This is a genomic window from Pseudomonas pichavaramensis, from assembly GCF_050473265.1.
Taxonomy (GTDB): domain Bacteria; phylum Pseudomonadota; class Gammaproteobacteria; order Pseudomonadales; family Pseudomonadaceae; genus Aquipseudomonas.
Genome location: NZ_JBJKFJ010000008.1, coordinates 1 through 55,925, shown reverse-complemented (window position 1 = coordinate 55,925; position 55,925 = coordinate 1). Strand labels below are relative to the sequence as shown.

Annotated in this window: 54 protein-coding genes (1 of these 54 running past the window's edge); 27 read left to right on the top strand and 27 right to left on the bottom strand. The window is 63.9% G+C overall.

What is annotated here, in order from left to right; translation table 11 throughout:
* A protein-coding gene (gene rsmD, locus ACJRW5_RS14465) for a 16S rRNA (guanine(966)-N(2))-methyltransferase RsmD (protein ID WP_484571204.1) crosses the window boundary here: on the top strand, positions 1-366 show its 3' portion. It extends 252 nt beyond the left edge of the window; only the last 366 of its 618 coding nucleotides appear in the window; its start codon lies off the left edge, out of view; the stop codon is at positions 364-366.
* Positions 367-504: 138 nt separating this feature from the next.
* A complete protein-coding gene (locus ACJRW5_RS14460; protein WP_484571203.1) occupies positions 505-1,488 on the top strand; it encodes a hydrolase in 984 nt (327 codons plus the stop codon).
* 254 nt (positions 1,489-1,742) lie between these two features.
* On the opposite strand, the gene ACJRW5_RS14455 is transcribed toward ACJRW5_RS14460, so the two are convergent.
* Positions 1,743-2,402, bottom strand: a complete 660-nt coding sequence (locus ACJRW5_RS14455) for a TetR/AcrR family transcriptional regulator (RefSeq protein ID WP_484571202.1) — start codon at positions 2,400-2,402, stop codon at positions 1,743-1,745.
* Positions 2,403-2,628: 226 nt separating this feature from the next.
* Between ACJRW5_RS14455 and ACJRW5_RS14450 the strand changes: the two genes are divergently transcribed.
* The 6 genes from ACJRW5_RS14450 to ggt all read left to right on the top strand — a co-directional run bounded on the left by ACJRW5_RS14450 (position 2,629) and on the right by ggt (position 9,108).
* Positions 2,629-4,059 carry a coniferyl aldehyde dehydrogenase gene (locus ACJRW5_RS14450; protein WP_484571201.1) on the top strand — a complete coding sequence of 477 codons (1,431 nt, stop codon included), beginning with the start codon at positions 2,629-2,631 and terminating at the stop codon, positions 4,057-4,059.
* Between the two features lie 42 nt (positions 4,060-4,101).
* Positions 4,102-4,647 (top strand): twin-arginine translocation pathway signal protein, encoded by a 546-nt coding sequence (locus tag ACJRW5_RS14445; RefSeq protein WP_484571200.1) that lies wholly within the window; start codon positions 4,102-4,104, stop codon positions 4,645-4,647.
* 106 nt (positions 4,648-4,753) lie between these two features.
* Positions 4,754-6,352 (top strand): GMC family oxidoreductase, encoded by a 1,599-nt coding sequence (locus ACJRW5_RS14440; protein WP_484571199.1) that lies wholly within the window; start codon positions 4,754-4,756, stop codon positions 6,350-6,352.
* A 105-nt stretch (positions 6,353-6,457) separates the two neighbouring features.
* A complete protein-coding gene (coaD, locus tag ACJRW5_RS14435; RefSeq protein WP_484571198.1) occupies positions 6,458-6,940 on the top strand; it encodes a pantetheine-phosphate adenylyltransferase in 483 nt (160 codons plus the stop codon).
* Between the two features lie 141 nt (positions 6,941-7,081).
* Complete coding sequence (locus ACJRW5_RS14430) at positions 7,082-7,333, top strand: YfhL family 4Fe-4S dicluster ferredoxin (RefSeq protein WP_003464019.1); 252 nt, start codon at positions 7,082-7,084, stop codon at positions 7,331-7,333.
* 104 nt (positions 7,334-7,437) lie between these two features.
* Complete coding sequence (gene ggt, locus ACJRW5_RS14425) at positions 7,438-9,108, top strand: gamma-glutamyltransferase (RefSeq protein WP_484571197.1); 1,671 nt, start codon at positions 7,438-7,440, stop codon at positions 9,106-9,108.
* Between the two features lie 73 nt (positions 9,109-9,181).
* Here ggt and ACJRW5_RS14420 read toward each other — a convergent pair whose 3' ends face one another.
* From ACJRW5_RS14420 to ACJRW5_RS14400, 5 genes are all read right to left on the bottom strand, one after another.
* Positions 9,182-11,014, bottom strand: a complete 1,833-nt coding sequence (locus ACJRW5_RS14420) for a Na/Pi cotransporter family protein (protein WP_484571196.1) — start codon at positions 11,012-11,014, stop codon at positions 9,182-9,184.
* 99 nt (positions 11,015-11,113) lie between these two features.
* A complete protein-coding gene (locus tag ACJRW5_RS14415) occupies positions 11,114-11,461 on the bottom strand; it encodes a multidrug transporter (protein ID WP_484571195.1) in 348 nt (115 codons plus the stop codon).
* 76 nt (positions 11,462-11,537) lie between these two features.
* The gene (locus tag ACJRW5_RS14410) at positions 11,538-12,116 is read right to left on the bottom strand and encodes a lysophospholipid acyltransferase family protein (RefSeq protein ID WP_484571194.1); all 579 of its coding nucleotides are present in this window, start codon (positions 12,114-12,116) and stop codon (positions 11,538-11,540) included.
* Positions 12,117-12,181: 65 nt separating this feature from the next.
* A complete protein-coding gene (mutM, locus tag ACJRW5_RS14405) occupies positions 12,182-12,994 on the bottom strand; it encodes a bifunctional DNA-formamidopyrimidine glycosylase/DNA-(apurinic or apyrimidinic site) lyase (RefSeq protein WP_484571193.1) in 813 nt (270 codons plus the stop codon).
* A 93-nt stretch (positions 12,995-13,087) separates the two neighbouring features.
* Positions 13,088-13,900 carry an HDOD domain-containing protein gene (locus tag ACJRW5_RS14400; protein ID WP_484571385.1) on the bottom strand — a complete coding sequence of 271 codons (813 nt, stop codon included), beginning with the start codon at positions 13,898-13,900 and terminating at the stop codon, positions 13,088-13,090.
* Between the two features lie 190 nt (positions 13,901-14,090).
* On the opposite strand from ACJRW5_RS14400, the gene ACJRW5_RS14395 reads away from it, so the two are divergent.
* The 5 genes from ACJRW5_RS14395 to ACJRW5_RS14375 all read left to right on the top strand — a co-directional run bounded on the left by ACJRW5_RS14395 (position 14,091) and on the right by ACJRW5_RS14375 (position 20,384).
* Entirely contained in the window at positions 14,091-15,290 is a 1,200-nt protein-coding gene (locus ACJRW5_RS14395) for a class I SAM-dependent rRNA methyltransferase (RefSeq protein WP_484571192.1), read from the top strand.
* A 448-nt stretch (positions 15,291-15,738) separates the two neighbouring features.
* Entirely contained in the window at positions 15,739-17,577 is a 1,839-nt protein-coding gene (gene ilvD, locus ACJRW5_RS14390; protein ID WP_484571191.1) for a dihydroxy-acid dehydratase, read from the top strand.
* A gap of 118 nt (positions 17,578-17,695) precedes the next feature.
* Positions 17,696-18,154 (top strand): metallophosphoesterase family protein, encoded by a 459-nt coding sequence (locus tag ACJRW5_RS14385; RefSeq protein WP_484571190.1) that lies wholly within the window; start codon positions 17,696-17,698, stop codon positions 18,152-18,154.
* A 205-nt stretch (positions 18,155-18,359) separates the two neighbouring features.
* On the top strand, positions 18,360-18,887 hold the full coding sequence (gene gloA / locus ACJRW5_RS14380; RefSeq protein WP_484571189.1) for a lactoylglutathione lyase: 528 nt from the start codon (positions 18,360-18,362) through the stop codon (positions 18,885-18,887).
* A 129-nt stretch (positions 18,888-19,016) separates the two neighbouring features.
* A complete protein-coding gene (locus ACJRW5_RS14375) occupies positions 19,017-20,384 on the top strand; it encodes a nucleobase:cation symporter-2 family protein (protein ID WP_484571188.1) in 1,368 nt (455 codons plus the stop codon).
* 146 nt (positions 20,385-20,530) lie between these two features.
* On the opposite strand, the gene ACJRW5_RS14370 is transcribed toward ACJRW5_RS14375, so the two are convergent.
* Positions 20,531-21,166, bottom strand: coding sequence for a YitT family protein (locus tag ACJRW5_RS14370; RefSeq protein WP_484571187.1), 636 nt, complete (start codon positions 21,164-21,166; stop codon positions 20,531-20,533).
* Between the two features lie 111 nt (positions 21,167-21,277).
* Positions 21,278-21,808, bottom strand: coding sequence for a dihydrofolate reductase (locus ACJRW5_RS14365; protein WP_484571186.1), 531 nt, complete (start codon positions 21,806-21,808; stop codon positions 21,278-21,280).
* A gap of 112 nt (positions 21,809-21,920) precedes the next feature.
* On the opposite strand from ACJRW5_RS14365, the gene ACJRW5_RS14360 reads away from it, so the two are divergent.
* Genes ACJRW5_RS14360 through ACJRW5_RS14345 form a run of 4 tightly spaced genes read left to right on the top strand, consistent with a single transcriptional unit; the run spans position 21,921 to position 26,287 of the window.
* Complete coding sequence (locus ACJRW5_RS14360) at positions 21,921-23,060, top strand: glycerophosphodiester phosphodiesterase (RefSeq protein WP_484571185.1); 1,140 nt, start codon at positions 21,921-21,923, stop codon at positions 23,058-23,060.
* A gap of 60 nt (positions 23,061-23,120) precedes the next feature.
* A complete protein-coding gene (locus tag ACJRW5_RS14355) occupies positions 23,121-24,512 on the top strand; it encodes a DUF2868 domain-containing protein (protein WP_484571184.1) in 1,392 nt (463 codons plus the stop codon).
* Positions 24,513-24,533: 21 nt separating this feature from the next.
* Positions 24,534-25,907, top strand: coding sequence for a GTPase/DUF3482 domain-containing protein (locus ACJRW5_RS14350; RefSeq protein ID WP_484571183.1), 1,374 nt, complete (start codon positions 24,534-24,536; stop codon positions 25,905-25,907).
* Positions 25,908-25,912: 5 nt separating this feature from the next.
* Positions 25,913-26,287, top strand: coding sequence for a hypothetical protein (locus ACJRW5_RS14345; protein WP_484571182.1), 375 nt, complete (start codon positions 25,913-25,915; stop codon positions 26,285-26,287).
* Here ACJRW5_RS14345 and ACJRW5_RS14340 read toward each other — a convergent pair.
* The 4 genes from ACJRW5_RS14340 to ACJRW5_RS14325 form a co-directional block, all read right to left on the bottom strand.
* Positions 26,266-27,327: a transporter substrate-binding domain-containing protein gene (locus ACJRW5_RS14340; RefSeq protein WP_484571181.1), complete on the bottom strand. Its 1,062-nt coding sequence runs from the start codon at positions 27,325-27,327 to the stop codon at positions 26,266-26,268. The genes ACJRW5_RS14345 and ACJRW5_RS14340 overlap by 22 nt on opposite strands.
* Before the next feature lie 71 nt (positions 27,328-27,398).
* Positions 27,399-28,193, bottom strand: coding sequence for a thymidylate synthase (locus ACJRW5_RS14335; protein WP_484571180.1), 795 nt, complete (start codon positions 28,191-28,193; stop codon positions 27,399-27,401).
* A complete protein-coding gene (lgt, locus tag ACJRW5_RS14330; protein WP_484571179.1) occupies positions 28,193-28,993 on the bottom strand; it encodes a prolipoprotein diacylglyceryl transferase in 801 nt (266 codons plus the stop codon). Before lgt ends, ACJRW5_RS14335 begins: the two co-directional genes overlap by 1 nt.
* 10 nt (positions 28,994-29,003) lie before the next feature.
* Positions 29,004-29,786, bottom strand: coding sequence for a sulfite exporter TauE/SafE family protein (locus ACJRW5_RS14325; protein ID WP_484571178.1), 783 nt, complete (start codon positions 29,784-29,786; stop codon positions 29,004-29,006).
* Positions 29,787-30,001: 215 nt separating this feature from the next.
* On the opposite strand from ACJRW5_RS14325, the gene ACJRW5_RS14320 reads away from it, so the two are divergent.
* Positions 30,002-30,745, top strand: coding sequence for an NRDE family protein (locus ACJRW5_RS14320; protein ID WP_484571177.1), 744 nt, complete (start codon positions 30,002-30,004; stop codon positions 30,743-30,745).
* 190 nt (positions 30,746-30,935) lie between these two features.
* Here ACJRW5_RS14320 and ptsP read toward each other — a convergent pair whose 3' ends face one another.
* Together ptsP and ACJRW5_RS14310 are read right to left on the bottom strand one after the other, a co-directional pair.
* Positions 30,936-33,215, bottom strand: a complete 2,280-nt coding sequence (ptsP, locus tag ACJRW5_RS14315) for a phosphoenolpyruvate--protein phosphotransferase (RefSeq protein ID WP_484571176.1) — start codon at positions 33,213-33,215, stop codon at positions 30,936-30,938.
* Between the two features lie 18 nt (positions 33,216-33,233).
* Positions 33,234-33,713 carry an RNA pyrophosphohydrolase gene (locus tag ACJRW5_RS14310; RefSeq protein WP_021445072.1) on the bottom strand — a complete coding sequence of 160 codons (480 nt, stop codon included), beginning with the start codon at positions 33,711-33,713 and terminating at the stop codon, positions 33,234-33,236.
* A 144-nt stretch (positions 33,714-33,857) separates the two neighbouring features.
* On the opposite strand from ACJRW5_RS14310, the gene ACJRW5_RS14305 reads away from it, so the two are divergent.
* Positions 33,858-34,511 (top strand): histidinol-phosphatase, encoded by a 654-nt coding sequence (locus tag ACJRW5_RS14305; protein ID WP_484571175.1) that lies wholly within the window; start codon positions 33,858-33,860, stop codon positions 34,509-34,511.
* A 395-nt stretch (positions 34,512-34,906) separates the two neighbouring features.
* Here the strand turns inward: ACJRW5_RS14305 and ACJRW5_RS14300 are convergent, their stop codons facing one another.
* A complete protein-coding gene (locus tag ACJRW5_RS14300; protein ID WP_484571174.1) occupies positions 34,907-35,347 on the bottom strand; it encodes a DUF2269 family protein in 441 nt (146 codons plus the stop codon).
* A 14-nt stretch (positions 35,348-35,361) separates the two neighbouring features.
* Positions 35,362-36,876, bottom strand: a complete 1,515-nt coding sequence (ilvA, locus tag ACJRW5_RS14295) for a threonine ammonia-lyase, biosynthetic (RefSeq protein ID WP_484571173.1) — start codon at positions 36,874-36,876, stop codon at positions 35,362-35,364.
* A gap of 159 nt (positions 36,877-37,035) precedes the next feature.
* On the opposite strand from ilvA, the gene rpiA reads away from it, so the two are divergent.
* The gene (gene rpiA, locus ACJRW5_RS14290; protein WP_484571172.1) at positions 37,036-37,707 is read left to right on the top strand and encodes a ribose-5-phosphate isomerase RpiA; all 672 of its coding nucleotides are present in this window, start codon (positions 37,036-37,038) and stop codon (positions 37,705-37,707) included.
* A 147-nt stretch (positions 37,708-37,854) separates the two neighbouring features.
* Here rpiA and ACJRW5_RS14285 read toward each other — a convergent pair whose 3' ends face one another.
* Together ACJRW5_RS14285 and ACJRW5_RS14280 are read right to left on the bottom strand one after the other, a co-directional pair.
* Positions 37,855-38,199 (bottom strand): DUF3703 domain-containing protein, encoded by a 345-nt coding sequence (locus ACJRW5_RS14285; RefSeq protein WP_484571171.1) that lies wholly within the window; start codon positions 38,197-38,199, stop codon positions 37,855-37,857.
* An 11-nt stretch (positions 38,200-38,210) separates the two neighbouring features.
* Entirely contained in the window at positions 38,211-40,406 is a 2,196-nt protein-coding gene (locus tag ACJRW5_RS14280; protein ID WP_484571170.1) for a heavy metal translocating P-type ATPase, read from the bottom strand.
* A 79-nt stretch (positions 40,407-40,485) separates the two neighbouring features.
* Here ACJRW5_RS14280 and cadR point away from each other — a divergent pair, with 79 nt between their 5' ends.
* Both cadR and ACJRW5_RS14270 read left to right on the top strand, forming a co-directional pair.
* Positions 40,486-40,938 carry a Cd(II)/Pb(II)-responsive transcriptional regulator gene (gene cadR / locus ACJRW5_RS14275; RefSeq protein ID WP_484571169.1) on the top strand — a complete coding sequence of 151 codons (453 nt, stop codon included), beginning with the start codon at positions 40,486-40,488 and terminating at the stop codon, positions 40,936-40,938.
* Between the two features lie 95 nt (positions 40,939-41,033).
* A complete protein-coding gene (locus tag ACJRW5_RS14270) occupies positions 41,034-41,369 on the top strand; it encodes a YegP family protein (RefSeq protein WP_484571168.1) in 336 nt (111 codons plus the stop codon).
* On the opposite strand, the gene ACJRW5_RS14265 is transcribed toward ACJRW5_RS14270, so the two are convergent.
* The 5 genes from ACJRW5_RS14265 to ACJRW5_RS14245 form a co-directional block, all read right to left on the bottom strand.
* Positions 41,366-42,280, bottom strand: coding sequence for an SdiA-regulated domain-containing protein (locus ACJRW5_RS14265; RefSeq protein ID WP_484571167.1), 915 nt, complete (start codon positions 42,278-42,280; stop codon positions 41,366-41,368). The genes ACJRW5_RS14270 and ACJRW5_RS14265 overlap by 4 nt on opposite strands.
* 71 nt (positions 42,281-42,351) lie before the next feature.
* Positions 42,352-42,699 carry a NirD/YgiW/YdeI family stress tolerance protein gene (locus ACJRW5_RS14260; protein ID WP_484571166.1) on the bottom strand — a complete coding sequence of 116 codons (348 nt, stop codon included), beginning with the start codon at positions 42,697-42,699 and terminating at the stop codon, positions 42,352-42,354.
* A gap of 100 nt (positions 42,700-42,799) precedes the next feature.
* Positions 42,800-43,714, bottom strand: coding sequence for an SdiA-regulated domain-containing protein (locus ACJRW5_RS14255; protein WP_484571165.1), 915 nt, complete (start codon positions 43,712-43,714; stop codon positions 42,800-42,802).
* 153 nt (positions 43,715-43,867) lie between these two features.
* On the bottom strand, positions 43,868-44,533 hold the full coding sequence (locus ACJRW5_RS14250) for a fumarylacetoacetate hydrolase family protein (RefSeq protein ID WP_484571164.1): 666 nt from the start codon (positions 44,531-44,533) through the stop codon (positions 43,868-43,870).
* A gap of 113 nt (positions 44,534-44,646) precedes the next feature.
* A complete protein-coding gene (locus ACJRW5_RS14245; RefSeq protein WP_484571163.1) occupies positions 44,647-46,038 on the bottom strand; it encodes an FAD-binding oxidoreductase in 1,392 nt (463 codons plus the stop codon).
* Positions 46,039-46,220: 182 nt separating this feature from the next.
* Here ACJRW5_RS14245 and serA point away from each other — a divergent pair, with 182 nt between their 5' ends.
* On the top strand, positions 46,221-47,450 hold the full coding sequence (gene serA / locus ACJRW5_RS14240; RefSeq protein WP_484571162.1) for a phosphoglycerate dehydrogenase: 1,230 nt from the start codon (positions 46,221-46,223) through the stop codon (positions 47,448-47,450).
* Between the two features lie 58 nt (positions 47,451-47,508).
* Here serA and ACJRW5_RS14235 read toward each other — a convergent pair whose 3' ends face one another.
* Positions 47,509-48,003, bottom strand: coding sequence for a 2-thiouracil desulfurase family protein (locus ACJRW5_RS14235; RefSeq protein ID WP_484571161.1), 495 nt, complete (start codon positions 48,001-48,003; stop codon positions 47,509-47,511).
* A gap of 268 nt (positions 48,004-48,271) precedes the next feature.
* Between ACJRW5_RS14235 and ACJRW5_RS14230 the strand changes: the two genes are divergently transcribed.
* Positions 48,272-48,808, top strand: coding sequence for a DUF6160 family protein (locus tag ACJRW5_RS14230; RefSeq protein ID WP_484571160.1), 537 nt, complete (start codon positions 48,272-48,274; stop codon positions 48,806-48,808).
* 15 nt (positions 48,809-48,823) lie between these two features.
* Here ACJRW5_RS14230 and ACJRW5_RS14225 read toward each other — a convergent pair whose 3' ends face one another.
* The gene (locus tag ACJRW5_RS14225) at positions 48,824-49,447 is read right to left on the bottom strand and encodes a 2OG-Fe(II) oxygenase (protein WP_484571159.1); all 624 of its coding nucleotides are present in this window, start codon (positions 49,445-49,447) and stop codon (positions 48,824-48,826) included.
* Between the two features lie 123 nt (positions 49,448-49,570).
* Between ACJRW5_RS14225 and ACJRW5_RS14220 the strand changes: the two genes are divergently transcribed.
* A complete protein-coding gene (locus ACJRW5_RS14220) occupies positions 49,571-50,338 on the top strand; it encodes a hypothetical protein (protein ID WP_484571158.1) in 768 nt (255 codons plus the stop codon).
* Here the strand turns inward: ACJRW5_RS14220 and bipL are convergent.
* Entirely contained in the window at positions 50,335-51,276 is a 942-nt protein-coding gene (gene bipL, locus ACJRW5_RS14215) for a phospholipase BipL (RefSeq protein ID WP_484571157.1), read from the bottom strand. The two genes, ACJRW5_RS14220 and bipL, sit on opposite strands and share 4 nt — an antisense overlap.
* A 125-nt stretch (positions 51,277-51,401) precedes the next feature.
* Between bipL and ACJRW5_RS14210 the strand changes: the two genes are divergently transcribed.
* Positions 51,402-51,980: a DUF6436 domain-containing protein gene (locus tag ACJRW5_RS14210; protein ID WP_484571156.1), complete on the top strand. Its 579-nt coding sequence runs from the start codon at positions 51,402-51,404 to the stop codon at positions 51,978-51,980.
* Between the two features lie 5 nt (positions 51,981-51,985).
* On the opposite strand, the gene ACJRW5_RS14205 is transcribed toward ACJRW5_RS14210, so the two are convergent.
* The gene (locus ACJRW5_RS14205; RefSeq protein WP_484571155.1) at positions 51,986-52,990 is read right to left on the bottom strand and encodes an AraC family transcriptional regulator; all 1,005 of its coding nucleotides are present in this window, start codon (positions 52,988-52,990) and stop codon (positions 51,986-51,988) included.
* A 123-nt stretch (positions 52,991-53,113) separates the two neighbouring features.
* On the opposite strand from ACJRW5_RS14205, the gene ACJRW5_RS14200 reads away from it, so the two are divergent.
* Positions 53,114-55,492 (top strand): penicillin acylase family protein, encoded by a 2,379-nt coding sequence (locus ACJRW5_RS14200; protein WP_484571154.1) that lies wholly within the window; start codon positions 53,114-53,116, stop codon positions 55,490-55,492.
* Positions 55,493-55,925: the final 433 nt, after the last annotated feature.

Below are 55,925 nucleotides of genomic sequence, written 5' to 3'. Positions count from 1 at the left end.
AGCGGCCTGGCCTGCGACCTCAACCCCGCCTCGGTCAGCGCCCTGCGCGAGCACCTGACGACACTGCAGTGCAGCAACGGGGACATCCAGCTGGGCGACGCTCTGCAACTGCTGGCGCGTCCGGCCGTGCGCCGCTTCGATATCGTTCTGCTAGACCCGCCGTTTCACCAGGATCTGCTGCAGAGCGCCTGCAATCTGCTGGAAGCCCAGGGCTGGCTGGCCGACGACGCCTGGGTCTATACCGAAAGCGAGACGACGCCCTCGACGCTGGGTCTGCCCGGCAACTGGCGCCTGCACCGCGAGAAGCACACCGGCCAGGTGCATTACGCGCTGTGGCAGAAAAGCGTCCCCCCGTCACCCGCGTAGCCTGGATAAAATCCAGGGATACCGCTCCCGGATTGCATCCGGGCTACGACCCGGTCGCCGCTGAAGCGCCTCCCACAAGGCCGCGACACCGTCCGTAGGCCGGGTGCAGCCCGCCACTCTGAGATACCGAGCAACCCGATGACACATCCCTTCAAACCCGCCTGGTGGCTCCCCGGCCCGCACTTGCAGACGCTGTGGAACCCCTTCTGCCGCAAGCCGCCGCAATTGCTGCGGCGGCGCGAGCGGCTGTGGCTGGATGATGGCGACTTTCTCGACCTCGACTGGCACGGCCCGCACGACGCTCACACACCGCTGGTACTGGTGCTGCACGGCCTGACCGGCAGCTCCAACTCGCTGTATGTACTCGGCCTGCAACAGGTGCTGGCTGCACGCGGCTGGGCCAGCGTGGCCTTGAACTGGCGCGGCTGCTCCGGCGAGCCCAATCTGCTGCCGCGCGGCTATCACTCCGGCGCCAGTGAAGACCTGGCCGCAACCGTGGCCCATCTGCGTGCGCAGCGGCCGATGGCGCCGCTGTATGCAGCTGGCTATTCATTGGGCGGCAACGTGTTGCTCAAGTACCTGGGGGAAAGCGGCGAGCAGAGCCAGTTGCGAGGCGCCGTGGCGGTGTCGGTGCCGTTTCGTCTGGACCAGTGCGCGGACCGCATCTGCCTGGGTTTCTCACGGGTCTACCAGGCGCACTTCATGCGCGAGATGGTCGCCTATGTGAACAACAAGCAGCGCCTGTTCACCGAGCAGGGCCAGGGCGAACGCCTATCGGTGCTGGAACGTCTCGGCCCACTGGATGGCATGCGCACCTTCTGGGACTTCGACGGGCGCATCACCGCGCCGCTGCACGGTTACACCGACGCTCACGACTATTACCGGCGCGCCTCGAGCCGTTTCTACCTCGGCGCGATTCGCACCCCGACCCTGCTGATCCAGGCCGAGGACGATCCGTTCATCTTCCGCCACAGCCTGCCCGAAACCAGCGAGCTGGCCCCAGGCACCGAGTTCGAGCTGCACGCCAAGGGCGGTCATGTCGGCTTCGTCGAAGGCAGCCTGCGCCGGCCGGCTTATTACCTGGAGCGGCGCATTCCGCAGTGGCTGGCAAGCCTCGGATAATCGCGGCTGAAGCCGCTCCTACGCGGGCGGCAAGAACTGTCACCCGGATAAAGTCGGAAAAGACGCGACAAAGGCCTTTGCGGATTGCAACCGGGCAAGGCAGCCGCTGCAGATTGTGGGAGGCGCTTCAGTGGCGAAAAGCTCGCGGCTAAAGCCCCTCCTACCGAGCCGCGAAGTCGTAGCCCGGATGAAATCCGGGAATGCCCCGGCACAGCTCCCCGGATTGCATCCGGGCTACGGCGACACCGAACCGCTCACCCCAACACTTGCTCCAGCGGTACATGCAGGCGGCCGTACAGTGCATCGACCGCCTCGCGTACGGAAGGCGCGATGTAGCCGCTTTCCAGCGCCAGCACCTGATAGATGCCACGGCGCAGCATGTCCTGGCTGAGGTTGTCCGGGTTGGCGCCTGCCGTGCAGAGAAAGCGCACCCAGGAGGTCATGATGATCCAGCTGTTGAGCGTCAGCGCCTCGATCTGCGCCGGGTTCATCAACAGGATGCCGGCCTCGACGAAGCCCTGGTAGATCGACTGCGCACCCTGCAGGCAACGCCTGGCGAAGGCGCGGTAACGCTCGGCCAGCTCGGCGTCTGAGTCGAGCAGATGTTCCAGATCGCGGTGCAGGAAACGGTAATGCCACATCGCCGCCAACAGCGCCTCCAGATAGAAGGTCTTGTCCTCCACCGTCAGCGCGCGGCCCTCTGGCAGGCGCAGAAAGCTGTCGACCTGGGCTTCGTACTGGGCGAACAGCTCGGCGATGATCGCCTGCTTGTTGCGGAAGTGGTAATACAGATTGCCCGGCGAAATCCCCAGGTGCGCGGCGATGTGATTGGTGGTGACGTTGCGTTCGCCCTGGCTGTTGAACAGGGCCAGGCTCTCGGCAACGATGCGGTCGCGGGTCTTGGGTGGCGCCATTACGCAGCTCGATCTCGACTTCGAAAAGAGGCAAAGGTACAGGCAGAAACAGGCCAGGTGTTACCCCTGGTAAGACCCGCAGGCTCCCGCTGATCTTTGGTTAGGGTGCAGCGGCCCCGGTCACGCGGCATCCTATTTGACACATTAGAGTAATTGCTCTAAAAATCCAGCTCAGTCGAATCAAGGCGTGCTGTCACGCCCAGCTGGAACGTCGAGGAGAAACCCCATGGTCGCCGACATCGCTTACCTGCAGCACAGCCAACAGCAGATCAACCAGCTGGACAGCACCTTTGCCCTGCAACGCTCAGCTTTTGCCGCCAACCCGATGCCACCCGCCGAACAGCGTATGCAATGGCTCAAAGCGCTGAGCGAGCTATTGACCCAACAGCAAGACGCACTGGTTGCGGCGATCTCCGCAGACTTCAGCAACCGCTCGGCCGATGAAACCCTGCTCGCCGAGCTGATGCCCAGCCTGCATGGCATCCATTACGCGAGCAAACGCCTCAACAAGTGGATGAAGCCTTCGCGGCGCAGCGTCGGCATGCAGTTCATGCCCGCCTCGGCAAAGGTCGTTTATCAACCGCTGGGCGTGGTCGGCATCATCGTGCCGTGGAACTACCCGCTGTTCCTGGCCATCGGCCCGCTGACCGGGGCGCTGGCTGCCGGTAACCGGGTGATGATCAAGATGAGCGAGTCCACCCCGGCCACCTCGCAGCTGGTCAAGGACCTGCTGGCGCGCATCTTCCCCGAGGACCTGGTCAGTGTCGTTCTGGGCGAGGCGGATATGGGCGTGGCGTTTTCCAAGCTGCCGTTCGACCACCTGCTGTTCACCGGCGCCACCAGTATCGGCAAGCATGTGATGCGCGCTGCCGCCGATAACCTGACCCCGGTGACTCTGGAGCTGGGCGGCAAGTCGCCGGCCATCGTGTCCGCCGATGTACCGCTGGAACACGCCGCCGAGCGCATCGCCTTCGGCAAGACGCTCAACGCCGGGCAGACCTGCGTGGCGCCGGACTACGTGCTGGTGCCGCGTGACCGCGTCGAAGGCTTCGTCAGTGCCTATCGCGAGGTGGTGCAGCGCTTCTATCCGCACCTCCAGGACAACCCGGACTACACGGCGATCATCAACGAGCGCCAACTGGCTCGTCTCAACGGTTACCTGCAGGACGCCGAAGCCAAGGGCGCGCGCATCGTATCGCTGTACCCCGAAGCCCAGGGCCGACGCCTGCCGCAAAGCCTGGTGCTGGAGGTCAACGACGACATGCAGCTGATGCAGGACGAGATCTTCGGCCCGCTGTTGCCGGTGGTGCCATACGACCGCCTGGAAGATGCCTTCGCCTACATCAACGAGCGCCCTCGCCCCCTGGCGCTGTACTACTTCGGCTACGACAAGCGCGATCAGCAGCGCGTGCTGCACGAAACCCACTCCGGCGGCGTGTGCCTGAACGACACCCTGCTGCATGTGGCCCAGGACGACATGCCCTTCGGCGGCATCGGCCCATCGGGCATGGGCCACTACCACGGCCACGAAGGCTTCCTGACCTTCAGCAAGGCCAAGGGCGTGTTCATCAAACAGCGCTTCAATGCTGCGCGGCTGATCTACCCGCCGTATGGCAAGTCGATCCAGAAGCTGGTCTACAAGCTGTTCATACGCTGACTCATACGGGCAGCGCCCGTTCTACGCCTGGTGATAACAACAATGAACGACACCACCCTCCACGCGCCGCAGCTGTCGCGGCGTAGCCTGCTCAAGGTCGGCCTGATGGGCACTGCGCTGCTCGGCACCGCCGGGCTGACCGCAACGCTCAGTGGCTGCTCGGCCAGCACCCCGGCCAGCGGCTACCTGATCCTGCGTAGCAGCGACCTGCCGTTTCTGCAGGCGCTGATCCCGGTGATGCTGGACGGCGCCGTCAGCGCCGGGCAGATGCCGCAGGCCATCGCCGGTACGCTGCAGAGCCTCGACAACAGCCTGGCGCATCTCTCGCCGGAAATGCTGAAACTCACCGTGCAACTGTTCGACGTCCTGGCGCTGCCCATCACCCGTGGCCCGTTGACCGGGGTCTGGGGCCGTTGGGACAACGCCAGTGCCGATGACGTGCGCAACTTCCTCACCCGCTGGCAGAACAGCAGCCTGAGCCTCCTGCGCATGGGCCACGCATCGTTGTTGCAACTGGTGATGATGGCCTGGTACAGCCGCCCCGAGGCCTGGGCGCATTGCGGCTACCCCGGACCGCCCACCGTCTGACGACGTGTCGCGGATCCCGCAGAGTGCGCCGTGCGCACCGGGGCATCCATCTCGCGCCATGGTGCGCACGGCGCATCCTACGGTCTGAATATCAAGAGAACTCGAAATGCCTGTACCCGATTTGTTCAAACAAGGCCTGGCCAAAGGCTGGAAGACATACGACGGTTCACGCCTGGAAAACGACCTGACCCTGGAAGCGGACGTCGCCATCGTCGGCAGCGGTGCCGGTGGCGGCACCACAGCGGAGATTCTCAGCGCCGCTGGCTACAAGGTGCTGCTGGTCGAAGAAGGCCCGCTGAAAACCAGCGATGACTTCAAGATGCAGGAGGCCGAGGCCTATCCGAACCTCTACCAGGAAGGTATCGGCCGCATGAGCAAGGACGGCGCCATCACCATCCTGCAAGGCCGTGCTGTTGGCGGTACCACGCTGATCAACTGGACCAGCAGCTTCCGCACCCCGCCACAGACGCTGGCGCACTGGGCCGAAGCGCATGGGGTGAAGGGGCATGACGTCGACTCCATGGCGCCCTGGTTCGAGAAAATGGAGCAGCGTCTGGGCGTAGCGCCCTGGGCGGTGCCGCCGAACGCCAACAACGAGGTATTGCGCACTGGTTGCGACAAGCTCGGCTATCACTCGGCGGTGATTCCGCGCAACGTGCGTGGTTGCTGGAACCTCGGCTACTGCGGCATGGGGTGCCCGACCAACGCCAAGCAATCGATGCTGGTCACCACCATCCCCGCTACCCTGGACGCGGGTGGCGAACTGCTCTACCTGGCCCGCGCCGACAAGCTGCTGATCGAAGGCGAGCGGGTGGTTGGCCTTGACTGCATTGGTATGGACCCGCGTTGCGTGGCGCCCAACGGCAAACGCATCCGGGTCAAGGCGCGGCACTACGTGCTGGCCGGCGGCGGCATCAACACCCCCGGCATCCTGCTGCGCTCCGAGGCGCCCGACCCGCACAAGCGCGTCGGCCGGCGTACTTACCTGCATCTGGTGAATTTCTCCGCTGCGCAGTTCGAACAGGTCATCAACCCCTTCTACGGCGCGCCGCAATCGCTGTACTCCGATCATTTCCAGTGGGACGACGGCACCACCGGTCGCCTCTCCTACAAGCTGGAAGTACCGCCCCTGCAACCGGCCCTGACCGCCACGCTGCTCGGCGATTTTGGCCGCGAGAACGCCTTGCGCATGGAACAGTTGCCGTACACCAACGTGATGCTCGCCCTGCTGCGTGACGGCTTCCACCCGGACAGCGCCGAAGGGCGCGTGGAATTGCGCAGCGACGGCAGCCCGGTGCTCGACTACCCGATGACCGACTACACCTGGGACGGCGTGCGCCGCGCCTTCCTGACCATGGCCGAGATCCAGTTCGCCGCTGGCGCCAAAGCCGTGATGCCGACCCACGCCGATGCGCGCTTCGTCAGTACCTGGCGCGAAGCCAGGGAGATGATCGACAACCTCGATCTGGCGCTGTACCGCACGCGTCTGGGCAGCGCCCATGTGATGGGTGGTAGCGCCATGGGTGAAGACCCGCGGCAAGCCGTAGTCGACAGCCTTGGCCGACACCACCAGCTGGCCAACCTGTCGGTCCATGACGGCTCGCTGTTCCCCACCAGCATCGGCGCCAACCCACAGCTGTCGATCTACGGGCTGACGGCAAAACTCGCCACGCGACTGGCTGAGCGCCTGAAAAGCCCGAGTTAGACGCCATCAGGCGGATAGCGAAGGATTCACAGCATCCCTGCAGCTTGGCCGCCGGGATGCGCTGCGCTACCATCCGACTCCTTTTCGACCCGCCAGGACGTCCCGATGAATCGAGTGTTATACCCCGGCACCTTCGACCCCATCACCAAGGGTCACGGTGATCTGGTCGAACGCGCCGCGCGCCTGTTCGATCACGTCATCATCGCCGTCGCGGCCAGCCCCAAGAAGAATCCCCTGTTCCCCCTGGAGCAACGCGTCGAGCTGGCCCGCGAGGTCACCAAGCACCTGCCCAACGTCGAAGTCGTGGGTTTCTCCAGTCTGCTCGCGCATTTCGTCAAGGAGCAGGGTGCCAACGTGTTCCTGCGTGGCCTGCGTGCCGTGTCGGATTTCGAGTACGAGTTCCAGCTGGCCAACATGAACCGTCAACTGGCGCCGGACGTCGAGAGCCTGTTCCTGACCCCGTCGGAGAAGTACTCGTTCATCTCCTCGACCCTGGTACGCGAGATCGCCGCACTCGGTGGCGACATCAGCAAGTTCGTCCATCCGGCCGTGGCAGATGCTCTGAACGAGCGTTTTCGCAAGAACTGAAGACCACTCGAGGGAGGCACCCAGCGGCCTCCCGGTCACCTGCGCATACAGGCCACATAGCGCCTTTTCCGCCAATCCGGCACAATTCGCCTCATCGTTGTCTGCCAGTGTCGCGGCGTCGCCTCGACAGGAGTTGTTTTCATGTCCCTGATCATCACCGACGACTGCATCAACTGCGACGTCTGCGAACCCGAGTGCCCCAACGGCGCCATCTCCCAGGGTGAGGAGATCTACGTGATCGACCCCAACCTGTGTACCGAGTGCGTCGGTCACTACGACGAACCGCAGTGCCAGCAGGTGTGCCCGGTCGATTGCATCCCGCTCGACGAGAACAATGTCGAAAGCAAGGATGAGCTGATGCACAAGTACCGCATCATCACCGGCAAAGCCTGACCAGTCCCCATGCAGGAGGCGCCTGACCTCCTGCACCGCTCCGCCCTCCCGCCTGCCCAGGGCTGTTAAGCTTGCAGCCTTCATCCTTTGCCCTGGTAGATCGCATGTTGCGCAAACTCCTGCTATCGACCCTGTTGCTCAGTGCCAGCCTGCTGGCCCAGGCAGCGCCACACCAAGCCGCCATTGCCACCGCACACCCTGCGGCGACAGCTGCAGCCCAGCAGATGCTCGATGCCGGAGGTAACGCCTTCGATGCCGCCGTTGCCGCCAGCGCAGCGCTGGCCGTGGTCGAGCCCTACGGCTCCGGCCTGGGCGGCGGTGGCTTCTTCCTCTTGCGCACAGCCGGCGATACGCCCAGCTATGACTTTATCGATGCACGCGAACGCGCGCCGCTGGAGGCCAGGCCGGACCTCTATGTGCGCGACGGCAAGGTGCAGCGTGAGCTGTCGCTCAACGGCGCACTGGCCGCTGCGATTCCAGGACTGCCTGCGGCCTTGGTCGAGTTGGCAGAGAAGCACGGCCGCCTGCCACTGAAAACCAGCCTGGCCCCGGCCATCGCCCTGGCCCGCGACGGTTTTGCCGTCGACCGCGTCTATCGCGAGCGGGCGAGCTGGCGCCTGGCCGCGCTGCGTGATGATGCGGAAAGCGCGAAGCTGTTCCTCGATCAGGGTGAAATACCGGCCGAGGGCTACGTGCTGCGCCAGGCCGACCTGGCCGCCACCCTCCAGGCCCTGGCTGACCACGGCCGCGCCGGCTTCTACCAGGGCCAGATTGCCGAACGCCTCGCCGCTGGCGTACGCCAGGCCGGTGGTATCTGGACCCTCGACGACCTGCGCGAGTACCGCGTAGCGCGCCGTGAGCCCCTGCGCTTCAGCCTCGAGGACGGCCGCGAGCTGATCAGTGCGCCACCGCCCTCGGCAGGCGGCGTAGCGCTGGCCCAGAGCCTGGCGATACTCCAGCAACTGCCCTGGCAGGAGGCCGAGCCGGTGCAACGCGTGCACTACGTGGTCGAAGCCCTGCGCCGCGCCTACCGTGATCGCGCCCTGCTGGGCGACCCGGACTTCGTCAAGAACCCGCTGCAGGACATGCTCTCGCCCGGGCACCTCGCCGTGCTGGCCGGCAGCATCGACCCGCAGCAGGCCACGCCCAGTTCCGACCTGCCACCGGCCGGCACCTGGCATGAAGGCGACCACACCACCCACTTCGCCGTGCTCGATGCGCAGGGCAACTCGGTGGCCGCAACGCTTTCGATCAACCTGCCGTTCGGCGCCGCCTTCACCGTGCCCGGCACCGGCGTGTTGCTCAACGACGAGATGGACGACTTCGCCGCCGATGTCCAGGGCTCCAATGCCTACGGCCTGGCCGGCAGCCAGGTCAACGCCATCGCTGGCGGTAAACGCCCGCTGTCGTCGATGAGCCCGAGCTTCCTGGAAAACACCGATGAATTCGCCGCCTTCGGCACCCCGGGCGGCAGTCGTATTCCCAGCATGGTGCTGCTGTCGATGCTCGAATACCTGGATGATCAGCCCATCGAACGCTGGCCCGCGGTGGCCCGCTACCACCACCAGTTCCTGCCCGATGTGATCGAGCACGAACCGGATACCTTCGACGAGCAGCAGATTGCCGAGCTGCAGAAGCGTGGCTACCAGCTCAAGCGCCTGGACCGGCAATACGGTAATCAGCAGGTGCTGTTCTGGAACAAGGTCAGCGGCGAGGTCAAGGCCGCAAGCGACCCTCGCGGGATCGGCGAGGCACTGGTACCGCAGGGCGAGTAGCCCGGCGCCAAGGCGCAGCAGCATAGACTCAGTCGCAGCTGAAGCGCCTCCCACCAGGCCTGAAGGGCTGGCGCTACGAGAGCTTGATCAGGCTTTCCTGCTCGTCGCCAAATTGGCGTAACTCGCGAAACAGCGCCTGCTCGCTGCCGAGCATCAGCACGTTGCGCAGGCTCTGGAAGATGCGGCTGACGTAGCCCAGATCGTTCATCAGCGAGCTGGTCTGCAGCCCATCCAGTCGCGCATTGCGCACGTCGGCGAAGAGCTGCTGACGGAAGCTCGCATCGAAGCTGGCAGCCTGGCCGTCGAGCCAGCTCAGGCGCGACTGCCAGGCATCCTCGGGCAAATCGCTGCGTACCAGCTCACGGACCTCATGCAATGTGCTCAGCAGATGGCGACGCAACTCCACGTACGAGTCGCGCACGGCCGAAGGTGGCGCATCGAGGTAGTGGCCGAGGTTCTTCTGCAGGTGCTTGGCATCCTTGACCGCATCCACCAGTTGCAACGCCGCCAGCTGGCAACTCACCCAGAACTGCTGGTGCGCCTCATCCATCGGCAGCTCCATACGCCCCATGAAACTCAGCAGGTCGCCGTATACACCCTTGATATGGAACTGGTAGAGATGCTCCGCATCGAACCCGGCGTGCGAAGGCTTGGCCTGCAACAACTGTTCGTCGGCACGCACGCGCGCCAGCTGATCCACCGGCAGGTACAGCGCATGGCAGATCACCTCAAGGCTCAGGCGCCCGAGGTGCCCCAGCTCCTGTACCACCGCACCGGACGCGGCCTCCACCGAATCCAGCGCACGCTCATTGAGATAACGGGCCTGAGTGCGCTGCGGCTCAGCGACAGGCTCGGCCAACAGTTCGGTAATCAGCACCTGAGGCTCGCTGCGCTCCGGTAACCAGCGAATCAGGTACTGCGCCAGACGTTCCTGCAGCGGCCAGAACAGCAATACCCCCATGGCGTTGAACAGGGTGTGGAACATCGCCAGCTGGATCAGACTGTTCTCACCCAGGCCCATGGGCTCGGCCAGGGCATGCACCAGCCACGTCAGCGGGCCGAGCAGACAGAACGCCAGCGTACCGGTCGTGATATTGAACAGCACATGGGCCAGGGCCAGGCGCTGACCACTGCGATTGCCACCCAGCGAGCCGACAAAGGCGGTAGTCACGCTGCTGCCGACATTCGAGCCGATGGCGATGGCCAGGCTCTGGCCCAGTTCCAGCTGACCGCTGGCCAATGCCGCCAGCGTCAGCATCAGAGTCGCATGGCTGGACTGCAGCACCACGGTAATGGCCATGCCGATAGCGGTGAACAGCAGCGCACCCCGTATCCCGCCTTCCTGCATGCCGGTCATGTCCAGATCGCCGAAACTGGCAAAACCGTCCTTGATCTGATCGATACCGAGAAAGATGAAGGCAATACCCAGCACGATACGCCCCGCCGCCTTGCTCTTGGCACCGAAGAAACCAGCCAGCACGCCGAAAACCAGCAGCGGCAACGCCAGAGGACTGAGACTGAGATTCTGTCCGGCCAGCGCCAGCAACCAGATACCGCTGGTGGCGCCGAGATTGGCGCCGAAGAGGATGGCGATGCCGCCGGCCAGTTGGATCAGACCAGCACTGATGAATGCGATGGTGAGCAGCGATACCAGCGTGCTGGACTGCAGTAACAGGGTACCGCCGACACCAAACAGCAGACTTTTGAAGGAGGTGGAGGTGCTGCGCGCGAGTATCTGCTCCAGCTTGCTTCCCGCCAGTTGCCGCAAGCCCTCTTCCAGGCACTGCATGCCGAACAGGAACACCGCCAGCCCGGCGCACAACTGCAGCCAACCCTGGCTGAACCAGAACGAGGCGATCAAGCCCGCCACAACCAGGCACAACATGATCCAGCGCAGGTACTTCATTGGCACCGTTCCATCCTTTTAGCGGTGTGCAAACGCAAACGGCCCCGGCTCATTACTGAGCCAGGGCCTCAAGACCAGCAGTGAAAGCGAGCCTGTCGCTTACTGGCGGTTGTTGTACCCGGTTTCGGTACAACCCAGGCAACGCACGAACGCGGCCTTGCCAGGATCCACTACCAGAGCCTTACCGGTAGCACCGATACCGCCACCAGTAGCGGTGAAAGGCAGGGAGACCACGAACAGACCCGCGCCAATGATCGTGGCACCGATCAGCAGGGGACGCGCAATCAACAGATCACCGACCATCGCATAGGCAGGCGGCGCGTCAACCGTGTAGAGAGGATCGCCACTCACATTCTGCGGGGAGTTTTCTTGTTGAGCATTAACCGGCAACGCGCAAATGCCGGTAGTCAGCGCCAGGACAGCAGCGGTTGTGCGGAACGCTTTCATGGATCGATCCTTCAGATTATTCGGGAAACTGCCAGTAACTATAACAGCGCATTGATAATTGTCAGCGTGACGGACGTCAATCGCCAAGAAACGCGTATTCCGGCTTTTTCGGTAAATAAGGGCGAAAGAACGCCAGCATGGCGGCCAGATCAGCTTTCTCATCGCCTGTAGGCTGGAAGGTCGGGCCAATCACCACCCGGCGATTGCGATAATCCAGCGCCCCCAGAACGATGGGAACACCAGCCCCGCGGGCGATATGGTAGAAGCCCATCTTCCAGCGTTCGACCTTTTTGCGCGTGCCTTCGGGCGACAGCACCAGAATGAACTCATCATGCTCGCGAAAGGCCTGGATGGCCTGCTCGACGGTGTTCAACTTGAGTTCGCGGCGAATCGGGATGCCGCCCCAGCGGCGCATCAATGCGCCGAACGGCCAGCGAAAGATGCTGTGTTTGCCGAACCACCGCGCATTCAGGCGCAACACGAACTTCAGCGCGATGAAGATCACGAAGTCCCAGTTGGACGTATGGTGAGCGCCGATGGCGACGAACTTGGCGAGTTTCGGCAGCTCGCCTTCAATTCGCCAACCCAGGAGTTTCAGCACACTGCGCCCTAGCCATTCAGCCGCGGGATTGGGCGGCAGGTAGTTACCGGACATCGATCGACCTCTTTTCTTATTATTCTGGGTACCTGACAGCCCGCCGGCGGGCCGCCGTCAGCGCCTCAGCGCTGACACTTGGGACAGTACACGCTGGCGCGCTGACCCAGCTTCACCTCACGCAGCGTACTGCCACACACCTTGCAGAACTCGCCGCCACGGCCGTAGGCGAACAGCTCCTGCTGGAAGTAGCCCGGCTGACCATCGCCGCCGACGAAGTCACGCAAGGTAGTGCCACCTCGTTCGATAGCGTGAGCAAGGATACGTTTGATCTCCTCGGCCAGACGCAGATAGCGCGCCCGTGAGATCGCTCCGGCCTCGCGCCGAGGGTCGATGCCGGCGGCGAACAGCGCTTCGGTGGCGTAGATATTGCCGACCCCGACCACCACGGCGTTATCCATGATGAAAGGCTTGACCGCCATGCTGCGCCCGCGCGACAGCTGAAACAGACGCTCACCATCGAACAGGCCACCAAGCGGCTCCGGGCCGAGCTTGCTGAGCAGCTCGTGACGCAGCGGATCGGCGCTCCACAGCAGCGCACCGAAACGGCGCGGGTCGGTGTAGCGCAGGGCCAGGCCCGACTCCAACTCGATATCCACATGCTCGTGCTTGGCCGCAGCCAGGCCACACTCGACCAGACGCAAGCTGCCGGACATGCCCAGATGGCTGATCAGGCTGCCAGCTTCGGCCTTGATCAACAGGTACTTGGCGCGCCGCTCGACGCACTCGATGCGCTGACCGGACAGGCGCACGTCCAGATCTTCGGGGATGGGCCAGCGCAAGCGGCGCTCGCGCACGATGACACGACTGACGCGCTGACCTTCGAGATAGGGCGCAATACCACGGCGGGTGGTTTCGACTTCAGGTAGTTCGGGCATGGCTACAGGGCTGTGAAACGGCGGAGCGCCACCTTAGCAGGAGCGGCCAGGATAGCGGTAGAGCGGGGCGACACCCGCCTCCGGCCCCCGTGGCTACATCACCGCCAGGTCGCGAATGCTCTCGCGCAGGTTCTCGAAGTCGTAATCGGACAGGCCCACATACTCCAGAATCGGCTGCGAGATGTACTGCCACTCCATATCGACCGCTTGCCCGCCCAGCACACGATGCGACTCGCAAATATGCTCCGCCATCTTGAGGATGCTCAACAGCGTCTTGAGTTGAGCATCGCGCGAAGACTCGTCGCTGAAGATGGACAAGGCGTTGTGGTGGTTGGCGATGACCTCGCACAGGTGTTCCGGCAGGCGCCAGGAGCGTGCGGTGAAATAACCCACCACCGCATGGTTGGTGGTGAGCATGCGGTTCTCGGTATCCACCACCCGGCGTTCGTCGCTGGCATTGGCGTAGGCCTCTTCCAATACCTGCATGTAATTGGGGAAGCGCTTGAGCATCAGCGGAATGCCGCAATCGTGGAACAGCCCCAGGCTGTAGGCCTCGTCCGGCGAGTGATAACCGAGACGCTTGGCCAGGGTCAGGCAGGTCATCGCCACATCCTGGGCGCTGTCCCAGAAGCGGTTGAGCACCAGGATCGCCTCATCGGTCAGCTCGCCCTTGATCGATTGCGCGTTGATCAGGTTGATCACCGTGTTGCAGCCAAGCAGGTTGACCGCCTGCTGGATCGAGGCGATGCGGTTGGCCAGGCCGAAATGCGCCGAGTTGACGATTTTCAGCAGCGCCCCGGACAGGCCGGGGTCCTGGCTGATCAGCTTGGCGATGCTGCGCAGATCGGGGTTGGGCATGATCTGCTCCATCTGCAGATCCACCATGATCTGCGGCTGCGGCGGCACGCTGATGCCCTGCAGGGCTTGCTGAATCTGTTCGGCGGAAAGTTCGTAGGCCATGGCACGAGAGTACAAAGTGAGAAATACGCCACAGTTTAGCCAAAGCCGTGCCTGACTCGCAGCTGACTTTTTGCAGCCACCCTGCAACCACGCAACCCGCTATAATTCCGCTCTTTTACCTGCGGAGCCCGAACTCATGCCCTCCCTGCCCAGCCTGCGCCTGAAAGCCAACGCCGACCGACGCCTGCGCGCCGGCCACCTGTGGGTCTACAGCAACGAGATCGATGTCGCCGCCACGCCGCTGCACGGCTTCGCTGCCGGCGACCAGGCCATCCTCGAAGCGGCCGGCGGCAAGCCGCTGGGCATCGTTGCCATGAGCCCGAACAACCTGATCTGCGCCCGCCTGCTGTCGCGTGACATCAAGCACGTGCTGGACAAGTCGCTGCTGGTGCATCGCCTCAATGTTGCCCTGAGCCTGCGCGAGCGCCTGTTCGACAAGCCCTGCTACCGCCTGGTCTACGGCGACTCCGACCTGCTGCCGGGGCTGGTGGTCGACCGTTTCTTCGACATCCTGGTGGTGCAGCTGGCCTCGGCTGCCATGGAAGCGCAGAAGGACGAAGTGATCGCTGCCCTGGTTCAGGTGCTCAAGCCCAGCGGCATCCTGTTCAAGAACGACTCCAGTGCGCGCGACGCCGAAGGCCTGCAGCGCTATGTGGAGACCGCCTACGGCGTGGTGCCGGAGTGGGTTGCCCTGGAAGAGAACGGGGTGAAGTTCGAGGCACCGGTGATCGAAGGACAGAAAACCGGCTGGTTCTATGATCACCGCATGAACCGCGCGCGTCTGGCACCCTACGTCAAGGGCAAGCGTGTGCTCGACCTGTTCAGCTATATCGGTGGCTGGGGCGTGCAGGCCGCCGCTTTTGGTGCCAGCGAAGTGTTCTGCGTCGATGCATCAGGCTTCGCTCTCGATGGCGTCGAACGCAACGCTGCACTCAACGGCGTGGCTGAAAACGTCACCTGCGTCGAGGGTGACGCCTTTGCCGCCTTGCGCGAGCTGAAAGCTGCGGAAGAGCGCTTCGATGTGGTCATCGCCGACCCACCCGCCTTCATCAAGCGCAAGAAGGACATCAAGAACGGCGAGGCCGCTTACCGCCGCCTCAACGAAGCGGCCATGCGCATGCTCAACAAGGACGGCATTCTGGTCAGCGCCAGCTGCTCCATGCACCTGGACGAAGACAACCTGCAGAACATCCTGCTGACCAGCGCCCGTCATCTGGACCGCAATATCCAGCTGCTCGAACGCGGCGCCCAGGGGCCTGATCACCCGGTACACCCGGCCATCGCCGAGACCCGCTATATCAAGAGCCTGACCGTTCGCCTGCTGCCCAACAACTGAGCTGCCTGCACCTGCCGAGCGCGTCTCGGTAGGTGCGCCTGTCCGATCCTCCGATGTCGCCCGCCGGCAACCTCCAGCCGGCCATTTGCTTAAGCTCTGCAGCGGGCCTCACAAGCACTGAAACCTTCGAAATACGGCTGGGACTCTTCGCAGACCCTGCGAATCAAGAAGCAGCTGGATGCATACCGATGGAGCAATTGACGCCGCGCGGTGGAATGCATGCGCGGATTGAACGCCGACTCTTGTCACAAGCGACCATCAGCCTTTCCCCGCCAGCCCTGGCGGGCGTAGAATCAGGCGATTCCTCGCCAGGCATCCCCGGCGGGCCCGTGAGCCCCGGCCGCACGAGTGGTGATCCCGTCTCGTCATGCAGCCCTGCCACATGCGGCGATCAGCCGCCCGACGTTGCTCACCGCACACACTACCGAATTAGCCGCAGGAAACCGTCATGCCTGACTATCGCTCGAAGACCTCCACCCACGGCCGCAACATGGCCGGCGCCCGCGCCCTGTGGCGCGCCACCGGGATGAAGGACGAAGACTTCAAGAAACCGATCATCGCCATCGCCAACTCCTTCACCCAGTTCGTCCCGGGCCACGTGCACCTGAAGGACCTGGGCCAGCTGGTCGCCCGCGAGATCGAGAAAGCCGGCGGCGTGGCCAAGGAATTCAACACCATCGCCGTCGACGACGGCATCGCCATGGGCCACGACGGCATGCTCTATTCGCTGCCAAGCCGCGAGATCATCGCCGACTCCGTCGAGTACATGGTCAACGCCCACTGCGCCGACGCCATCGTCTGCATCAGCAACTGCGACAAGATCACCCCCGGCATGCTGATGGCCGCTCTACGCCTGAACATCCCGGTGGTGTTCGTCTCCGGCGGGCCGATGGAAGCCGGCAAGACCAAACTGGCCAGCCACGGTCTGGACCTGGTCGACGCCATGGTCATCGCCGCCGACTCGACCGCGTCCGACGAGAAGGTTGCCGAATACGAACGCAGCGCCTGCCCGACCTGTGGCAGCTGCTCCGGCATGTTCACCGCCAACTCGATGAACTGCCTGACTGAAGCACTGGGCCTGTCCCTGCCGGGCAACGGCTCCACCCTGGCCACCCACAGCGACCGCGAGCAGCTGTTCCTGCGCGCCGGCCGTCTGGCCGTCGAGCTGTGCCAGCGCTACTACGGCGAAGGCGACGACTCGGTGCTGCCGCGCAACATTGCCAACTTCAAGGCGTTCGAGAACGCCATGATGCTCGACATCGCCATGGGCGGTTCGACCAACACCATCCTGCACCTGCTGGCCGCCGCTCAGGAAGGCGAAGTGGCCTTCGATCTGCGTGACATCGACCGCCTGTCGCGCAAGGTGCCGCAACTGTGCAAGGTGGCGCCGAACATTCAGAAGTACCACATGGAAGACGTGCACCGTGCCGGTGGCATCTTCTCCATCCTCGGCGAACTGGCCCGTGGTGGTCTGCTGCACACCGACGTGCACACCGTGCACAGCCCGAACATGGCCGAGGCGATCGCCCAGTGGGACATCACCCAGACCCAGGACGAAGCCGTTCACCACTTCTTCAAGGCCGGCCCGGCCGGCATCCCCACCCAGACCGCGTTCAGCCAGAGCACCCGCTGGCCGAGCCTGGACGATGACCGCGCCGAAGGCTGCATTCGCAGCGTCGAGCACGCCTACTCACAGGAAGGCGGCCTGGCCGTGCTGTACGGCAACATCGCCCTCGATGGCTGCGTGGTGAAAACCGCCGGCGTCGATGAGTCGATCCACGTGTTCGAGGGAACCGCCAAGGTGTTCGAGAGCCAGGACAGCGCGGTCAAAGGCATCCTCAACGACGAAGTGAAGGCCGGCGACATCGTCATCATCCGCTACGAAGGCCCGAAAGGTGGCCCGGGCATGCAGGAAATGCTCTACCCGACCAGCTACCTGAAATCCAAAGGCCTGGGCAAGGCCTGCGCCCTGCTCACCGACGGCCGTTTCTCCGGCGGCACCAGCGGCCTGTCCATCGGCCACGCCTCGCCGGAAGCCGCCTCGGGCGGTGCCATCGGTCTGGTCAACGACGGTGACAAGATCCTCATCGACATCCCCAACCGCAGCATCAACCTGCTGGTATCCGATGAAGAGCTGGCTGCTCGCCGCGCCGAACAGGACAAGAAAGGCTGGAAACCGGCCGCCCAACGCGCACGCAAGGTGACCACCGCGCTGAAGGCCTACGCCCTGCTCGCCACCAGTGCCGACAAGGGCGCGGTGCGTGACAAGGCGATGCTGGACGGCTGATACATCGAGCCTGTAGTGCGAAAGCCCGGCCTTGCAGCCGGGCTTTTTCTTGCCCACGGGCTTTGCATCGGGGCGTGATCGGAAGCAAGCTGACTCCAGACTCAGTACAGGAAAAACCATGCGCATCGGCCTGATCACCGACACCCACAACCTGCTGCGCCCTGAGGCGCTGGCGGCTCTGCAGGGCGTCGATCATCTGATTCACGCCGGCGATATCGGCGGGCCGCATATCCTGACCGAGCTGGAGTGCATTGCGCCGCTGTCGGTGGTGCGTGGCAATAACGATGACCAGGCTTGGGCCGATGCCATCCCCGAGCACAGGACGCTGACGTTTGGCGGCGTCACGCTGCATGTGCTGCACGATCTCAAGCAATTGGACATCGACCCGGCTGAGCAGGGCATCGACGTGGTCATCGCCGGCCACTCGCACAAGCCGCTGCACGAAGAGCGCAACGGCGTGCTCTACCTCAACCCCGGTAGCGCCGGACCGCGGCGTTTCAAGCTGCCCATCGGCGTGGGCATCCTGCATATCGAAGGTGCCACGGTACGCGCCGAACTGGTCACGCTGCAGGTCTGAAGCCATCCGTATGCGCCGTAGGAGCGGCTTCAGCCGCGATGCTGCGCGTCTCCGCGTCAATCGCGGCTAAAGCCGCTCCTACAAACGCTCCCTGCATCGTTGCTTGGTCAGGGCTGGCAAAGGCTTACCCCACATACTTGAAAAACGCCCCCGCCGAGGCCATCTAGGCAGGTACAGTTTTTTCAACGTTTCTATGGAGCACTTCATGACCCTCGACGAGCTCAACGCCATTCCCGGCGTGACCGCCAAGCCCGACGTCGCCACCGCCGACTTCGTCTACAACCACACCATGATCCGCGTGAAGGACCTGCAGAAGTCGCTGGATTTCTACACCCGTGTGCTGGGCTTCACCCTGCTGGAGAAGAAGGAGTTCCCCGAGGCCGAATTCGGCCTGTACTTCCTCGCGCTGATTGCCGACAAGTCGCAGATCCCCGCTGACCCGGCCGCGCGCCACCAATGGCGCAAGTCCATCCCCGGCGTGCTGGAGCTGACCTACAACTATGGCACCGAGCAAGACCCGGAGTTTGCCTACCACAGCGGCAACAGCGACCCGCGCGGCTTCGGCCACCTGTGCGTATCGGTGCCGGACATCAAGGCCGCCTGCCAGCGCTTCGAAGACCTCGGCGTGGACTTCCAGAAACGCCTGACCGACGGCCGCATGCGCGACATCGCCTTCATCAAGGACCCGGACGGCTACTGGGTAGAGATCATCCAGTTCACTGAAGTCGACTAATCCGCAGAGCAAACCTCTGTCGCGGCTAAAGCCCCTCCCACACGTCTAACGTGCCGTGGGAGGGGCTTCAGCCGCGACGCTGCGTCGTTCAACTCAGGTAGAATCGCCGCTTTTTTGCGACCTACTGCCATGCCCCCCCCAGAAAACCACGACGCCCGCAACGAGCTGCTCTTCGGCCTGGACGACAAGCCGCGCCCGCTGGCCGCGCTGCTTGCGGCGCTGCAGCATCTGCTTGCCATCATCGTGCCCATCGTCACCCCTGGCCTGCTGATCTGTCAGGCCATCGGCGTGTCGGCGCGTGACACCAACATCATCGTGTCGATGAGCCTGGTCATCTCCGGCATCGCCACCTTCCTGCAGTGCAAACGCTTCGGCCCACTCGGCGCCGGCCTGCTGATCGTGCAAGGCACCAGCTTCAACTTCGTCGGTCCGCTGATCGCTGGTGGCGTGCTGCTGGTGGATCAGGGCATGGCGGTGGAAGCGGTGATGGCGGCGATCTTCGGCGTGGTCATCGCCGGCTCGTTCATCGAGATGGGCGTGTCGCGCATCCTGCCCTTCGTCAAACGCCTGATCAGCCCGCTGGTCACCGGCATCGTGGTACTGATGATCGGCCTGACCCTGATCAAGGTCGGCCTGATCAGCATGGGCGGCGGTTACTCGGCAATGGGCAATGGCAGCTTCGCCAATGGCGAGAACCTGCTGCTGTCCGGCGTGGTACTGGCCGCGATCATCGTGCTCAACCGCCTGCCGCTGGTGTGGCTGCGCAGCTGCGCGATCATCATCGCCCTGGCCATCGGCTATGCCCTGGCCGCCTACCTGGGTCGCCTGGATTTCACCGGCATGCATGAGGCCGAAGTGTTCCAGGTACCGATGCCGCTGCACTTCGGCCTCGGTTTTTCCTGGAGCCTGTTCATCCCGATGGTGGTGATCTACCTGGTGACCTCGCTGGAAGCCATCGGCGACATCACCGCCACCAGCAATCTGTCGCGCCAGCCGGTGGAAGGCTCACTGTGGATGCAACGGATCAAGGGCGGCGTGCTGGTCAACGGCGCCAACTCGCTGCTGGCCGGCGTGTTCAACACCTTCCCCAGCTCGGTGTTCGCGCAGAACAACGGCATCATCCAGCTGACCGGCATCGCCAGCCGCCATGTCGGCCTGTGGATCGCCGCGCTGCTGGTGCTGCTTGGCCTGTTCCCGGTGGTGGCCGGCGTGCTGCAGGCGGTGCCGGAGCCGGTGCTCGGCGGTGCGGCGCTGGTGATGTTCGGCGCGGTGGCGGCGGCGGGCATCAATATCCTCGCCGGCATCCAGCTGGATCGCCGCGCGCTGCTGATCATCTCGGTGTCACTGGCCCTCGGCCTGGGCTTCTCGCAGGTGCCGGAGTTCCTCGCCCACCTGCCGGCCGGGCTGCGCAGCGTGCTGGAATCCGGCGTCGCCACCGGTGGCATCTGCGCCCTGCTGATGAACTGGTTCCTGCCGGAAACGCAGAAAGAAGGCTAAGGCTCAGGTTCTGTACGAAAAGTCGCCGAGCGAAGGTCAGGCGAGGCAAAAACAGGTGAGGAAGCGGAGTTTACGAGCTGTAAATGAGCATTCCGAACCTGTTTTTAACGAAGCATCACCGAGCGCAGGCACTTTTCGTACAGAACCTAGCTCACGCCCACGTAACGATCGGCGCGGTGATTGATGGCCAGCACCAGGTTGAGCATCACCGCGCCCAGCACCGAGAGCAGCACCTTGTCCGGCGACACCACGAAGATGGCCGCCAGCACGATGCTCGCGTCGATGCCCATCTGCACGGCGCCCGCACGCAGGCCGAAGCGCTCCTGCAGATACAGCGCCAGGATGTTTACACCACCCAGGCTGGCGCGGTGGCGAAACAGCATGAGTAGCCCCAGGCCCATCGCAGCGCCACCGAACAGGGCGGCATAGACGGCGTCCAGATGGGCGAAAGCGACCCAGCTTGGGGTCAACTCGGCCAGCAATGACACCAACAGCACCGCGCAACCGGTGCGCAAGGTGAAGCCCCAGCCCATGCGCCAGATCCCCAGCAGGTAGAACGGCAGGTTGACCAGGCAGAACACCAGGCCGAACGGCCAGCCCGCCTGATAGTTGGCGAGAAAGGCGACGCCGACGGTGCCGCCAGTCAGCAGACCGGCGTGGGCGTAGAAGGTGATGCCCAATGCCACCAGCGCGGTGCCGAACAGCAAGGCCAGCGCATCTTCCCAGAGTGGGTGGCGAACGAAGAGTGCGGCGACGGCGTTTGGACGCTCGGGCTCAGTCATCGAGAAACCTGCATCGGAGTACACGGAAGAGGTTGGGCAGAGGCAAGGCAGGATAGCGGCCGTCGGTTGCACCCGAGAATCGGGCAGTGACGGCCGTAATGATCGTTGTGCTTATGCGCTGCGACGTTCCCACACCTCGAAGGCGTAGAAAGGTGTTTCAGCCGAGGCCGGATGCTCGACACTGGAGGTCATGCGCCAGAGCGCCTCGTCGACCGCGGGGAAAAACGCATCACCGTCGGGGTCCAGGCCGACACGAGTGAGATACAGACGGTCCGCCTGCGCCAGGCCCAGTTCATAGAGCTGCGCCCCGCCGATCAGCATCAGCTCTTCGGCATCCTCTTCGCGCGCCCAGGCATCGGCACGCTCGATAGCGGCCTCCAGCGAGGCGAATACCTCGGCGCCTTCCAGGCTGAGGCCCGGCTGGCGACTGACGACGATATTCAGCCGTCCCGGCAGCGGCCGGCCGAGCGAATCCCAAGTCTTGCGGCCCATGATAATCGGCTTGCCCAGGGTCAGTGCCTTGAAGTGCTTGAGATCTGCCGGCAGGTGCCAGGGCAGTTGGTTGTCGCGGCCGATCACGCGGTTGTGCGCGAGCGCAGCGATCAGAGAAAGCGGTAGGGTCTTGTTCATGGCGGCGAGCATAGCAGAGCAGCGTCGGCACGAGCAGCCTGCAACGGCCGCCGCGGCTTGGTCATCGAAGCGTCATGCTCGATGATGCAGGCTGCACGTTCAGCCAAGCCAAGGAAACGACGAGATGAACACACACATCCTGCGCGCAGGCCTGCTCTGTATCGGCCTGCTGGGGGCCACGTCAGCGGCACAGGCCGGTAGCGTGGAGGCCGCCATCAACTGGGCACGGCAGCAGCCCGGCCTGCAGCCCTACCAGGCGCGCACGCCCGACATGCCGTTGGTGATCGCCCATCGTGGCGCCAGCGGCCATGTTCCCGAGCACACCCTGGCGGCCTACGCCCTGGCCGTGCTGCAGGGCGCCGACTATATCGAGCCGGATTTGGTAATGACCCGTGACGGACATCTGGTCGCGCGCCACGACAACGAGCTGGGCCTGACCACTGATGTGGCACAGCACCCCGAATTCGCCTCGCGCAAGCGTACCCTGACGGTGGATGGCGCCAGCCTCGAGGGCTGGTTCAGCGAGGACTTCACCCTGGCCGAACTCAAGACCCTGCGCGCCATCGAGCGCATTCCGCAGCAGCGCCCGGGCAACACCCGCTTCGATGGCCAGTTCGAGATACCCACCCTGCAGGAAATCATCGACCTGGTGAAAAACCTGCAGGCCAGCGAGCAACGCGTCATCGGCCTCTACCCGGAAACCAAGCACCCCACCCACTTCCAGCAGCTCAACCTGGCGATGGAGCAACCGCTGCTCGAGGTGCTGAAACGCAACGGTTACGACAGCGCCGAAGCGCCGGTGTATATCCAGTCGTTCGAAGTGGAGAACCTCAAGGCGATCAGCCATCAGTCCTCCATTCGCCTGATCCAGCTGCTGTGGATGGAAGGCCAGCCCTTCGACCAGCAAACGCTCGGCAACGCGCTGAGTTATACACAGATGACCACCCCGGAGGGCTTGCAGGACATCGCCCGCTACGCCAACGGCATCGGCCCGGAAAAAGGCATGGTCATCCCGCGCGATCAGGCCGGCAATCTGACCCAGCCGACCCGACTGGTCGCCAACGCCCATGCGGCCGGCCTCAAGGTTCACCCTTACACCTTCCGTGCCGAGAATGCTTTTTTGCCAGCCGCGCTGCGCAGCAGCAGCGACCCGGCCGCTCGCGGTGACATCGAGGCGGAGCTGCGTGCCTACCTCGCCAGCGGTATCGACGGCATGTTCATCGATCAGCCGGACATCGCCGTACGCCTGCGCGAACAGCGCTGATTCGCAAGGGAACGGATCAGGGGTTATCCTCAAGCCCTGATCCGCACGACGAGACGCCGCGTGACTGACGCCTCCTCCCCTTCGCCTTTCGAAAACCTCTGGCTCAGCGAAACGATTCGCCTGCGCGAGGAACACGCCGGCCCGCTCGAAGATGCCGAAGCCAATCGCCTGGCCCGTACCGAGGGCGGCGACCTGACCGCGCGCATCCAGCGCCGCGCCCTGCTGCTGGCCCGCCGCGACGGCCAGTGGCAGGCCCTACAACATTGGCTGCAGGGCGCACGTCTGGCCGGTCTGCTGCTCGCCCTGCTGGCGTTGCTCAGCGGCATCGGTCTGGCCCTGGCCGCATTTGGCGACGGCAGCCAGGCAGTCAACGTGTTCTGGGCCATGGGCAGCCTGCTGGGCCTCAACCTGCTCATGCTGATCGGCTGGGCACTCGGCGTGTTGCTGTCCCGCGATCACCCCGGCACGCTCGGCCGCCTGTGGCTCTGGCTCAGCGAGAAACTGGCACGCGATGCCAGCGCCGCGCAACTGGCACCGGCCCTGCTGCTGATGCTGCAACGCCAGCGCCTGACTCGCTGGGGCCTGGGGCTGATGGTGAACGGCCTGTGGACGCTGGCCATGCTCGCCGCGCTGACCACCGCGTTGCTGCTGCTCGCCACGCGGCGTTATGGCTTCGTCTGGGAAACCACCATCCTGGGTGGTGACACCTTCATCAGCCTGACCCAGGCGATTGGCGCTCTGCCCGCACTGTTCGGCTTCAGCCTGCCGGATGTCGAGCTGATCCGCGCCAGCGGTGACGCCGCCATCGCCAGTGAGGCAGCCCGGCAGAGCTGGGCCGGCTGGCTGGTGGGCGTATTGCTGGTCTACGGCCTGCTGCCCCGCCTGCTGCTGACTTTGCTGTGTCTGTGGCGCTGGCACAGCGGCAAGCGCACATTGCGTCTGCACCTCGCCCTGCCGGGCTACGACCTGCTGCGTCAGCGCCTGCAACCCGGCAGCGAGCGCCTCGGCGTCTGTGATCTGGCCCCGGCTGCCTTGCACCAACCGCAGGGCGGCAGCCACGCGCTGAGCGGCAACGGCGCCCTGCTGCTCGGTCTGGAGCTGGACGACCGCCGCCCCTGGCCCCCCGCGACGCTGCCAAAAGGTGTCGCGGATGCCGGCGTGATCGACAGCCGCGAGCAACGCCGCCAGTTACTCGAGCAACTGACCCGCTTCCCGCCCGAACGCCTGGTCATCGCCTGCGACCCGCTACGCTCGCCTGATCGCGGCACCCTGGCACTGATTGGCGAACTGGCGCGCTCGGCCTCCGCCACGCGCATCTGGCTGCTGGCTCCGGCTCCCGGCACCAGCCTGGACAGCGAACGTCTGCGCGACTGGCATCAGGCGGTTGCCGCTCTGGGGTTGACCCACAGCGATACGGCGCCGCTGAGCTGGCTGGAGAGTGGACATGACTGAATCCACCCTACGGAACAGCCCATGACCCAACCGCTGAAACTTGCCCTGGTCGGCCACACCAATGTCGGCAAGACCTCGCTGCTGCGCACGCTGACCCGCGACGTCGACTTCGGCGAAGTGTCACCACGCGCCAGCACCACGCGTCATGTCGAAGGTGCACGCCTGTCGGTGGATGGCCAGCCTCTGCTGGAGCTGTATGACACCCCCGGGCTGGAAGACGCCATCGCCCTTTTGGATTACCTGGAACGCCTCGACCGCCCCGGCGAGCGCCTCGATGGCCCGGCACGTCTCACACGTTTTCTGGACAGCAGCGAGGCACGTCAGCGTTACGAACAGGAAGCCAAGGTACTACGCCAGTTGCTGGCGTCCGATGCCGGGCTGTACGTGATCGATGTGCGCGAGCCCGTGCTGGCCAAGTACCGCGACGAACTGGCGGTACTCAACATGTGCGGCCGACCGCTGCTGCCGGTGCTCAACTTCGTCGCCAGCAGCAACCACCGTGAAAGTGAATGGCGTGAGGCGCTGGCCAGGCTTGGCCTGCATGCACTGGTGGCCTTCGACAGCGTGGCGCCACCCGAGGACGGTGAGCGCCGCCTGTATGAAAGCCTGGCCCTGCTGCTGGAGCGTTCGCGCCCGCAGTTGCAACGGCTGATCGAAGATCACCAGGCGCAACGCCAGGCACGACGCCAGGCCGGTCAACGCCTGATCGCGGAGCTGCTGATCGACTGCGCCGCCTGCCGCCGCAGCGTCGCCGCCCAGCCAATGCTGGAGCAGGCCGCCGTCAGCGAACTGCGCGACGCCATCCGCCAGCGCGAGCAGCGTTGCGTCGAGGCGCTGCTACGCCTGTATGCCTTTCGCAGCGGTGACGCCAAAGCAGCCGATCTGCCCCTGCTCGACGGACGCTGGGGCGACGACCTGTTCAACCCACAAACCCTCAAGCAACTGGGCATCAAGGTCAGTGGAGGTATGGCCGCAGGTGCCGCAACTGGGGTCGGCGTCGACCTGCTGGTCGGTGGCCTGACCATGGGCGCAGCGGCTGCACTGGGCGCGGTGATCGGCGGCAGCGCGCAAACCCTGCGCACCTATGGCGAGCGGCTGAAAGGCAAGTTGAAGGGCCAGCGTGAGCTGACTGTCGACGACGCCGTGCTGCGCCTGCTTGCCCTGCGTCAGCAGCAACTGCTGGTCGCCCTGGATAAACGCGGCCACGCGGCGATGGACGCCATAACCCTCAGCGCCCCACAAGAAACCCTTTGGCGTCAGGGCAAACTGCCCGCGCCCTTGCACGCGGCACGGGCTTACCCACGGTGGTCGTCACTGAATCCGGGGGCGCGCCTGGAAGAGGCTGAACGCCAGGAGCAGGTGCAAAAACTGACTGCCGAGCTAACCCAGGCCTGACAGACATGGACATGTTCTCCATGGTTCGTAGCTGGCTACAGCGCAAGCGTCTTGAGCGCGTAGCGGTCAGCAAGGCGGATCACGTCAGTCTGGAGATGATCGACACCGAGGTCGGCAACCGGATTCTCGACTGCCTGAAAGCCGAGGGCTGGAATCAGGTTGCGCAGTACAGCCCGCTGGCCTTCGACAAGGGCATCGATTACGACAGCTACCGGCTGCGTCGCGGGCTGGATGAGCTGAATCTTGAGTGGGACAACTGGCTGGAATGGAAGATCAGCGGGCCGCGCGAGATTCTTGAGGAACTCGCGCGGCGGTTTTCCCTGAAAACTGTGTTTCATAAAGCCCCGGAGCAGACGACTCAGGGCTCCTCACCCAGATAACCGCTGACCGTTCGTGCCCACTGCGGGTCGTCCATGATGCCCAGTATCGCCCGGCTGATCGGCTCACGCAGCGCGCTGCCGCTGCGCACCAGAAATCCGTAGCTCTGATTCTCGAACGTTCCCGGCAGTACCTGCAAACGCGCACCGACCAGCTCGCGATTGCGGTATTGCAGAATCGGCTTGTCGTAAACGATGGCATCAGCCTCACCCTGCTGCACCGACTGCAACGCCTGGGTCAGATTCGGGTAATCGCTCTGGCGGATACGCTGCTCCTGTAGCCAGCGCGAACTGGCCGTGCGCTGCACGCTGGCAACATGGGCGCCTTGCAGATCGCCAGGACCCTGGATGGCGCCCTGCAGGTTGCTCACCGTCAGCGCCGTGGTCATCGCGGCGGTGAAAGTCGACACCATGATCAACGCGGCGAACATCCATACCACCGCAACCAGCCGTCCACCCAGGGTTACCGGCGACTTATCGCCGTAGCCGACGGTGGTCATGGTCACCGCCGCCCACCAGAAGCCATCGCCCAGGCCACGTACAGGATCTTCAGGGAACTGCTCGCGGTTACGCTGACGTTCGAATAACCAGATCACAGCGCCCACCAGCATCAACACGGCAGCAAGCCCCAGCACCACGCTGATGAAGCGCCAGGAGAACAAGCGGGTGAAGGTCGTCCACCAGCCGGCCGATGCCGTAGCAGGCACCGCGATAGCCAGACCGGTGAAGTAGAACGGATGGGTGAAGTCGAAGCGCGCCTCGCGCTCTGGCGTCATGGTCAAGGCGCCGACCACGACGTCCACTTTGCTCTGCTCGAGGCTGTCGAGCAGGCTGTTGAAGGGCATCGGTTCATAGTGGAAGGCGTAGCCGTTCTTCTCGGCGATGGCGTTCCACAGGTCGACGCTGATGCCACTCCAGCCACCATCCTCGTTCTTGATCACGAACGGCGGCACTTCGGTGATGCCAACCCGCAGCGGCTGGGTATCGGCATGACTCGTCAAACAGCTAAAGACCAACAGCAGGGCCAGTGCGATTCGGCTCACGGGGGGCTCCTTTTCACGCATGTGGTGAAAGGGTAGCAAATCGCCCCCCATGGTTTTGTCGGCGCGACGCCTCAGACCGCGACTGGCGCCTTGATATGCGGATGCGCCTGGTAGCCCACCAGCTCGAAATCCTCGAACCTGAAGGCCAGCAGATCGGTCACCTCGGGGTTGAGCTTCATGGTCGGCAGCGGCAGCGGCTCACGAGTCAGCTGCAGATCGGTCTGCTCGATGTGATTGGCGTACAGGTGGCAGTCGCCGCCGGTCCAGATGAACTCACCCGGCTGCAGGCCACAGACCTGCGCCACCATCAGCGTCAGCAGCGCATAACTGGCGATGTTGAAGGGTACGCCAAGGAAGATGTCCGCCGAACGCTGATACAGCTGGCAGCTGAGCTTGCCGTCAGCGACGTAGAACTGGAACAGCGCGTGGCATGGTGGCAGGGCCATCTGCTCGACCAGCGCCGGGTTCCAGGCCGAGACGATCAGGCGACGGGAGTCCGGGTTCTTCTTGATCATCTCGACCAGCTTGCTGATCTGATCGATCGACTCGCCATTGGGCGCCGGCCAGCTGCGCCACTGGTAGCCATACACCGGGCCGAGGTTGCCGTTCTCGTCGGCCCACTCGTCCCAGATGCTGACACCGTTGTCCTTGAGGTACTTGATGTTGGTGTCGCCCTGCAGGAACCACAGCAGCTCATGGATGATCGAGCGCAGGTGACACTTCTTGGTGGTGACGATGGGAAAGCCGTCGGCCAGATCGAAGCGCATCTGATAGCCGAACACGCTGTAGGTGCCGGTGCCGGTGCGGTCTTCCTTGAAGGCGCCGTGCTCGCGTACGTGGCGCATCAGGTCGAGGTACTGTTTCATCAGGCAGCTCCTTGCACGGGCTGACGCTTGTAGGCGTAAGCAATCAGACCGAGGCCGGCGAGGACCATCGGTACGCACAGTACCTGGCCCATGGTCAGCCAGCCCCAAGCCAGATAGCCGAGCTGGGCATCCGGCACACGGACGAACTCGACGATGAAGCGGAACACCCCGTAGCAGGCGGCGAACATGCCGGACACGGCCATGGTCGGGCGCGGCTTGCGCGAGTAGAACCAGAGGATGGTGAACAGCGCCACGCCCTCCAGGGCGAACTGGTACAACTGCGAAGGGTGACGCGCCAGCTGTTGCGGGTCGGTGGGGAAAACCATCGCCCATGGCACGTCAGTGGCCTTGCCCCAAAGCTCGGCATTGATGAAGTTGCCGATACGCCCGGCCCCCAGGCCGATCGGCACCAGCGGTGCGATGAAGTCCATCAGCTCGAAGAAGCTCTTGCCGTTGCGCTTGCCGAACCACCAGGTGGCCAGCATCACGCCGATCAGCCCGCCATGGAAGGACATGCCACCCTCCCAGATGCGCAGGATCTTTTCCGGCTCGGCGATATAAGCCGGCAGGTCATAGAACAGCACATAACCTAGGCGCCCACCGAGGATCACACCCATGGCCACCCAGAACACCAGGTCGGACAGCTTGTCCTTGTTCCAGGTGGCGTCGAAGCGCTCCAGTCGACGCGAGGCCAGCCACCAGGCGCCGCCGATGCCGATCAGGTACATCAGCCCGTACCAGTGGATTTTCAACGGGCCGAGGGCGATGGCCACCGGGTCGATCTGCGGATAAGGCAGCATCAAGGACTCCTTAAATGAGAAAACTCAGACCCACGCTTAGCAGCAGCAGGGCAAACAATCGCTTGAGCAGACGCGGCGACAGACGATGAGCCAGGCGCGCGCCGAAACGGGCAAAAAACATGCTGGTGACGGCAATCCCCAGCAGCGCAGGAAGATAGACGAACCCCACACTCCACTGCGGCAAATCCGGGTTGTTCCAACCCGTGTAGACGAAACTCAACGCCCCCGCGAGGGCGATGGGCAGGCCACAGGCCGCCGAAGTCGCCACCGCCTGCTGCATCGGCACGCTGCGCCAGACCAGAAACGGCACGGTCAGCGAGCCGCCGCCGATGCCGAAAATCGCCGAAGCCCAGCCGATCACCCCGCCCGCAACCGTCAGCGTGGGCTTGCCTGGGACACCGCGACTGGCCTTGGGTTTCAGGTCCAGCATCATCTGTACGGCGATGACGATGGCGAAGGTGCCGATGATCTTCTGCAACATCGGCCCCTGGATCAGCGCCGCCGTCAGGGCACCCAATGCCGCCCCGAGCAGGATGCCGCCGGTCAGCCAGCGAAACAGCGACCAGCGCACGGCCCCCATGCGGTGATGCGCCAGCAGCGAGTTGATCGAGGTGAAGACGATGGTCGCCAGGGAAGTGCCCACCGCCAGGTGGGTGAGAATTTCCGGCGCCATGCCCTGCGAGGCGAAGCTGAACACCAGTACCGGTACGATGATCAGGCCGCCGCCCACGCCGAACAGGCCGGCCAGCACACCGGCAGCCGCGCCCAGCACCAGGTAGAGCAGCAGTTCCATCGACACCCCCGAAAACAAAGCGGCATGTTAGCGGAAATGCCCCCTCAGCGGCACGCGGATCGACGCAATAGCGGGGAGAAGGTGACGGGCGCAAGAACCCTCGCCCATACATGGGAGAGGGGATGAATAGCTTCACGCAATTGTCCTGGCCGGAACGGTTGCCGCATTTCCCCCGGCCCGCTAGCCTGCCAGGCTCTGTCACCAGAGGAATCCTCATGTGCCTGATCGTCTTCGCCTGGCAACCGCAAAGCAGCATGCCCTTGCGCCTGGCAGCCAATCGCGACGAGTTCTACGCGCGCCCCAGCGCCGCACTGAGTGAATGGCAAGAGGCCCCGGGCGTATTCGCCGGACGCGATCTGCAGGCCGGCGGTACCTGGCTGGGCATCACCGCAGCCGGTCGTTTCGCCGCCCTGACCAATATCCGCGACCCTGGCCAGAACACAGGCACGCATTCACGCGGCGCGCTGACGGCGGATTACCTGCTCGGTCAGGATGAACCACAAGCCTATCTCACTCGGTTGCTGAAGAACGTCACCGCCTATAGCGGCTTCAACCTGCTGGTCGGCGATCGCCACCAGCTCTGGCACCTGAATTCGCGTGAGGGCCAGCCTCGGCAGTTGCAAGGCGGAGTCTACGGACTGTCCAACGCCAGCCTCGATACACCATGGCCCAAGCTACTGGCCGCCAGAAGCGCCCTGAACGCACACATCGAAGCCGAGGATGAACGCTTGCTGGAGTTGCTGACAGACAGCAGCCAGCCCGCCGACCAGCTGTTACCTGACACCGGCGTAGGACTGGCGACCGAACGTCTGCTATCGAGCGTATTCATTACCAGTGCAACCTATGGCACGCGCGCCAGCACCGTGTTGAACCTTGGCCGGGATGGACACTGGAGCATCACCGAACGCAGTTTCGGCCCGCACGGCGCCATGTTGGGCGAGGTGAGATTAAGCCGGTAGCCGGATGCGATCCGGGGAACCGTTCTGCGGAGTACGGCCTGTGTAGGAGCTGCTTTAGCCGCGAGCTTTTCGCCGCTGAAGTACCTCCCACGATCGACGACTGATGGCATCAGCCCGGATGCGGGAATATCTGGCGCAATACCCCCGGATTGCATCCGGGCTAGACATCACGCGCCCTCACGGACGCGGTTCACGCCTGGATATTGGACGCCGGGTTGATTACCCGACCCAGGCCGAGGTTGCGCAGCGCCAGATGCAGGGTGCTGTAGATCAGGTGCGGATTGTCCATGGTCATCACCTGGCTCAGCAGCTCCCTGGCCTTGCTCTGGGTGATCTGGCGCAGCAGCCACTTCACCTTGGGCAGGTTGGTGGCGTTCATCGACAACGAATCGAAGCCCATCGCCAGCAGCAGCACGGCAGCGGCCGGGTCACCCGCCATCTCGCCGCAGATGCTCACCGGCTTGCCCTCGGCATGTGCGTCGTCGACCACTTTCTGCAGCGCCTGCAACACCGCCGGGTGGAGGAAGTCGTAGAGATCGGCCACACGCGGGTTGTTGCGGTCCACCGCCAGCAGGTACTGGGTAAGGTCATTGGAACCGACCGAGAGGAAGTCCACCTGACGGGCCAGCTCACGGGTCTGATAGACGGCGGCGGGAATCTCGATCATCAGGCCGATGGGCGGCAGCGGCACATCGGTGCCTTCGTCACGCACTTCACCCCAGGCGCGGTGGATCAGGTGCAGCGCCTCTTCCAGCTCCTGGGTGCCGGAAATCATCGGCAGCAGAATGCGCAGGTTGTTCAGCCCCTCGCTGGCCTTGAGCATGGCCCGCGTCTGCACCAGGAAGATTTCCGGGTGGTCTAGGGTGACGCGAATGCCACGCCAGCCGAGGAAGGGGTTCTCTTCCTTGATCGGGAAGTAGGACAGCGCCTTGTCACCGCCGATATCCAGGGTACGCATGGTCACCGGCAGCGGGTGGAAAGCCTGCAGTTGCTCGCGGTAGGTGGCGAGCTGCTCCTTCTCGCTGGGGAAGCGCTCGTTGATCATGAACGGCACTTCGGTGCGATACAGGCCAACGCCTTCGGCGCCGCGCTGCTGGGCACGGGCCACGTCGGCGAGCAGGCCGGTATTGACCCACAACGGCATGCGCTGGCCGTCGAGCGTCTCGCACGGCAACGCGCGCAGGGCGTCGAGCCCTTCGGTGAGCTGACGCTCCTCCTCGACCACATCGGCGTACTGCTTGCTCAGCAGTTCGCTGGGGTTGGTGAAGACTTCGCCGTGGTAGCCGTCGACGATCAGCTTGATGCCGTCGATCTTCGAATACGGCAGGTCGACCACGCCCATCACCGTGGGAATGCCCATGGCGCGGGCGAAGATGGCGACGTGCGAGTTGCCCGAGCCGGTCACCGAGATCAGGCCGACCAGCTTGCCTTCCGGCACTTCGCCGAGCATCGCCGGCGACAGCTCCTCGCTGACCAGAATAGTGTTGTCCGGGTAGACCAGCGAAGTCTTGCGCTCTTCCTGCAGGTAGGCGAGCAGGCGTCGGCCCAGGTCGCGCACGTCGGAGGCACGCTCACGCAGGTAGGCATCGTCCATCAGCTCGAAGCGTTTGACGTGGTCGAGCACCACCTGGCGCAGGGCGCCCTGCGCCCACTGGCCACTCTTGATGCCCTTGCGCACCTCGTTACCCAAGGCGGCGTCATCGAGCATCATCAGGTAAACGTCGAACAGCGCGCGCTCTTCCTTGCGCAACTGGGTCGCGAGCTTCTCGGACAGCTCCTGCATGTCCTCGCGCACCCAGCCCAGGGCCTTATCGAACAGCGCCAGTTCAGCGTCGATGTCATCGACATTACGGTCCGGTACCACGTTCAGATCAGCCGGGGGCAGCACCACGACAGCGGTCCCCACCGCTGCCCCCGGCGCACCCGGCACGCCGACGAACTTGGCCTCCTGCACGCCCTTGCCCTGGCGCCCCAGGCCGCGAATCGAGCCCGTGGCCTCGGCATGCGCGATGACCCCGGCGAGCTGCGCGCTCATGGTCACCAGGAAGGCTTCTTCGCCTTCGTCAAACTGGCGGCGCTCCTTCTGCTGCACCACCAGCACACCCATCACCCGACGGTGGTGGATGATCGGTGCACCGAGGAAAGAGGCATAACGCTCTTCGCCGGTTTCGGCAAAGTAGCGATAACGCGGATGGCTGGCGGCGTCTTCGAGGTTCAGCGGTTCCTCACGGGTACCGACGAGGCCGACCAGACCCTCGCTGGGCGCCATGCTGACCTTACCGATGGAGCGTTTGTTGAGGCCCTCGGTGGCCATCAGCACGAAGCGATTGCTTTCCGGGTCGAGCAGGTAGACCGAGCAGACCTGGCTGCCCATGGCTTCCTTGACACGTTGCACAATGATCGAAAGCGCCGCCTTGAGATCCTTGGCGGCGTTCACTTCCTGGACGATCTTGCGCAGCGTATTGAGCATGCTCGATTAGGGTCCGTATCAGTCGCGCACTATCAGGCGCGGGGCGAGTTCCTTGAGCGCGCGGCGATAGACCTCGCGCTTGAATGTGACGACCTGGCCCAGCGGGTACCAGTAGCTGACCCAGCGCCAGCCATCGAATTCGGGCTTGCCGGTCAGGTCCATGCGTACACGCTCCTCGGCGCCGGTCAGACGCAGCAGGAACCACTTCTGCTTCTGGCCGATACACAGCGGTTGGCTGTGCGTGCGTACCAGACGTTGCGGCAGACGATAACGCAACCAGCCGCGAGTGCAGGCGAGGATTTTCACATCCTGCTCTTCGAGCCCGACCTCTTCATTCAGTTCACGATAAAGCGCTTCTTCCGGCGATTCGCGATCATTGATGCCGCCTTGCGGAAACTGCCAGGCATCCTGATTGATGCGCCTGGCCCAGAGCACCTGGCCGACATCATTGGTCAGGATGATGCCGACATTCGGGCGAAAACCATCAGAGTCGATCACGGCAAGCAACCTCGTACACGCAAGTTCCGGCATTGTTCCACAAAGCCGAGTACAGCAGCAACGCGGGTTTGGCGGCAGTGGGAAAGCCCGGCCAAAGCCGCTATTCTGGCGCGCCCCAAACTCTTGAAGAACAGGTACAGAACCGTGCGCTTGGCCCTTTTCGATCTCGACAACACCCTGCTGGCCGGCGACAGCGACCACAGCTGGGGCGAATTCGTCTGCCAGCGCGGCCTGGTCGATGCGGCCGAATATCTGGCACGCAACGATGCTTTCTATGCCGATTACTGTGCCGGCAAGCTGGACGTGGTGGCCTACCAGAATTTCAGCCAGGCCATTCTCGGCCGCAGCGACATGGCGCAACTGGCGCAATGGCACCGCGAATTCATGGCCGAGGTGATCGAGCCGATCATCCTGGCCAAGGGTGAGGAACTGCTGGCCGAACATCGCGCCGCCGGCGACAAGCTGGTGATCATCACCGCGACCAACCGCTTCGTCACCGCGCCGATTGCCGAGCGCCTTGGCGTGGAAACACTGATCGCCACCGAGTGCGGCATGCAGGATGGCCGCTACACCGGACAGATCACCGGCGTCCCGTGCTACCAGGGCGGCAAGGTAACGAGGCTGAACGAGTGGCTGGCCGAAACGGGCCACAATCTCGAAGGTGCCTATTTCTACAGCGACTCGCGCAACGACCTGCCGCTGCTGGAGGCCGTGGCCAACCCTGTTGCAGTGGACCCGGACGACGTGCTGCGCGCCACCGCCACCGAACGCGGCTGGCCGGTGATCTCGCTGCGCTGAATGCGCGATGCGGATACATGGCACTCGGCCTGATCGCGACTGAAGCCCTCCCACAAAGCCCCGGATTGCATCCGAGCTACAGGTACTGTGGGAGGCGCTTTAACGGCGAGCTTTATATCGCGCCGTGATAGTCGCCAGCAGACCGGCACCTATGCGGGGTATTGCGCCAAGGACCGGAGTTCGGTGAGTCCGTTAGTGGACAAGCACAGTGTTGTCTGCCCTACGCCTCTGCATTGAGCAGGTGATGTCACCAAGTGGCCGTAGGAGCGGCTTTAGCCGCGAAGCCTGCTACTGCGGCAATCGCGAGAATCATCGAACCACAAGCCCTCTCCCGCCCTTCGAGCACCCTCTCCCATAAATAGGAGAGGGTCATCAGAAGCCGCTCTGCGGCTGCTTCATACCGGCTTGGCGCCCATCAGCGCCATGATGGCGATCAGCAACACGAGAATCAGCCCGGCGTAGATCAGGCACAGACGCTTCAGCGAAGTGGGTGCCGGCGCATCCCCCAGCGCTCGCCAGGACGCCAGACGCCCGGCCAGCAACAAGCCGAGCAGCATCATCACCGCGTACAGAATACTGCCCAGCAGCAGCCAGGTCTGTCCCAGCGGCCAGCCAACGGTGCTGACCAACCAATAGCCAGTGAGCGGCAAGCTCAGCGCCAGCACGGCAAAGGCCGGCAGGCTGTACAGCAGGGTCACGCGCAGCTTGCGCGCCAGCACAGCAGCATCACCACCGCGCTGCGCCTTGAACAGCATGAAGGCATGCGCGATCAGGCCGAGCAGCAGCAAGATACCCGGGGCGCTGTGCAGGATACGAACCAGCAGATAGTGTTCCATCATGTCGTCCTTGTTCAGCCGAGAAACAGGCGGAAAGCCGGGTTGTCGCTTTCATCCCAGTACGGATAGCCGATGGCGTCCAGCGCCGCCGGCACCAGTGGGCGCTCCTCGGCCGGCACCTGCAGCGCAGCCAGCACGCGGCCGTCAGCAGCGCCGTGGTTGCGGTAGTGAAACATGGAGATGTTCCAGCGCCCGCCGAGCTTCTGCAGGAAGTTGAACAACGCACCCGGCCGCTCGGGGAATTCGAAGCGCAGCACCACTTCGTCGCCGACATCGGCGGCATGGCCGCCGACCATATGGCGGATATGCAGCTTGGCCAGCTCGTTGTCGGTCAGGTCGATCACCGGGAAGCCCTTCTCGCGCAGGCCTTCGACCAGCGCCGCGCGCGGGTCGGTCTCCGGGTGAGTCTGCACACCGACGAAGATGTGCGCTTCGCGACCGGTGTGGTAGCGGTAGTTGAACTCGGTGATCTGACGCTTGCCCAGCGCCTCGCAGAAGGCCTTGAAGCTGCCCGGCTGCTCGGGGATGGTCACGGCGATGATCGCCTCGCGCTTCTCGCCCAATTCGGCGCGCTCGGCCACATGGCGCAGGCGGTCGAAGTTGACGTTGGCACCGGAGTCGATGCCCACCAGCACTTCGCCCTTGGCCCCCTCACGCTCAACGTACTTCTTGATCCCGGCCACGGCCAGCGCGCCGGCCGGCTCGGTGATCGAGCGGGTGTCGTCGTAGATGTCCTTGATCGCCGCACAGATCTCGTCGGTGCTGACGGTGATCACTTCGTCGACATGGTCCTTGCAGATATCGAAGGTGTGCTGGCCGATCTGCGCCACCGCCACGCCATCGGCGAACAGCCCGACGGTCGGCAGCACCACGCGCTCACCGGCGGCCATGGCCTGCTGCAGGCAGTTGGAGTCGTCCGGCTCGACGCCGATCACCTTGATTTCCGGGCGCAGGTACTTCACATACGCAGCGATACCGGCGATCAGCCCGCCGCCGCCGACCGGGACGAAGATGGCATCGATGTGCCCCTGATGCTGGCGCAGTACCTCCATGGCCACCGTGCCCTGGCCGGCGATCACCAGCGGATCGTCATAGGGATGGATGTAGGTGTAGCCCTTCTCTTCCACCAGCTTCAACGAATGCGCCAGCGCTTCGGGGAAGGCATCGCCGTGCAGCACCACCTTGCCGCCCCGCGAGCGCACGCCCTGCACCTTGAGCTCCGGGGTGGTGCGCGGCATGACGATGGTGGCCTTGACGCCCAGGTGCTTGGCAGCCAGGGCCAGGCCCTGGGCGTGATTGCCAGCCGAGGCTGTGACCACGCCGCGCGCCAGCTCTTCGGCGGACAGCTGCGCCAGCTTGTTATAGGCACCACGAATCTTGAACGAGTACACCGGCTGCAGATCCTCGCGCTTGAGCAGAATCTGGCTGCCCAGTCGCTCGCTGAGCTGACGGGCGGGTTGCAGCGGGGTTTCCACCGCGACGTCGTAGACGCGCGAGGTGAGGGTCTTCTTCACGTACTGTTCGAGCATGGCGATTTCGCAGGCATTCGGGCTTGGGAAGGGACTGCCGAGTCTACCCCAGCGCCAAGCCGGGCGACCATACGAAACATGCGGGTTTGCCCCGTGAACACACCAGTTGCGGCTATAATTTGCGCCTCACGTCTCCCCACTCCCAGGCACAGACCCGCGATGAACCAGGATCAGCTGAAACAGGCCGTGGCCCAAGCCGCCGTCGACCACATTCTCCCCCGCCTCGACAGCAAGAGCATCGTCGGCGTCGGCACCGGCTCCACCGCCAACTTCTTCATCGATGCGCTGGCCCAGCACAAGATGGAATTCGACGGTGCCGTGGCCAGCTCCGAAGCCACCGCCGCGCGCCTGAAAGGCCACGGCATCCCGGTGTACGACCTGAACAGCGTCAGCGATCTGGAGTTCTACGTCGACGGTGCCGACGAAAGCGATGAGCACCTCAACCTGATCAAGGGCGGCGGCGCCGCGCTGACCCGCGAGAAGATCGTCGCCGCCGTGGCCAAGACCTTCATCTGCATCGCCGACGCCAGCAAGCTGGTGCCGGTGCTGGGCGAATTCCCGCTGCCGGTGGAAGTGATTCCAATGGCGCGCAGCCACGTGGCCCGCGAACTGGTGAAACTGGGCGGCGACCCGGTGTACCGCGAGGGCGTGCTGACCGATAACGGCAACATCATCCTCGACGTACACAACATGTCGATCACCAACCCGGTGAAGCTGGAAGCGGACATCAACGCCATCGTCGGCGTGGTCACCAACGGCTTGTTCGCCGCCCGCCCGGCCGATCTGCTGCTGCTCGGTACCGCCGAAGGCGTGAAAGAGCTCAAGCGCTGAATCTGTGGGAGGCGCTTCAGCGGCGATTGTCGCGGCTGAAGCCGCTTCCACAGAACCCTTTGTTCCATTCACTCAGGTTTGCGCAGTCGGTAGCCCGGATGAAATCCGCGGCAAAGGCACGGGGCTTCCCGGATTGCAGCCGGGCTACTACGCTGCCTGATCGAGCAGGCGGCGCAGCTCCTCGCTGAGCGGCATCGGTTTGAAAGCGCTGACCCGTGCCCGCCCAGTATTGCCGAGCGGTACCCAGATCCGCGAGAACAGCAGCGCTGCCAGAATGCGCGGCATTTGCCCCAGCACCTCACGCATATCCCCTTGCTGCCAGCCTGCCTGCAGCATCAGCCAGTGCGAACGCGCATGCAGCCAAGGTCGCCGCTGAGTGAGGATATGCGCCCGCTCCAGCCAGGGCAGCGCCTCGTCGGGATGGCGCGCTGCCAATGCCTGCCCGGCTTCGGCGAACGCCTCTTCGATGGCCAGCCGCAAAGGTTCACGCATGCTCGACACCCTCATTTGCGCAGCAGCCGCAGGCCGTTGAACACCACCATTAGACTCACGCCCATGTCGGCGAACACCGCCATCCACATGGTCGCCTCACCCGCCAGGGTCATGGCCAGGAAGATCGCCTTGATACCCAGCGCCAGGATGATGTTCTGCACGAGAATCGCGTGAGTCTGACGGGACAGGCGCACGAACGCGGGAATCTTGCGCAGGTCATCGTCCATCAGGGCGACATCCGCCGTTTCGATGGCGGTATCGGTGCCGGCGGCGCCCATGGCAAAGCCGATCTCGGCCCTGGACAGTGCCGGGGCGTCGTTGATGCCATCGCCGACCATGCCAACCACCTTGCCCTGCGCCTGGCGCGCCTCGACCCAGGCCAGCTTGTCCGCCGGCAGCAGGTCGCCACGTGCTTCGTCGACACCCACCTGTTCAGCGATGGCCGCTGCGGTATGGGCGTTATCACCGGTAAGCATGCAGGTGCGCACACCCAGTTCGTGCAGCTCACCGACCGCCTCGCGACTGCTCTGGCGCACCGTGTCGGCCACGGCGAAGAGCATCAGCGCACGTTGACCGTCGCACAACACCACCACGCTCTTGCCCTGCCGCTCCAGCGCCTCCAGGCGTTCTTCCAACTGCGCCGAGCAGAGCCCGAGGTCTTCGACCAGGCGGTGGTTGCCCAGATAAAGCAGCCTGCCGTCGATCCACCCCTTGGTACCGCGCCCCGGCAGCGCCTCGAAGTCTTCGACTGCGTACAGCACCTGCCCCTGCTCCTGCGCATGCAGGGCCAGGGCGCGCGATACCGGGTGATCGGAGCGCGCAGCCAGGCTCGCCGCCCAGACGGCATGCTGCGCCTCGTCCGTCATCATCAGATTGAGGCTGTCGGTCTGCACCGGCTTGCCGTGAGTCAAGGTGCCGGTCTTGTCCAACGCCAGCAGGGCCAGATGGCGACCATTTTCCAGGTACACACCGCCCTTGATCAGGATGCCCTTGAGCGCCGCCGCGGCCAGACCGCTGACGATGGTCACCGGGGTGGAGATCACCAGCGCACAGGGGCAGGCCACCACCAGCAGCACCAGGGCGCGGTAAACCCAGTCGAGCCAGACGCCACCGATGACCAGCGGCGGCAGCACGGCAACCGCCAGGGCAAAGATGAACACCGCCGGGGTATAGATGCGCGAGAACTGATCGACGAAGCGCTGGGTCGGCGCGCGCGAGCCCTGCGCCTCTTCCACCGCATGGATGATCCGCGCCAGGGTGGTATCGCGCGCCGCCGCAGTAACCCGAAATTCCAGCGAGCCGGCTTCGTTGATGGTGCCGGCGAACAACGGATCCCCCACGCGCTTCTCCACCGGCAGGCTTTCGCCGGTAATGGGCGCCTGGTTGACCGTCGAGCTACCCCCGACCACCTCGCCATCAAGACTGATGCGTTCGCCGGGGCGTACACGCACCAAGGCATCCAGTGCGATGGCCTGTACGTCCATTTCCTGCCAGCTGCCATCGGCCTGCTGCACCGTGGCGCGTGGCGGGGCCAGATCCATCAGCCCGCGAATGGCGTTGCGAGCCCGATCCAGCGAGCGCGCCTCGATCAGTTCAGCAAGGGTGAACAACACCATCACCATCGCCGCCTCCGGCCACTGGCCGATCAGTGCGGCGCCGGTCACGGCGATGCTCATCAACGCATTGATATTGAGGTTGCGGTTTTTCAGGGCGATCCAGCCCTTCTTGTAAGTATTCAGGCCGCACAGGCCGATGGCGGCGAACGCCAGCAGCGCGACCAGCCACTCAGGGCCAAGCGTGGCGAAATGCACCACTTCCGAAGCAGTGGCCAGCACAGCCGCCACCACCAGTGGCCACCAGGGCTTCGGCGCAGAACCCGCGGCAGGTTGCACAGCAGCGCCGGCATCGTCCAGCTGCGGGGTGAAGCCCAGCGCCTGGATAGCAGGCAACACCTGCGCCAGTGCGCCGTCATCATGACTGACGGTCAGCACCCGCTGCAGCAGGTTGAACTGCAGCCCCGCCACACCGGGCAGGCGCCCCAACGCATCGCGGATCAGACGTTCTTCCGTGGGGCAATCCATCTGTTCGATGCGGATGCGCGTATTCACCGCCCCGGTCAGCGGCTCGTCGGCGAGCGACGACGGCGTGACGTCGTGCTCATGACGTACAGGTGATGGCTCGTGCGAGTGATCGCAACAGCGGCTCATGGCAACTCTCCTTCAAGTGTCTGTTGCCGAGTACACACCCTGTAGTCACTATAGGGTCAACCCCCAAGGAGGTACGCGCATGAAGATTGGCGAATTGGCGAAACTGGCCGGCTGCCAGGTCGAGACCGTCCGTTACTACGAACGTGAAGGGTTGCTGCCGGCACCCGCGCGCAGTGAAGGCAACTACCGCCTCTATACGCAGGAGCATGTCGAACGCCTGGTGTTCATCCGCAACTGCCGCACGCTGGACATGACCCTGGAGGAGATTCAGCGCCTGCTGGCCCTGCGTGATCTTCCTCACGAAAGCTGTGCCGGCATCAACAGTCTGGTGGACGAGCATATCGAACACGTGCAAGCGCGCATCCACAGCCTGCAGGCGCTGCGCGATCAGTTGACGGAACTACGCGACCGCTGCAATGGCATACAGGAGGCCGAAGACTGCGGCATTCTGCGCCAGCTCAACGTCAGCGGTGGCGTGCAGCCCTTGCCAGACGACGGCCATACCCACGTCGGCAAGAGCCATTCGCACTGAGGCGCGGCGTCTCCACGCACCCTCGAACTGGACTAGGCTTGTTTTGCCAAGCGAAACGGCACCGGCATTTCGCCGGTCACCCAGGAGAGATGAGCATGTCTGCAAAGTTCGAGCTGAAAAAGGCCAAAGACGGCCAGTTCCATTTCAATCTGCTGGCGACCAATGGCCAGGTCATCCTCACCAGCGAGATGTACAAGGCCAAAGACTCAGCGCTTAACGGCATCGAGTCGGTCAAGAAGAACTCGCAACGTGAGGGCGCCTTCGAGACCAAGACCTCGAGCAACGACAAGCACTACTTCGTACTCAAGGCCACCAACGGTCAGGTGGTCGGGCAAAGCCAGATGTACAGCAGCGCGTCTGCCTGCAAAGGCGGGATCGAGTCGGTGCAGAAGAACGCACCGAACGCAGCAACGGATGATCAGACGGCCTAGTCAGCAGGCTTCCTGAAGACGTAGAAGAGGTTGGGCTCGCTGATCAGGTAGAGGTTGCCCGCCTGATCCGAAGCAATGCCTTCGGCCTGCGGCACGCCGTGTTGCAGGCCGTGCTGGCCACGCAGCAGGGAAAGGGTGCTGACCGGCTTGCCTTCGGTGTTCAACTCGATCACCAGCCTCGACTCGTCGGACAGCGCCAGCAGATGACCGGTAGCCGAATCGAAATCCAGACTGGACAGGTCGCGCACGAACAGACGGGCATCGCGCTTGGGGTCGGTATTGACCTGCAGCGCCAGCGGCTTGCTGGTATCGACATGAGGGAAACCGAGCACTTCGAAGATACGTACCGGGTCGCGCTCCTTGGCCACCAGCAAGCGCTGGCTCTGTGCGTCGTAGGCCAACCCCTCGAAGCCCTTGTTGCCATTGCGGCCAATGCCCAGTGACAGCTGCTGGAACTCAGCAGCATCGAGCACACGGGAGGTATCGTCGATAAGCACCTTGACCAGGCGCTGCTCGCGCTCATCGGCGATCACGTAGGTGCCAGGCGCCACGTATTCGATGGCCTCCGGGTCACCGAAGCCTTCCAGTTCGATCGTCCGCTTGAGTTCACCCTGCAGACTCAGCTCGATCACCCGGGCCGGCTTATTGGTGACGCTGAACAGGCTGCGCCGGTCCGGGTCGTAGGTCAGCGCCGAAACATCGCTGATATCGGCGATCGGCTTCGCCTCGATCGCGACCTGGTAGTCGCCAAGCCACAGCGACTGATCGCGCCATTGCGCGCCATGCTGCCACTGCTGGACCGAAAACCAGGCGCGCTCGAACAGCCGGTACTGCTGAGCCAGCACGGCGCCGACCAACAACATGAAGAACAGCAGGTACAGCCAGGGGTTGATGGAGAGCAGGCGGCGCATGGCGATTTTCTCTTACGACCACGTAAAAACCCGCCACAGGCATGCTGTGGCGGGCGTGCAGAACATCAGGTTCAGTTAATCAGTTCGACCCGGTCGACATCGATCTCGCGGCTGTTGAAATCCTTGTCGACCTCACCGGTCAGGCGCACCTTGGCGGTTTCCGAAACGCTCTGGCCCGGCCAGTCTTCATCATCGATCTCGACCTGGATGGTACCGGTGGCATCCTTGAATTCGTACAGCTCGTCTTGCAGACGCTTGACGATCTGACCTTCCAGTACCACGTGGGTATCGTCGGCAGCCTCCAGTGCAGCGGAGACGGTGGTGACCTGCGGGGTCGCGCCCGGGCCGGTATAACCGGCGGCGAAAGCGCCAGTGCTGAGCAGCGGCAGAATCATCAGAGCGAGAGCAGTGCGTTTCATGATGTTGACCTCGTTGTTCGTAAGTGACGGGGTCAGATTAGTGCTGCTAGCTGAAGCCAGACTGAATCGTCGCTTAAGCCAAGCTGAACGCTTGCGGCGATCAACCAGCCTTCTCTGCAGGCTTGCTGAACACATAGAAAAGGTTGGGTTCGGCGACGATATAGATATTGCCGTCCTCGTCCATGGCGACGCCCTCGGCCTGCTCGATACCGCTCTCCAGCCCATTGAGCCCGCCGTTCAGACTGAGGAAGCTGACCGGTTTTCCTGTCCGGTCGAGCTCCAGCAGCATGCGCGACTCGTCGGACAGCACCAGCAGGTGACCGGTACGACCGTCGACACTCAGCGAGGAGATATCGCGCAGCCCCAGGTGCTCTGCGGCCAGTGGCTGCAAGGCACCCACGCTGCCGTCCTCGCCGGGAAACGGCAGGCTGAACAGACCCAGCGGACCACGTTCCTTGCCCAGAATCACGCTATGGCTGCGCGCATCCCACCCCAGGCCCTCGAAGCCCTTGTTGCCCGCCTCGGTGAAGCCCAGGTCAAAACCAGGAAGCCCCGTGGCATCGAGGGTCAGATCATCATCCTTCAGGGTGAAAGTGGTGAGCTGGCGGCGTCGCTCGTCGACGATGGCCATCAGGCCGTTGTCCATCACCTCCACCGCTTCCGGGTCGGCAAAACCCTTGAGCTCGATACGCCGCAGGATTTCACCCTGACGGGAAAGCTCGACCAGCAGCGGGTTCTTGCCGGTGACGGTGAACAGCGTCCCGGTCACCGGGTTGTAGGTCAGCCCGGAGGTTTCATCCTTCTCCAGACCACTCAGCGCCTTGGCCTGAATCACCGCGCGATAGCCCGGCAGCCAGACACTGGCCAACTGATCGACCAATGGCGTGGAGCGCTCTTGCAACCAGAGTCGGGCACGATCATCCAGATGCTGGGTCTGCACCAGAGCGCCCAGCGCCACTACGAGCAAGGCAGCCAACCAGTAACGGCGGCGGATACGCGAGTAAAGAGGGAACATCAACTATGACTCGACGGCAGGAATGCGATAGGACATCCGATGTCGACAGAGGTTGCGGCCCCGATGGTGAGAGGCAGCGCTGGCCGTGAAGCCCTTCCACGGCGTGCATGAGAGCCCTGCTACAAATGCAACAGGGCCATCAGGCGCTGGCGGTTATACCACGCGGCTTGTGAACCGACTGTGACCGACCAGCTCCAGCACCAGTTCGTCGCCCTTGTTCAGGGCACCGACGCCGACCGGTGTACCGGTGAGGATCACATCGCCCGGCTGCAGGGAGAAATGCCCGGCCATATGCTGAATCATCGGCACGATGGGGTTGAGCATGTCACGGCTGTTGCCGTCCTGGCGGGTTTCGCCATTGATAGCCAGGCGAATGCCGATGTCCGCCAGATCCTCGATGGCATCGCCCGGCACGAACGACGCGAGCACGCAGGCGCCATCGAAACTCTTGGCGATTTCCCAGGGATAGCCCTTCTCCTTGAGCTTGGCCTGCACGTCACGCAGGGTCAGGTCCAGCGCCGGGGCAAAGCCGCTGATGGCATCGCGCACTTCCTCGGTATCCGGCTTCCTCGACAGCGGCTTGCCGATCAGTACGGCGATCTCGGCCTCGTAGTGCACCGAACCACGATCCTCGGGGATTGCAAAACTGTCATCGAGCGGTACCACGCAGGAGCCCGGCTTGATGAACAGCAGGGGCTCGCTGGGCACCGGGTTGTTCAGTTCCTTGGCGTGCTCGGCGTAGTTGCGGCCGATGCAGACGACCTTGCCGAGCGGGAAGTGGACGGTGGTACCGTCGACATACTGGTGCTGATAGCTCATCACCGACTCCTGTGTTGTTCGTATTGTGGGCATCCCGGCTTGTGGCCGGTCACGTACCTTAACCGACGCGGGGCAAGATACGAAAACGCCCGCGGTCAGGCGGGCGTCTGGGCTCAGGCGAAGATCTTGCCGGGGTTCATGATGCCGTTGGGATCGAACACCGCCTTGATCGCTTTCATGTAGGCAATCTCCGCGGCCGAGCGGCTGTACTGCAGGTAGTCGCGCTTGGTCATGCCGACGCCATGCTCGGCGCTGATCGAACCGTTGTATTTCTCGACGATCTCGAACACCCACTTGTTGACCACCGCACACTTGGCGAAGAAGTCCTCCTTGGCCAGCGCTTCGGGCTTGAGGATGTTCAGGTGCAGGTTGCCGTCACCGATATGGCCGTACCAGAGCACATCGAAGTCCGGGTAGTTGGCCGAAACGATGTCATCGATATCCTTGAGGAAGGACGGCACCTGGCCGACGGTGACGGAAATGTCGTTCTTGTACGGCGTCCAGTGGCTGATGGTCTCGGAGATGTACTCACGCAGCTTCCACAGGTTCTCCAGCTGCTGCTGGCTCTGGCTCATCACGCCATCGAGTACCCAGCCCTGCTCGACGCAATGCTCGAAGGTCGCCAGGGCTTCGTTGGCCACGTCCTCGTTCAGCGCCTCGAACTCCAGCAGGGCGTAGAACGGCGTGCGACTCTCGAACGGCGCCGGCACGTCGCCACGGCCAAGGATCTTTTCCAGGCAGCGGTCGGAGAAGAATTCGAAAGCCGTCAGGTCGAGCTTGCTCTGGAAGGCATGCAGCACCGGCATGATCGAATCGAAGTCCGGCGTACCGAGGACCATCGCGGTGAGGTTCTTCGGCGCGCGCTCCAGGCGCATGGTGGCTTCAACCACGAAGCCGAGCGTACCTTCGGCACCGATGAACAGCTGGCGCAGGTCGTAGCCGGTGGCGTTCTTGATCAGGTCACGGTTGAGTTCCAGCAGTTCGCCAGTGCCTGTCACGACTTTCAGGCCGGCAACCCAGTTGCGGGTCATGCCGTAGCGAATCACCTTGATCCCGCCGGCATTGGTGCCGATGTTGCCGCCAATCTGGCTGGAGCCGGACGAAGCGAAATCCACCGGGTAGTACAGTCCTTTCTCTTCGGCGAACAGTTGCAACTGCTTGGTCACCACGCCCGGCTGGCAGACCACGGTGCGGTCATACTCGTTGAATTCGACGATGCGGTTCATGTAGTCGAACGACACCACCACCTCACCATTGGCTGCCACGGCAGCGGCGGACAGACCGGTACGGCCGCCCGAGGGCACCAGCGCGATCTTGTGCTGATTGGCCCAACGCACGATCACCTGCACCTGCTCGGTGGTCTTGGGGAAGACGATGGCCGAAGGCGCCGGGGCGAACTGCTTGGTCCAGTCCTTGCCGTAGGTTTCCAGGGAATCGGCGTCGGTCAGCACCTTGCCGGGCTCAACCAGGGTCTTCAGCTCTTCGATCTGGGCGGGGGTGGTCATCTACAGAACTCTCAAAGGATTCATGGTCGCCCTGAGAACCATTCAGGTCGCAACCGAGCATTGAAAAAGGCGGACATGCTAGCATACGCACCCCGTGAATCGAGACGTGCAGCGATCCGCGGGCGTTGGCTGAGTTTCTCAGCCCTTCCCTGACATTATTCTGTGGGACAACAGGTACTCCGATGAGCAAGACCTCTCTCGACAAGAGCAAGATCAAGTTCCTTCTTCTCGAAGGCGTTCACCAGAACGCCGTGGACACGCTGAAGGCCGCCGGTTACACCAACATCGAGTACCTCAAGACCGCGCTGTCGGGCGAGGAGCTGAAAGAGAAGATCGCCGACGCCCACTTCATCGGTATTCGCTCACGCACCCAACTGACCGCCGACGTCTTCGACTGTGCGAAGAAACTGGTCGCCGTGGGCTGCTTCTGCATCGGCACCAACCAGGTGGATCTGGATGCGGCTCGCGAGCGCGGCATCGCTGTGTTCAACGCGCCGTACTCCAACACCCGCTCGGTGGCTGAACTGGTACTGGCCGAAGCCATCCTGCTGCTGCGCGGCATCCCCGAGAAGAACGCTTCCTGCCATCGCGGCGGCTGGATCAAATCGGCGGCCAACTCCTTCGAGATTCGCGGCAAGAAGCTGGGCATCGTCGGCTACGGCTCCATCGGCACCCAGCTCTCGGTACTGGCCGAAGCACTGGGCATGCAGGTGTTCTTCTACGACACCGTGACCAAGCTGCCGCTGGGCAACGCCACACAGATCGCTGACCTGCACGAACTGCTGGGTCTGTGCGACATCGTTTCCCTGCATGTGCCGGAGCTGCCGTCCACCCAGTGGATGATCGGCGAGAAGGAAATCCGTGCCATGAAGAAGGGCGGCATCCTGATCAACGCCGCACGCGGCACCGTGGTCGAGCTGGATCACCTGGCCAATGCGATCAAGGACGAGCACCTGATCGGCGCCGCCATCGACGTATTCCCGGTCGAGCCCAAATCCAACGACGACATCTTCGAAAGCCCGCTGCGCGGCCTGGATCGCGTGATCCTGACCCCGCACATCGGCGGTTCCACCGCCGAAGCCCAGGCCAACATCGGCCTGGAAGTGGCCGAAAAGCTGGTCAAGTACAGCGACAACGGCACCTCGGTGTCCTCGGTCAACTTCCCTGAAGTGGCGCTGCCGGCGCACCCGGGCAAGCACCGTCTGCTGCACATCCACGAGAACGTGCCGGGTGTGATGAGCGAGATCAACAAGGTCTTCGCCGACAACAGCATCAACATCTCCGGTCAGTTCCTGCAGACCAACGACAAGGTCGGCTACGTGGTCATCGACGTCGACGCCGAGTACTCCGACCTGGCCCTGGAGAAACTGCAGGACGTTCGCGGCACCATCCGCAGCCGCGTGCTGTTCTAAGTACGCTGCAGGCAGCAAAAAGGGAGGCTTCGGCCTCCCTTTTCATTTCGCCTCCAGGCTACTGGCTGGCCTCGATACGAGCCAGCTCGTTCATCGCCTCAGCCAGTTGCGTTTCGTTGAACACCTTCACCCCGGCTCGTTTCAACGCGGCGGCGGTGACGCCTTCACCCGCCACCCGCACCCCACTGAAACTGCCGTCATAGTTTTCCAGATTGCCGCACGACGGGCTTCGCGCCTTGAGCAAGGCCAGCCTGATATCGTGCTGACGAACCAGCGCCAACGCCTGTTCGGCGCCCTCGAGGAAGGCTGCAGTGACGTCCTCCCCCTCGATCGTCAGGACCGGCAGACGCCCCTCCAGTACAGCAGCGCCCTGGCCATCGCGAATTTCTGCCGGCGCACGCGGAGTCGGCAGGCCGCCCGCCACTTCCGGGCAGAGCGCCACAACGCGGCCCTCATCCAGCCATTGCTGCAACTGATCGAAGGGCCCATGCACGCCACCGTCATAGCGCACCCGATGACCGAGCAAGCAGCGACTGACCAATATTTTCTGCATCGACTCTCTCCGTTGCCGCGCCCAGAGTAACCAGCGGTAACAAGGCTGTCAGCCCACGTCGGACGGCTCGGCACAAGCGCCATCCCCCGGCCTATCCTTCGGCGGGAAGCAGGGCTTACCCATGGCATCGCAGGGCGCGCCAGACCAGACTCCTGCTGCCAACGGTCATGCCCTCCCTCAGCCGGCGCTGTGCGTCACCTTCTCCCGGCAGGAGAAGGAAGGAAGGCGTCGCTGCGCGACTTTAACGCCAACCAGGGAGGTCACATTAATGTCCAGTTCGCTTCGCATCCTGATCCTGCCACTGCTGTGCAGCGCGGCTTTGTCTGCCCCTTTCGCCCAGGCTGACCTGCGCGTACTGGAGGACGAGCGCTTGAGCCAGATCAGCGGCCAGGCCGGCATCAGTATCCGTCTTGATCTGATGGCGCGCATCGACGAAATGCGCTGGCAGGACGATGGCGGTAGCCTGTCGCTGCGCAACGTGAAGATCGACAACGGTTGCCTCGCCCCCGGCGACTGCGACGGCTATGCCCTCGGCCCGGCACAGCTGGGCGCCAGCATTCCGGCCCTGGGCATCGAGGTGCCGACGCTGGAGCTGGATGTGGTCAAGGGCAACGGCGGCCAGAGCCAGCTGCAACTGAAGCTGCCCAACCTGACCGCCATCAATCAGCAACTCGGCCCTCTGGGCAAGCTGGTGATCCGCGCTCGCGTGGCCAGCGACCTGTACATCGGCGACAACAGCATCGGCAACGTCGCCGTGCGTGATCTTCGCGATATCAACGGCACCATCAAGGTGTGGGGTCACTGAGCAGGCGCCCAGATATCAGAGCACGTCGGTACCACGACGTCTGAACCAGCCGGTCAGCGACAAACGCTCGCGGGTGGCTGGCAGCACCTCGTGCGGTATGAACCCGGAGAGAAATAGCGCCAGGGTACCGGCCTGCGGCAGCACGTCGTGCTCACGATCCTCATCCAGATACAGGCGCAATGCGCCGCCCTGCTCAGGCAACCAGCTGTCGTTGAGATAGAACGCCGCCGACACGGTGCGCCGGTCATCATCGCGGAAACGATCGAGATGACGCCGGTAGAACGCACCTGGCTCGTAGCAGGCGAAATGGCACTCGAAGTCCTCCAGACCGAGGAACAGCTCCTGGTTCAGGGCCAGACGCAAGCGGTCCATCAGCTGCAGATACTGGTCACAGGCCGCGCTCTGGCCGGGTTCCAGCCACTGAATACGATCCCCGCGGATGCCCTCCTGCACCTGCTGAGCGGTGCCACGACCAACGCTGGCAGCACTCAGCTCACCTCTGCGCTCACGCTTACGGCACTCAGCGGCCAGTTCGCGGGTCAGATCTTCAGGAGCAAACAGCTCCCGTAACGACCAGCCCTGGCTGGCGAGGTCGTCGATGAGGTTGGCAAAGCTGTCTTGCTGGTCGATGTCGTTCATGGCAGCGATTGTACAGCGCCGGATGCTCCACTAGACATAGCTCGACAAGCCCCGGCCAGCCACCGAAAATAGCCGCCCGCAGGACCATGCGGCTGGCCAGGATAGTTTGCCAAGGAGTTCCCGATGCGCGTTTTGTTTGCCCTGTTGCTGATTGGCCTGACCCTGCCGACCCTGGCCGATGATCATCTGCGCCTGTATCAGGTCGCCGGCTGGCCACAACAGCGTGAACACTTCAATCAGGCGCTCGATGCGGCCCAGCAACGCTACCGCAGCACGCTGCCGCCAGCGGTCTATCAGGCGCTGGTGGACAACAGCAATCGTCGCTTCGCCGCCACGGCCATCGACCAGCGCGCCCAGCAAGCCCTGCGCCAGGAGCTGGCCGACCCGCAACCGGCCCTGGCGTTCTTCCAGACGGAGCTGGGGCACAAGATCGTCGCTGCCGAACAACTGGCTACGCGCAGCGACCAACTGGCCAAGTACGCCAATGGCCTGCCGCGTACCGATGCCGACGCCACCCGCCGCCTGCTGATCCGCCATCTGGCCCAAGCGCTGCCGGCCAAGGAAGCCGGCGCCGAGGTCAGCCTGGCGCTTGCCGGCGTGGCGGCCGACAGCCTCAGCCAGATGATTCCAGGCCTGCTTGGTGGCGCTCAGGCCCAGGGCCTGCTCAACGGCCAGCGCGAGCGGCTGATGGGACAGATCGAGCAGGATCTGGACAACACGCTGCTGCATGTCTACCGCGACCTCAGCGATCCGGAGCTGGAGCAATTCGTCGAATTTGCCCAGTCGCAAGATGGCCAGGCCTACTATCAGGCTGCGCTCAAGGCCCTGCGTGCCGGCCTCGCGGTCGGTATGAGCAGCAACGAGCTGGAGACAGCGCCCCAGAGCATCTAAACCAGACGCTCGCGAAGAAAGTCGAAGTAGCGACGGCGCAACCCTTCATTCTCGTTGGCCAGATGGTGGCGCGCATCGTTGAGGCGCAGGATATTCGGCTGATGGAACTTGTCCTGTAGCACCTCGAGGTTGTAGCGCCAGTCCACCGTCATGTCCTGCTCACCCTGCACGATCAGCGGGCTGTGCTCACTGCGCGCGGCCGCCTCGATGCGCGGCACCCATTGAGCCAGCGCACCAACCCAGGAAGTCGGCAGGCTGCGCGGTTGCAAGGGGTCGAGGTTGTGCACGAAGTCGATGAAGGTCGCATCGCTGGAGTTGTCGCTGAAGCGCCGCGGAATCTCCCGCACGAACGGGCTGAGCAAACGATAGCTGAGCTTCGACCAACCCCAGGCACGCGGCCGCACTAAAGGCGCGAGCAGAATGCTCTGGCCCAGCTCTGGCCGCTTGCCGTCGGCCAACAGGTAGTCCAACGCAATCGCCCCGCCCGTGCTCTGCCCACACAGGTGCCAGGGCTGCGGCAGGTCGAGTTCAGTTGCCTGCTCGAACAAGCCACCGAGCACCTGCTGATACTCGGCGAAATCGCCAATGCTGGCCCGCACTCCGCTGGACAGGCCGTGCCCCGGCAGGTCGCAGGCGAGCACGGCGAAATTCATAGCCAGCGCCCAATCGACTACATGCCGATACAGCCCCATGTGATCGTAGTAACCATGCAACAGCAGCAAGGTGGCACGAGGCTCGGCCGGCGCCCATAGCTGCACGGCAATCTGATAGCCCGCCGCATTGAAGCTGCCGAGCCTGCTGTCCAGCCCGGCGTAGCGGCCGCCCAGGTCCAGACCATAGAAGCTGCGGTACGCCTGTAGCGCCGGCAGGTCCAGGCGCGCTGCGGCCAAGGGTCGCAGCAAGGGGCGCAATTGTTCGGGTTGAAACGGCTCAGACATGAGGCTTTCCGTAAGTTGCAGGTTGCCAGGGGCGATCCCGTCGACATCTCCTAGAATGCTGCGATATTCAGCTGCCAGACGCATCGTGGCAAGCTACACGCCCTTTTTTCATCTCGATCAGCATCATGCCTCGCCTGTCACGCAAGAACCTGCTCGTCGCCCTGTTCGTCCTGACCTGCCTGGTCGGTCTGCTGCTGGCCTATCGCTGGTTCGAGACACGCTACCTGCGCACCTTCGATGAGCGCGCAGCGGTGTTCTCCGGCGCCACACTGCAGCTGCCAGCCGCGCTGGCCGGCCCTGGCGAGATTCGCCTGGTGCATTTCTGGGATCCGGCCTGCCCGTGCAACGTCGGCAACCAGCAGCACCTGGCCGAGCTGATCGAGCACTATGCCCCCAAAGGCGTGCAATTCCATGTGGTGCAGAAGCCCGGCAGTCACGGCCGCCTGCCGGCGGAACTGGCGGCCCTGCAACCCATCGACGAGATGCCCGGCAGCGCCAACCTGCCCGCCAGCCCGGCGGTGGCGATCTGGGACCGTCAGGGCCAGTTGGCCTATTTCGGCCCCTACAGCGAAGGACTGGTGTGCAACTCCAGCAACAGCTTCATCGAACCCATACTCGAAGCCCTGGAGGCGGGACGCAAGGTCGACGCCAGCAACACTCTGGCAGTCGGGTGTTTCTGCGAGTGGGCACTGGCAGACGACTGACGCGCTCAGCTTCGACCGCGTGGCGTGCCGCCCTGCCAGCGGCGGAAGGCCCGGTAGAACGGCGACAGCTCGGCAAAACCGCAGGCACGCGCCACCTCACGCACACTCAGCCCCTGATCGAGCAGGCGCAGTGCACACAGGCGACGCACTTCATCATGCAACAGCCGAAAACTGCTGCCCTGCTCGCTCAGCGCCCGCTGCAACGCACTGCGGTTACTGCCCAGATCCTGCGCGCACGCCTGCAGCGTGCAGGTCGTAGCGCCCAGGTTGAGCTCCAACCAGTAACGCACCCGCGCCAGCAGCTGATTTTCCACCAGCCCGGCCAGCTGTTTCTCGGCCTCGTTACTGAGCACCTCGAACAACCGCGGGCTGGCACTACGCGACGGACGCGCCAGCAACGCACGTGGCAGGATCAGCGCATCATGCGCCTGCGCAAAGCGCGGCTCGACACCGAGCAGGCGCCGATGCTCGCCCAACTTGCGTGGCGCGCGGTGCCGAAAGTCGACACCCAGCAACGGCAGTTCACCACCAGCCGCGGCCAGCATCTTCGCCAACAGCACCGCCAGACACTCCATCTGCTGACGCAATGATCCGACCTCACGGTAGTTGAGGTCGATGACCAACCTTGCCTGCTCACCCTGCTCTTCAAGCCGGGCGGCAAAACCGCCAGAAAGGATGTGCTGGAAACGCACGAAAGCCTGCAAGCCCTGGCGCAGATCACGTGCGGCCAGGAGCAGGTAGCCGACCACGTCCATCGGCCGTGGCTGCATCACCTCTCCGAGGTGCAGGCCGATGTCGGCATCGCCGGTTATCCCCTCCAGCGCCTGCCAGAAGCGCGGCGCATTGTCATGATCCTCGCGAGCCTCCAGCAGCGGCGCAGCCAGTGCCACGCCAGCGTAGGCCTGCCGATAGGTACTCGTGGGGTCGAGCCCCAGCGCGGTCAGCGCCTCGTAGAGTAGCCGTCGCAACGTGGAGGAATGGGTCAGGGCAACGAACTCGCTGTTGGCCATGCGGGCTCCACAAGAGAAATTGACCATAGACTTTCAGCGTTGCGGCATTTGGTCAATGCCACCTCCCTGGCTTCTGCGCAGAATGCAGGCCGACGTAAACCTCATAACAACAAGGACCGCTCGATGAAACGCTCCCTGACCGCCCTCGCCCTGATCGTTGCTGCTGCAGCGGGCGGCCTGACCTGGTACCTGCACGACAAACAACCGCAGCGCGACGGCGAGCTGGTGCTCCGTGAGCTGCAGGCTCCAGTCACCGTCGACTATGACGAACTGGGCGTGCCGCATATCCGCGCCGAGAACGAGGCGGACCTGTATCGCGCTCTGGGTTATGTGCATGCGCAGGATCGCCTGTTCCAGATGGAGCTGCTGCGCCGCCTGGCCCGCGGCGAGCTGGCCGAAGTACTCGGCGAGAAACTGGTGCCCACCGATCGCCTGTTCCGCACCCTCGAACTCGGTCGTCACGCCGATGCCTACGCCACCCGCCTGGACGCCGACAGCCCGTCCGTACAGGCGCTGCAGAACTATCTCGACGGTATCAACCACTATCAGGCCAGCCGCCCGTTGCCGGTCGAGTTCGACCTGCTCGGCATCGAGCCACGCCCCTTCACCGTCGCCGATACCCTGAGTGTCGCCGGCTACATGGCCTACAGCTTCGCCGCTGCTCTGCGCACCGAGCCACTGATGACCCACGTGCGTGACAGCCTGGGGGCAGACTATCTCAAGGTCTTCGATCTCGACTGGCACCCGGACGGCGTGCTCGGTAGCCCCCTGACAGCCGGCGACTGGAAGGACCTCTCCGCCCTCGCCCAGCTCAGCGACACGGCACTGGCCGACAGCGGCCTGCCGCAATTCGAAGGCAGCAACGCCTGGGCCGTGTCCGGTAGACGCACCGCCAGCGGCAAACCGCTGCTGGCCGGTGATCCGCACATTCGCTTCTCCCTGCCGGCCGTCTGGTACGAGGCGCATCTGCAGGCGCCCGGCTACGAGCTGTACGGTTACCACCACGCGCTCATCCCCAGCGCCATGCTCGGCCACAACCGGGATTTCGCCTGGAGCCTGACCATGTTCCAGAACGACGACCTCGACCTGATCGCCGAGCGCGTCAACCCGGACAACGCCAATCAGGTTTGGTATCAGGATCGCTGGGTCGACCTCGAGCAGCGCACGGAAAGCATTCAGGTCAAGGGCGGCGAGCCGGTGCAGGTCACCCTGCGCCGCTCGCCGCACGGGCCGATCATCAACGACGCCCTGGGACAGAACAGCGGCAGCACGCCGATCGCCATGTGGTGGGCCTTCCTGGAAACCGACAACCCGATCCTCGACGCCTTCTACCAGCTGAACCGTGCCAATACCCTGGAAAAGGCCCGCGCCGCCGCCGAGAAGATCGAAGCGCCCGGCCTCAACGTGGTCTGGGCCAATGCCGCCGGCGACATCGGCTGGTGGGCGGCCGCCAAGCTGCCGCTGCGCCCGGCCGGGGTCAACCCGACCTTCATTCTCGACGGTGCCAGCAGCGAGGCGGACAAGCTCGGCTTCCACCCCTTTAGCGCCAACCCGCAGGAAGAGAACCCGGCGCGCGGCTATATCGTCTCGGCCAACTACCAGCCAGTGCCGGCCAGCGGCATCGAGATTCCCGGCTACTACAACCTGCCCGACCGTGGCCAGCGCCTCAATCAGCGCCTGAGCGACACCTCGGTGAAGTGGGACCTGCACAACAGCCAGGCCCTGCAACTCGATACTGGCACTGACTACCCCATGCGCGTGCTGACGCCGATCCTCGACGAACTGCGCGCCGCCGCCCGGGGCGAGCAGGAGCAGGCCATGGTGCAGAGCCTGGCTGACTGGAACGGCGAGCATCCGCTGGATTCGGTGAGCGCCACCCTGTTCAACCAGCTGCTCTATCAACTGGCTCACGAGGCCATGGCCGATGAACTGGGTGACGCCTTCTTCGACAGCCTGCTGCAAAGCCGCGTGCTCGACGTGGCCCTGCCGCGCCTGAGCGCCGATGCGACGTCGCCCTGGTGGCATCGCCGCGGCGGCAGTGGCGAGGAACCCCGAGCACAGATCGTTGCCGACGCCTGGCGCGCGAGCCTGGCGCACCTGCGCGAGCAGTTCGGTGATGATCCCGCCGACTGGCAATGGGGGCGCGCCCATACCCTGACCCACAGCCATCCGCTGGGCCAGCAGCAGCCACTGGCCTGGCTGCTGAATGCCGGCCCGTACGCTGCTCCGGGCAGCCACGAGGTGCCGAACAACCTCTCGCACAAGATCGGTCCGGCCCCTTGGCAGGTGGTCTACGGGCCCTCGACCCGTCGCCTGATCGATCTGGCCGATAGCAGCACGGCGCTCGGCAGCAACCCGGTAGGCCAGAGCGGCGTGCCGTTCGACCCGCACTATGCAGACCAGGCCGCCGGCCACGTGCTGGGCGTGTACCGCCCGCAGCACCTGAACGAAACCGACGTCCAGGCCAGCAGCCAGGGCACGCTGAGACTACTGCCTGATTGAGCGGCGGGCTGCGCACCTTGGCGTCGCAACGACCCAAACGGACTGCGCAGCCCCGTTAACCGCGTGGTGCGCCATCAGTGCATCACGCTGCACGCTGGTGCACAGCATCCGCAAAGACCGCTCTTCTGCGCGCCCGGCTGCGCCGCAATCCCCAGAAAACAAGGGCCTCAAGCCCACTTAAGAAAACTGGCATACGCCCTGCATAGGCTATAGCAATCCAGTTTCTGGGGACCTTGGTACAGGCAGGCCGGGGAATCCCCTTCTTTATTCGATGCGCCAAGCGCATCACAGCGTGCGCCACAGCCCACACAGGCAAGGCGCCCCCCGTTTCGGGGACCTTGGTACAGGCAGGCCGGGGAATCCCCTCTTTATCCGACGCGTCAGCCGCGTCACAGCGTGCCACGGCCCACACGGGCATGGCACCACCCGTTTC

Bases quoted from the DNA above. Each gene is read 5' to 3' on its own strand.
- ACJRW5_RS14460 (WP_484571203.1), top strand. From the start codon at position 505: ATGACACATCCCTTCAAACCCGCCTGGTGGCTCCCCGGCCCGCACTTG.
- ACJRW5_RS14455 (WP_484571202.1), bottom strand. From the start codon at position 2,402: ATGGCGCCACCCAAGACCCGCGACCGCATCGTTGCCGAGAGCCTGGCC.
- ACJRW5_RS14450 (WP_484571201.1), top strand. From the start codon at position 2,629: ATGGTCGCCGACATCGCTTACCTGCAGCACAGCCAACAGCAGATCAAC.
- ACJRW5_RS14445 (WP_484571200.1), top strand. From the start codon at position 4,102: ATGAACGACACCACCCTCCACGCGCCGCAGCTGTCGCGGCGTAGCCTG.
- ACJRW5_RS14440 (WP_484571199.1), top strand. From the start codon at position 4,754: ATGCCTGTACCCGATTTGTTCAAACAAGGCCTGGCCAAAGGCTGGAAG.
- coaD (WP_484571198.1), top strand. From the start codon at position 6,458: ATGAATCGAGTGTTATACCCCGGCACCTTCGACCCCATCACCAAGGGT.
- ACJRW5_RS14430 (WP_003464019.1), top strand. From the start codon at position 7,082: ATGTCCCTGATCATCACCGACGACTGCATCAACTGCGACGTCTGCGAA.
- ggt (WP_484571197.1), top strand. From the start codon at position 7,438: ATGTTGCGCAAACTCCTGCTATCGACCCTGTTGCTCAGTGCCAGCCTG.
- ACJRW5_RS14420 (WP_484571196.1), bottom strand. From the start codon at position 11,014: ATGAAGTACCTGCGCTGGATCATGTTGTGCCTGGTTGTGGCGGGCTTG.
- ACJRW5_RS14415 (WP_484571195.1), bottom strand. From the start codon at position 11,461: ATGAAAGCGTTCCGCACAACCGCTGCTGTCCTGGCGCTGACTACCGGC.
- ACJRW5_RS14410 (WP_484571194.1), bottom strand. From the start codon at position 12,116: ATGTCCGGTAACTACCTGCCGCCCAATCCCGCGGCTGAATGGCTAGGG.
- mutM (WP_484571193.1), bottom strand. From the start codon at position 12,994: ATGCCCGAACTACCTGAAGTCGAAACCACCCGCCGTGGTATTGCGCCC.
- ACJRW5_RS14395 (WP_484571192.1), top strand. From the start codon at position 14,091: ATGCCCTCCCTGCCCAGCCTGCGCCTGAAAGCCAACGCCGACCGACGC.
- ilvD (WP_484571191.1), top strand. From the start codon at position 15,739: ATGCCTGACTATCGCTCGAAGACCTCCACCCACGGCCGCAACATGGCC.
- ACJRW5_RS14385 (WP_484571190.1), top strand. From the start codon at position 17,696: ATGCGCATCGGCCTGATCACCGACACCCACAACCTGCTGCGCCCTGAG.
- gloA (WP_484571189.1), top strand. From the start codon at position 18,360: ATGACCCTCGACGAGCTCAACGCCATTCCCGGCGTGACCGCCAAGCCC.
- ACJRW5_RS14375 (WP_484571188.1), top strand. From the start codon at position 19,017: ATGCCCCCCCCAGAAAACCACGACGCCCGCAACGAGCTGCTCTTCGGC.
- ACJRW5_RS14370 (WP_484571187.1), bottom strand. From the start codon at position 21,166: ATGACTGAGCCCGAGCGTCCAAACGCCGTCGCCGCACTCTTCGTTCGC.
- ACJRW5_RS14365 (WP_484571186.1), bottom strand. From the start codon at position 21,808: ATGCTCGCCGCCATGAACAAGACCCTACCGCTTTCTCTGATCGCTGCG.
- ACJRW5_RS14360 (WP_484571185.1), top strand. From the start codon at position 21,921: ATGAACACACACATCCTGCGCGCAGGCCTGCTCTGTATCGGCCTGCTG.
- ACJRW5_RS14350 (WP_484571183.1), top strand. From the start codon at position 24,534: ATGACCCAACCGCTGAAACTTGCCCTGGTCGGCCACACCAATGTCGGC.
- ACJRW5_RS14345 (WP_484571182.1), top strand. From the start codon at position 25,913: ATGGACATGTTCTCCATGGTTCGTAGCTGGCTACAGCGCAAGCGTCTT.
- ACJRW5_RS14335 (WP_484571180.1), bottom strand. From the start codon at position 28,193: ATGAAACAGTACCTCGACCTGATGCGCCACGTACGCGAGCACGGCGCC.
- lgt (WP_484571179.1), bottom strand. From the start codon at position 28,993: ATGCTGCCTTATCCGCAGATCGACCCGGTGGCCATCGCCCTCGGCCCG.
- ACJRW5_RS14325 (WP_484571178.1), bottom strand. From the start codon at position 29,786: ATGGAACTGCTGCTCTACCTGGTGCTGGGCGCGGCTGCCGGTGTGCTG.
- ACJRW5_RS14320 (WP_484571177.1), top strand. From the start codon at position 30,002: ATGTGCCTGATCGTCTTCGCCTGGCAACCGCAAAGCAGCATGCCCTTG.
- ptsP (WP_484571176.1), bottom strand. From the start codon at position 33,215: ATGCTCAATACGCTGCGCAAGATCGTCCAGGAAGTGAACGCCGCCAAG.
- ACJRW5_RS14300 (WP_484571174.1), bottom strand. From the start codon at position 35,347: ATGGAACACTATCTGCTGGTTCGTATCCTGCACAGCGCCCCGGGTATC.
- ilvA (WP_484571173.1), bottom strand. From the start codon at position 36,876: ATGCTCGAACAGTACGTGAAGAAGACCCTCACCTCGCGCGTCTACGAC.
- rpiA (WP_484571172.1), top strand. From the start codon at position 37,036: ATGAACCAGGATCAGCTGAAACAGGCCGTGGCCCAAGCCGCCGTCGAC.
- ACJRW5_RS14285 (WP_484571171.1), bottom strand. From the start codon at position 38,199: ATGCGTGAACCTTTGCGGCTGGCCATCGAAGAGGCGTTCGCCGAAGCC.
- ACJRW5_RS14280 (WP_484571170.1), bottom strand. From the start codon at position 40,406: ATGAGCCGCTGTTGCGATCACTCGCACGAGCCATCACCTGTACGTCAT.
- cadR (WP_484571169.1), top strand. From the start codon at position 40,486: ATGAAGATTGGCGAATTGGCGAAACTGGCCGGCTGCCAGGTCGAGACC.
- ACJRW5_RS14270 (WP_484571168.1), top strand. From the start codon at position 41,034: ATGTCTGCAAAGTTCGAGCTGAAAAAGGCCAAAGACGGCCAGTTCCAT.
- ACJRW5_RS14265 (WP_484571167.1), bottom strand. From the start codon at position 42,280: ATGCGCCGCCTGCTCTCCATCAACCCCTGGCTGTACCTGCTGTTCTTC.
- ACJRW5_RS14260 (WP_484571166.1), bottom strand. From the start codon at position 42,699: ATGAAACGCACTGCTCTCGCTCTGATGATTCTGCCGCTGCTCAGCACT.
- ACJRW5_RS14255 (WP_484571165.1), bottom strand. From the start codon at position 43,714: ATGTTCCCTCTTTACTCGCGTATCCGCCGCCGTTACTGGTTGGCTGCC.
- ACJRW5_RS14250 (WP_484571164.1), bottom strand. From the start codon at position 44,533: ATGAGCTATCAGCACCAGTATGTCGACGGTACCACCGTCCACTTCCCG.
- ACJRW5_RS14245 (WP_484571163.1), bottom strand. From the start codon at position 46,038: ATGACCACCCCCGCCCAGATCGAAGAGCTGAAGACCCTGGTTGAGCCC.
- serA (WP_484571162.1), top strand. From the start codon at position 46,221: ATGAGCAAGACCTCTCTCGACAAGAGCAAGATCAAGTTCCTTCTTCTC.
- ACJRW5_RS14235 (WP_484571161.1), bottom strand. From the start codon at position 48,003: ATGCAGAAAATATTGGTCAGTCGCTGCTTGCTCGGTCATCGGGTGCGC.
- ACJRW5_RS14230 (WP_484571160.1), top strand. From the start codon at position 48,272: ATGTCCAGTTCGCTTCGCATCCTGATCCTGCCACTGCTGTGCAGCGCG.
- ACJRW5_RS14225 (WP_484571159.1), bottom strand. From the start codon at position 49,447: ATGAACGACATCGACCAGCAAGACAGCTTTGCCAACCTCATCGACGAC.
- ACJRW5_RS14220 (WP_484571158.1), top strand. From the start codon at position 49,571: ATGCGCGTTTTGTTTGCCCTGTTGCTGATTGGCCTGACCCTGCCGACC.
- bipL (WP_484571157.1), bottom strand. From the start codon at position 51,276: ATGTCTGAGCCGTTTCAACCCGAACAATTGCGCCCCTTGCTGCGACCC.
- ACJRW5_RS14210 (WP_484571156.1), top strand. From the start codon at position 51,402: ATGCCTCGCCTGTCACGCAAGAACCTGCTCGTCGCCCTGTTCGTCCTG.
- ACJRW5_RS14205 (WP_484571155.1), bottom strand. From the start codon at position 52,990: ATGGCCAACAGCGAGTTCGTTGCCCTGACCCATTCCTCCACGTTGCGA.
- ACJRW5_RS14200 (WP_484571154.1), top strand. From the start codon at position 53,114: ATGAAACGCTCCCTGACCGCCCTCGCCCTGATCGTTGCTGCTGCAGCG.